Source organism: Pseudalkalibacillus sp. NRS-1564 (assembly GCF_050467905.1).
Lineage (GTDB): Bacteria > Bacillota > Bacilli > Bacillales > Guptibacillaceae > Guptibacillus > Guptibacillus hwajinpoensis_B.
Genome location: NZ_JBITPM010000026.1, coordinates 1 through 56,959, shown reverse-complemented (window position 1 = coordinate 56,959; position 56,959 = coordinate 1). Strand labels below are relative to the sequence as shown.

The window sequence follows — 56,959 nt, the reverse complement described above, 5'->3', positions numbered from 1 at the left end:
TTTGAGGTTTATGAGGAAATTCATCAGAAAGAAAAAGTTTGTGTAACAGGATCGGCCACGTATGTGAACTATCATTTTGATCAACAAAAAAGCATGCCAATACCAGATGACATACGAAATCAGCTTGAAGCACATCTTTACACAACTCAAAAAGCCACTAGCGAGTAACTTCGCTAGTGGCTTTTCATAAAAGTTAAATGTTGATTTTAACGTCAGCATCTTTCTTTAATTTCTCAACTAATTCTTGAGTTTTCTTCGATTTTTGTTCATCTTCTAGACCTTTTTTGATCTGAGGTTTCACATCTTCATAAGCTGGCATTTCTTCTGAAGTACCCTGTTCTTTTGCTTGATCATAGTATTCTTTCATTTCTTCTTCAGTCACTTCATCCACTTCGATTTCCTGGTCGATGTAAGTTGTATATTGGATGTTCTTCGCAATTTCTTTTTCAAGATCTTCCATTGTCATGTCGCTTTGTTCAAGTGCTGCTTCGAACTTCTTCTCATCTTCATAGCCCTCTTTAATACCGGCAAGCTCTTCTTTGATCTTATCGTCGGAAGCTTCAATGCCTTCTTTCTGAGCGGCTTGGAGAATTAATTCCTGTCCAACCATGCTTTCAGCGACTTGTTTTTTCATTTGGTCTAGCTGATCTTTAGGCACTTCCTGGCCCATTTGTACGTACTGCATTTGGCTCTGGCTATAAAGGGCATTGAAATCTTCCCCTTTAATTTCTTCACCATTAACGGTTGCTACTACCTTATCTGCATCAACTTTATCAACTTCCGGTTGTTCCTGCTCTCCGGATTGTGCTTGTTCTTCTGTATTTGTATCTTCTTCTTTCTTGTCATTACTGCTTTCTTCATTTCCTCCACAGGCAGCTAATACAACAATTAGTAAACCTGTTATGAGTAAGTAAGTTAATTTACGCAATTCACATGCTCCTTTCAAAAGGCTGTGTCTATTGTTCCACAAAAAGATAGAGTTGAAAACCCCTAACAATAAGTATGGGATAAATACCACATTCTTATTACATTCTTTCGAGATTCAGGTGGAAGCACTAACTTCTAGGATGCCTAGCGCATAGAGTAATAAGAAGTTTATTACTAAGAGGTGAGACTCCATGATTAATGGGAAGCAATATGTTGAGCGTATTGATGCGCTCAATAATGAAGTATGGATTGCAGGAGAGAAATGCACAGGCAAAATATCGGAGTTAGCACCATTTAAAGGAATAGTGAAAAGCAAAGCTGCTCTATACGAGTATCAGTGTAAGGAGGAAAATGAAGAGCTTTTTCGTTATGCGTTACCTCATTTAAAGAAAGAATATGGGTTTTCCTATCATCAACCAAAGCGAATAAAAGATTTATCCAATCGTCGAAAAGCAACACAGGAGTGGGCAAGGTTGAATGCGGGGTTAATGGGGCGCTCGCCTGACTATATGAATACATTACTTATGACACTTGGTGTTGCGGCTAAACATTTTGCTGAGGACCGGGAAGTCTTTGGTGACAACATCAAAAGATTATATGAAAAAGCAAGAACAGAAGATCTATCCATAACGCATACATTTATTAATCCCCAGGTAAATCGGTCCATTGGTCAATATTTTGATGACTCTACGATCACAGCTGCTAAAGTTGTAGAAGAAAAGAAGGAAGGCATTGTCATTCATGGTGCAAGATTGTTAGCGACACAGGGGGGATTGACGGATGAACTGCTTGTCTTGCCCGCAGGTGGGCATACGTTAGATGATTCGTATATCTTTGGTTTTATGATTCCATCAAATACAAAAGGGCTCAAATTTCTATGTAGGGAATCATTTTGCTATAGCGATTCGAAGTTCGACCATCCATTAGGCTCACAATTTGAGGAAAATGACTCTATTGTTGTGTTTGATCAAGTGCTTGTACCATGGGAATGTGTTTTTATATATAAGAATATCCAGACCGTTGCTGCAATGGAAGATGCGACTGGTATGTACACGTTTCTGCAATTTCAATCAGTGTGCAGGCAGGTTGTGAAGTTAGAGTATATTCTTGGGCTTTGCGAATCAATGGGAGATGCCATTCAAATTCAAGAGTATGAGCATGTGAAGCAAAAAATGAGTGAAATTATCACAACTCTTGAGATTATGAAAGCTCTGTTACTGGCATCGGAGGTCAATAGTCAGCTCAATCACTATGGAACGCTTGTACCTGATAGTCAGCCGTTGAAAGCTGCCAGTCAATACTTTCCAACTGTTTACCCGAGGTTAATTGAAATTATTCAGTTGCTCGGCGCAAGTGGATTAATTTCCATACCAACTGAAAAAGATTTCAATTCCGATATCCAAGAAGATTTAGCACAATATTTGCAAGGAGCGAATATTGAAGCGATAGAGCGAGTCAGGTTGTTTCGAATGGCCTGGGACCTTGGTATGAGCGCCTTTGGTTCTCGTCAAACACAATTTGAAAGGTTCTTCTTTGGGGATCCCGTCCGTCTTGCAGCTGTTCATTACAACCGATATTATACTCAGCCATATGTCGATATGGTTGAGGCATTCTTAAATAAAGTAGGAGAATAAAGTCGCCGCTGTGCGGCTTTTAATTCGATTTGTAAGCGTTTTCTTAAGTGTGGAAGGAGACGGGATTGTTATTAACGAATGATGTGAAGGGGGCACAATACATAGAGGAGTTGAAGATATGCTAAAAGCATCTATTTCATTTTCGAATCGCATCATGCAACGCTATTTACCCGATCCGTTTTTATTTGTGATCATCCTCACTTTCGTGGTATTTGCATTTGGACTTGTTTTTACTGGAAGTTCACCGGTTCAGATGGTGCAATACTTTGGAGAAGGGTTTTGGAGTTTACTAGCTTTTTCTATGCAAATGGTACTCGTTCTTGTAACAGGATATGTTCTTGCGAGTAGTCCTCTTTTCAAGAAAGGCCTCCGTTTTCTTGCGGCGAGAGCGAAAACGCCTGGACAAGCCATTGTGTATGTCACACTCGTATCGTTAGTAGCAAGCTGGATCAATTGGGGATTTGGTCTCGTGATCGGAGCATTATATGCGAAAGAGCTTGCTAAAAAAGTAGAAAAAATAGATTACCGATTGCTGATCGCAAGTGCCTATAGTGGATTTCTTGTGTGGCATGGTGGGTTAGCTGGATCGATACCATTGACTATTGCAACACCTGATCATTTTACAGCCGATCTCATTGGAACCATATCAACGAAGGAAACAATCTTTTCCCTATTTAATCTCGTTATTGTCGCGTCATTATTTATTCTGTTACCCCTTATTAATTACTTTATGTCTCCAGCGGAAGAAGAGCGTGTCCAAATTGATCGCACTTTGCTAGAAGAAGGGAACCTTCATGCTACAACTGTGGAGGGAGATTTAACACCTGCTGAGCGTCTCGAGAATAGTCGCGTCATCTCGATGATCATTTCATTTGTTGGGCTTGCTTATCTTGTTTATTATTTCGTAAACGCCGGATTTGAACTGAATTTAAATATCGTGAATTTTGGCTTTCTCTTCCTGGGCATTCTTTTTCATGGTACACCGCGTCTGTTTCTTGAATCTGTAGGTAATGCAGTTAAAGGAGCTAGCGGGATTATTATTCAATTTCCTTTTTATGCAGGGATAATGGGGATGATGGTGGCTTCTGGTCTTGCTGCTCAGCTTTCAGAAGGGTTTGTTTCCATCTCAAACGAATTTACCTTTCCATTCTTTGCTTTTTTAAGTGCAGGAATTGTGAATTTCTTTGTCCCTTCTGGTGGGGGGCAATGGGCGGTTCAGGCACCTATTATGCTAGATGCAGCAAAAGCGCTTGAGGTTTCCGTTCCTAAAACGGCAATGGCTGTCGCATGGGGAGACGCCTGGACAAATATGATCCAACCGTTTTGGGCATTGCCTGCTCTTGCGATTGCGGGATTAAAAGCGAAAGACATTATGGGATACTGCTTTATTGTTCTAATCGTAAGTGGAGTGGCAATTTCGTTAGGGCTTGTTTTCATAAGTTAAGGGAGGGGATTTCCTCCCCTTTGCAATAGGGTAGTGGATTGATTTAATTCGCGCGATCTAGCTTTTGGTTTCGTATGATTCCATAGATTGCAGAAGAAGTGAAAAAGAGACAAAGTATAACAAAAGTAAGGGTGTAGGCTAATTTGCTCTCACTATACATATCATAGGCAAACATCCCCATTGCCACGGCGCTAATGAATAGATTGATCAGGGTGAAAGGATGAAATTTCGGTTTATTCATTATTCTCCTCCTTTTCCTGTCAGTTTAACATAATTTCTCAAAAGAATTAGGCGACAAAATAAAATCGACAGGCATAATAAATTTCTATCAATCCAAGGACATGTAAAAGAATATTGTTTAGAGTTCGTCAAAGGTCGTTCATACTCCATTCACAAAAATGTGGTACCGTATGTGGTGAGAGGATGATTTCAGTATGAAGAAGGAATTCCAAGAACGAATAGAAGAATGGAAGAATTTTTTATTTATTTATAAATTTGCTCTGGATGAAATTAATACAAAGTTAACTATCTTAAATGATGAATTTCAATTTGTGCATCAACATAACCCTATTGAGCATGTAAAGTCTCGCATTAAGTCACCAGAAAGCATTATGGCGAAGCTTGAACGTAAAGGTCTTGAAATAACAACTGAAAATGTAAAAAAACATATAAACGATATTGCTGGAGTTCGTGTGACGTGTTCCTTTACAAATGATATTTATCGAATCTATGAAATGATTGAAAGTCAGGATGACATTCGCTTAATCGATGTAAAAGATTATGTTAAGAATCCAAAGCCGAATGGCTATAAAAGTTTGCATCTGATTGTTGAAATTCCAGTCTTTTTATCAAAGGGTCCTGAGTTAGTAAGAGTTGAAATTCAACTGCGTACAATTGCAATGGATTTCTGGGCAAGCTTAGAGCACAAAATTTATTATAAATTTGAAGGTGAAATACCTGGAAATCTTAGTGATGAATTAAAAGAGGCAGCCGAGATTGTGCATTACCTTGATGCCAAAATGATGAGAATTAAAGACGAAGTAAATGAATTTAAAGAGCATGAAAAAGAAGAGAAGCAAACAATAACTTAATTTAGGGGTGTTCATGTGAAGAAAATTCGCTGGGGAATCATCGGTTGTGGGAATGTGACAGAGAAGAAGAGCGGCCCGGGTTTTCAGAAAGCCGAGAATTCAGAGCTCGTTGCTGTTATGCGTCGAGACGCCACACTTGCTGAAGACTATGCTAGAAGACACAATGTTCCAAAGTGGTACACAAATGCAGAAGCACTCATTGATGATGAAGAAGTAGATGCAATTTATATCGCTACGCCACCATCAACACATAAAGAATACGCCATTCTTGCAGCTAGAGCCTCAAAGCTTGTTTATGTGGAAAAGCCAATGGCACTAAATACAGAGGAATGCGAGGAGATGATTAAGGCATGCGAAGAGAACGACGTGCCACTGTTTGTTGCCTTCTATCGCCGTGCTATGCCTGCCTTACTGCAAGTGAAGGAAGTAATCGAGAGTGGAGCTCTTGGTAACATTCGATTTGTTACTACGGTGCACCATAAGAAAGCTTCTGAACAAGAAAAGAACGGAAACTTGCCATGGCGCGTGCAGCCGGAAATTTCAGGCGGTGGTCACTTCTTTGATCTTGCAAGTCATACGTTAGATTTTCTTGATTATGTACTTGGACCTATTGAAAGTGTAAATGGATTTGCAACGAATCAGGCGGAGCTATATCAGGCTGAAGATATTGTCTCTGGTTCATACGTCTTTGAATCAGGTGTTCACGGTACGGGGCAATGGTGCTTTAATTCTTATAAGAATGAAGATTGGAATGAGATTGTTGGTGATAAAGGGTCACTCCTCTATTCCACTCTCCAAGAGCGTCCAATGATTCTGAAAGATGAACAGGGCGAACGTGAAATCGAAGTCGTCTACCCTGAGCATGTTCAACAGCCTTTAATTCAGACGATCGTAAATGAGTTGAATGGAGAAATTCATTCACCAAGTACGGGTAAGACAGCTTTACGAACAAGTAAAGTAATGGATCAGCTTGTGGCAAATTATTATCAGAAAAGCGGAAGCCTATAAAGTAGGCTTCTTTTTTAATTCGTTAAAAGTGATCTAATGGGTAAAATTCATAATATGATCATTTTCCATTTGACATTGATAATCATTATCAATAAAATAAGTATTAGAATAGTTTATCTGAATAAATCTAATTGCCACAACGATAAGCAGGTATATATAGAAAGGGTGCTTTAGAGATGTATGAGATGATTCAGGATACAATTGTTTCGAGAAGAACGATTCGCAAATTTCATCCAGACGATATTCCTCTACATACAATTGTGGAGATACTTGAAGATGCCAAATGGGCTCCAAACCATAAATTTAGAGAACCATGGGAAGTTGTCCTATACAAAGGGGATGGGAAAGGTCAACTCATTGATCAAGTGCAGGAAAGCATTGTCCGAAATGAGTTGGATGAAGAGAAGAGCGAGAAGAAGAAGGAGAAAATCAATCAATTCATTAATGAAATCCCCATTCATTTAGTTGTTTATATGAAGTCCTCTGAATCAGCTAAAGAAAGACATGAAGATTTTGCAGCTACATGTGCGTTCATACAAAATGTCCAGCTTCTTTCCTGGTCAAAAGGACTTGGAGTCGTTTGGAAAACAAATGGATTTATTTTTGATCCGGTGTTTCGAGAAGGAATCGGTCTAGAAGCTGATGATGTTATTGTTGGCATGCTTCATATTGGAAAGCCCGCTGTTATTCCGAATCCTAAAGAGCGGAAATCCATTAAGAACAGCCTCACAATTTGCGACACGGCGCCCCAATCTAAAAAAGAACATTCCTCTTATATGTAAAGAGGAATGTTCTTTTTTCTATGCTACTTTTTCTACTGGTACGTTTTCTTTTTTTGCGTGCATTCCACAGTTGATAACCAAACCATCCAGCAGTTAAACATGTGATGCCTCCACCCATGAACATGGATGTCGCATAAGGTAGCTGAAATCCTTCTGGTGCAAGAAAGAGATAGGTAGCTACGGTCATAGTCATGAAAAGTGCTGGAACGCTACAAATCCAATGGAATTTTTGTTTTTTAACTAGATACATGGCCGCTGTCCAAAGCATCACAGTGGCAACAAGCTGATTCGTGAATCCTACGTATCTCCAAAGGAAAGTGTAATCAATTTGGGTTAAAAGAAAAGTTGGTGTGGCAACAGCTGCCGTTAACAAAAGCGTTTTGCCTTTTCCATCTGCCGCTTCTGACTTTCCTTTTTTAGTAAACAAATCAGCTAACATCATTCGAGACGATCGAAGTGATGTATCCCCCGTTGTGATCGGAAGTATGATGACGCCGACGATTGCTAAGATGCCTCCAAACGTTCCAAGTAAGGATGAACTGATTTCATTTACAACCCCAGACAGTCCTCCTGCTGCAAGGGCACCTTGAAGTCCACCTGTACTTCCAAAGAAAGTCATTCCGGCAGCAGCCCAGATAAGAGCAATGACTCCCTCTGCAATCATCGCTCCATAGAAAACCTTTTTTCCATCGCTTTCACGTTTCATTGTTCTTGCAATGATTGGGCTTTGAGTCGAATGGAATCCTGAAATCGCTCCACAAGATACTGTGATCATTAAGAGTGGCCATAATGGCAAATTATCTGGATGAAGATTTGCTAATGTTAAGTTTGGTACAGGATTGTCCATAAAGAACAAGCCGATTGCGATTGACACGGCCATCAGAATAAGAATGACGCCGAAAATCGGATAAATACGCCCAATAATTTTATTAACTGGAAGAATGGCTGCTAAAACGAAATAAGCAAAGATTAAGACTAAGCTCATTGTAAAATTAAGCGGTGTAACCTGCGCCATCAGCTGGGCAGGTCCAGCTGTAAAGGCAGCAGCTACTAGAATCATCAGAACGATCGAGATAATATTGATTGTTCCTTTTGCGCCCTTCCCAAGGTAACGACCTACGAGAGATGGATATTGTTCACCGTTATGTCTAAGCGACATCATACCGGAGAAATAATCATGAACAGCCCCTGCGAAGATGGAACCAATGACGATCCAAATAAACGCAACTGGTCCATAAAGAGCACCAAGAACGGCTCCAAAAATAGGACCTAGTCCAGCAATATTAAGTAGCTGAATCAAACTTCCTTTCCACCAGCTCATTGGCATAAAGTCCATGCCGTCTTGCTTTGTATATGCAGGCGTTTCACGATCATCGTCTATGCCGAAAATTCGTTCAACCACCTTAGAATAAACGTAATAGCCAACAATCAATAAACAAATGGCTCCGACAAATGTGATCATGTCTCCCGCCTCCTTTTCGATGTATGAAAATATAACATTCATTCTACTCACCACCGGGAGAAAAAACAATAGAATTATTCAGAAAAAATACATTTTTCTATTAATTCAAACGTTTTCATTGAAAATTGGTTCGTTTGACCTGGTGTTAACTAGTAAAAAGGGTGTGAATTACATGAAAACATCATCTGAATATTCTTTCTTTTGGTGATATTGACAGATTAATATAGGTGAGGTGCGAATAACTTACAAAGATATAGGGTGAAAATACGAAAAAGTGGGTATATAGAGAAAGACGATACGTGTGATCGTCTTTCAATCCTTTGAGGAGGTTGTTTTTCGTGTCAGAACGTATTGCGTATTTTGATAATAGTAAAGCTATATTAATATTGTTAGTAGTGGGCGGACATATGCTCACTCCATTTATTGACGATTCACGTTTTTTGTATAGTCTCTACCACGTTATTTTTATTTTTCACATGCCTGCATTTATTTTCCTAGCTGGTTATTTCACTAGAAAAGCATCTGGAACTAGGTATTTCTGGAAAATATTCACAACATTTTTATTACCTTATGTGATTTTTCAAGTTGTTTATTCGATTTATTATACAAACCTTTATCAAAAGTCATTTGCAATCGAGTTTCTAACGCCGCGATGGGCAATGTGGTTCCTTTTATGTATAGCCGCTTATAAACTGATTTCACCGCTTTTGCTTAAAATGAAAGCAAGCATTTTGCTTCCATTAAGTATTGGTGCAGGGCTCGCTGTGGGTTATTTTGATGTTGAGAGATTTTTATCATTAGATCGACTTTTTGTTTTCTTGCCTTTCTTCGTACTTGGGATGGTCATGGGATGTCGAAAAAAACCGATCAGATTTCCACATATGAAGTGGATAGCCCCTGTTGTGCTCGGCGGATTGTTCCTACTGTTTTATTTATACAAAATAGAAGGACTTGCTGATCTACTTTATGGTACGTATGTTTATGAATCAAACACAGACTTGTTGATTCGACTAACTTATTATGTTGGTACAGCAATTGTGATGTTCTTGTTCTTTTCAATGATTCCAGAGGGACCAATTGTATTTACACCACTCGGATCAAGAACTTTTGCGATTTACTTGTTCCATGGATTTGTTATTAAATGGTTCTTAGAACAGCAGTCGTCTGAAGTTATCGCCACGATATGGGGCGTACCTTTTATTTTAGTCTTTACTTTATTTATTTCCACTTTGTTCGCAATGCCTTTCTTTTCGAAACTATTGGCGTTCGACAGGTGGCTACCATCTCCTGACAAATTGACATCTGCACGAAGATAACAAAAAAACGGTACGTCACTATTGAGTGGCGTACCGTTTTTTATATGGGATGGTTGATTCTGATATGAGCTCCGTGGAAAGAGTGGCAATTAGGCTTTCATTGTGTCACGCTCTTCAGGCTGAAGAAGAACGTCTTCTTTACGCGGATAGGTTTTCTCAATATGTTGTTCTCCCCAAGCGCAAAGTGAATCCAGAATTTCTTTTAAAGACCATCCATAGTCCGTAAGAGAATATTCAACCTTAGGGGGGATTTGGTTATAGACCTTTCTTAGTATCACACCATCTGTCTCTAACTCACGTAGCTGTTGGGTCAGCATTTTCTGAGTAATACCAGGCATCAACTTTTTAAGTCCACCTGTACGCTTTGTGCCTTCTATTAAATGACAGAGTATGACGACTTTCCACTTTCCTCCGATCACTTCCAGGGCAGCTTCGACAGGAATATTATATTTTTTCATCGTATATACTCCTTACAATAAATATATGGTTGAATTCTATACTCATATCCTATCACCTATAGCTTTGTTTAACCAGAAAAATGATGATACACCCGGACCCCTTTTCAAAACCGATCAAACATCTACGCAACGTTTAAAATGAGTTACACTAGAGAAGAGTTAATCAAATCGTAATACTTTCTTCAGGAATCACTAATTTTTATTTCTTATGATGAGGATATCCTATAAGAGGAAGGAAGGATGTTGATGAGTAAGAAAGGATGGATTGGAAGTATCTTTCTTGTGCTTTTGATCGTAGTTGGATGGTGGATGGTTTCTCCTCTTTTTCTTGATGAAGTGGTTGATGAAGATCTCCCGACAACGATTGAAGCAACAACTAATGCTGAAGAGACATCCGATGAAGAATCACCAGCTGTATCCCACTCAGGGATATTCGTCGATGGTGATGATACCCATCATGCTTCAGGTAACGTCACATCGTTTTACACCGATTCAAAACAATGGGTTAGGTTTGAGAACTTCGAAGTGACGAATGGTCCTGACTTATATACTGTACTCGTAAAAGAAGGGCAGTCAACAGATGAAGGAACGATACTTGGGAAATTGAAAGGAAATGTTGGCAGTCAGAACTATCGCATTCCTGATTCGTCTTCACTTGAAGAAGGCGATCGGATTGTCGTTTGGTGCAAAGCTTTTGAAGTTGATTTCGGCTTTGCGGAACTGTTTCATAAGGAATAGAGGTGAAGTGCATTGGCAGAAAAAATCCTACTAGTGGATGATGAAGAATCCATACTTGACGTTAGTAGGAGGTATTTGGAGAGAGATGGGTATCACGTGATTACTGCAGCAGATGGAGAAGAGGCTATAAGTAGGTGGGAAAAAGAGAAGCCAGATCTCATTGTACTTGATTTGATGATGCCGTTAAAAGATGGAATGGAAACGGCGGAGGAGATTCGAGCGGTCGATGATGTTCCTATTATTATGCTGACAGCTTTAGGTCAGGAACGAGATCGTCTTTTAGGATTAACGGTCGGCGCGGATGATTATTTAACTAAACCGTTTAGCCCAAGAGAGCTTGTTCTTAGAGTGCGAAATATATTGCGGCGGACGAAACGACAACATGCGGAGAAGGCCTCTTTCTTAACGTACGGTGAGCTTACAATTGATGAATCTCGAAGAAAAGTAACAGTCGATCGGAATGAAGTGGAATTGACTGTTAAGGAATTTGAACTTCTCTATTTGTTAGCCAGTCATCCTACACGTGTCTTTCCTCGCTCACAATTGATTGAAGCGATATGGAGATATGAATTCGACGGTGATGGCAATACGATAAATGTTCATATAAGACGTCTACGTGAAAAAATTGAAAAAGATTCAGCAGAGCCTAAATGGATTAAAACCGTATGGGGCATCGGGTATAAGTTTGAAGGAGAATCAACATGAAATTGCGAACGATGCTAATGCTTGCCAATGGGATATCGATTGCTTTTATCCTAGTCTTTCTCATTATTAGTTACGTAAGAATGGTCCTTTCACCTGAACTGATCCTCACCCTTACGTTCATTACGATTGGAGCTGGTTCTCTATCGATGTTGGCTCATTTTATATTCACATCGCAAATTTTGAAGTCAGTGAATCAGATGACGGAAGATACGAGCAGAATCGCTGAAGGAAAGTTCGATGTCAAGGTGGCAGAGCAAGGGCCAACAGAAATACAGGAGCTTGCACAGCATTTCAATGTGATGTCCGAGAAGCTAAATCTAATGTTTTCAGAAGTGAAGCGTTCGGAGCAATACAAAACAGAATTGATTGCGAACGTTTCTCATGATTTAAGGACACCTGTTTTTTCGATTCGATCCTTTGCTGAAGCACTTCAAGATGGCGTCGTTACAGATGAGAAAACAAAAAGACAGTATCTAGATACGATCGAAAGAGAAACAGAACGGCTTAGCCACTTGATTGAAGAGCTGTTGAATTTATCTCAACTAGAAAGTGGCACTTTACCATATGAACCTAGATTCGTTCACCCTGACGTCGTTTTAGTTGAAACGCTACAGCAGTTCGATCGCAAGCTACAAGAGAGAGAGATTGAACTTGCAGTTGAAATTGATGAAGAGCTAGGTGTCATCCCTATGATGCCAGACCATATCAAACGCGTGCTTACGAACTTAATTCAAAATGCAATCGCGTTCTCAGATGATCATTCTACGATCCATATTACACTGAAAAAGGTTGAGACAGCTGCTCTCTTCTTTATAAGAGATGAAGGAAACGGAATTCCGAAAGAAGAACAAGAACGGATTTTTGATCGTTTTTACCGTGTTGAGAAATCGCGTAACACAAGGTACGGGGGTTCCGGACTGGGTCTAGCCATATCGAGACAATTGATTGAGCTTCATGGAGGGAAGATAGGCGTTGAAAGTAACGTAGGTCATGGCAGCGAATTTTGGTTTATGCTTCCACTTGAGAAGAAGGAGGAATAATGAATGAAGATAACGAGATGGTTTCTGTTAATTGGAATTGCGGCAGTGCTCGTATTTGCTATTCCAAAACTTTATGATGTGATTTTTAAACGTTCTTATGGAAGCGAGCCAGCACAAGCTGTACAGGATAATGAAGCGGTGGCGACTTTTGCAGGAGGATGTTTCTGGTGTATGGAGCCGCCGTTTGAGAAATTAGATGGCGTAAGAGAAGCGGTCTCAGGCTATACTGGCGGGAATACAGAAAACCCTTCTTATGAAGAGGTATCTTCTGGTGGAACCGGGCATGTAGAAGCTGTCCAAGTATATTATGACCCTTCCGTTGTGAGCTATGATACATTGTTAGATGTATTTTGGAGACAAATCGATCCTACTGATGATGAAGGACAGTTTGTTGATAGGGGAGACCAATATTTATCTGGAATTTTCTATCATAATGAAGAGCAAAAGAAAGCTGCTATAGCGTCTAAGGAAGAAATTCAAAGTTCAAACAGATTTAATAAACCTATTGTCACGCCTATCGAACAAGCAGAAACATTTTATGTAGCGGAAGAGTATCATCAAGATTATTACAAAGAAAATGAGCTGCGTTATAAATATTATCGAAATAATTCAGGACGAGATCAGTTTCTTGAGAAAGCATGGGGAGATGATCTTGAGGTAAATGCACCAGAAGCGAAGACAAATCTCACGTATTCTGATGAAGAGCTAAAAGAGATGCTTACACCGATTCAATATAGTGTGACGCAAGAGGACGACACAGAGAAAGCTTTTGATAATGAGTATTGGGATAACAAAGAAGAAGGAATCTATGTCGATATCGTTTCAGGAGAACCTCTTTTTAGTTCAGCGGATAAATATAAATCAGGAACAGGATGGCCTAGCTTCACAAAGCCCCTTGTACCTGAGAACATTGTAGAGAAAGAGGATAAAAGATGGTTTACGGTTAGGACGGAAGTAAGAAGTAAGAACGCTGACTCTCATTTAGGTCACGTGTTTGAAGATGGCCCTGAACCAACAGGTCTCCGCTATTGCTTAAACTCTGCAGCGCTTGATTTTATTCCAAAAGACGAAATGAAAGAAAAGGGTTACGGAGAATATTTGGATGAATTTGAAGAAGGGGCAGAATCCTAATGGATTCTGCTTTTTTTGTTCATGATAGAAGAATAAGAGTAGTTGAATAAGATTTCTACATTGAATACATACGCCGAGGGGTATATAATACAGATCATGTGAGGTGAATAAGGGTGGAAAATAAAAAGGCAGATGGACGTGTGCAACAGTTATTAGCGAATGAGCGCACGTTTCTAGCATGGGTTCGAACTTCTATTGCGATCATTGGTATTGGTTTTCTAACAGCAAGCTTACATTTTACTAGAGCTGCTGGAGAGAGAGCTGATGATCAGGTCGCCGTGTTCATTAGTTTCTCATCTTTATTTTTTGGATTATTAACGATCGCTGGAGGAGCGGTGCAGTTCTACCGAACGAAAAAACGCATTATGAAATTTGAGGTTCCTTCTTCTTCATGGATTGTTGTGTTTCTTCTTATAGTAGTGTTATTAATGATTGCACTGATCGCCACGTATTTTATTATTCAAATCAATTGGCTTTCTTAAAACCAGGGTGTTGACATTTCATACAGGTGCGTTATAATACCCCTATAGGTATTAAAAAACACAAACGAATTCGATTTACAGATAAATTTTTTTACTTGATTTTATACCCCGTAGGGTATAAGGTGAGGAGGAAATGAAATGCAATACGATAAAGCAGTTATGAATCGATTGAAGCGAATTGAAGGACAAATTCGCGGTGTTATCCAGATGATGGAACAAGAGAAAAGCTGTGAAGACATTGTAAATCAGCTTTCTGCCACTCGTTCTGGTATCGATCGTTCGATTGGATTAATTGTAAGTTCAAATCTTGAACAGTGTCTTCACCAACAGATTGAACAGGGAGAATCTACTGATGATGTTGTGAAGGAAGCTGTTAATCTTTTAGTAAGAAGTCGATAATAAAAAAATTTAACACATTATATACCCCTAGGTGTATAAGAGGAGGAAATAGAATGAGTGAACAAAAGAAAACAACGATTGTCCTATTTAGTGGAGATTACGACAAAGCAATGGCTGCCTACATTATCGCGAATGGTGCCGCCGCATATGACCATGAGGTAACCATTTTCCATACATTCTGGGGGTTAAACGCTCTTAGGAAAGATCAGCAAGTTGAAGTCAATAAAGGGTTCCTAGAGAAAATGTTTGGCAAAATGATGCCCCGCGGTGCTGATAAAATGGGTCTTTCAAAAATGAACTATGGTGGAATGGGTAAGAAGATGATTAAGAACGTCATTAAGAAGCACAATGTAACAGAACTTCCGCAGCTGATTGAGCTTGCGCAAGAACAGGAAGTGAAGCTCGTTGCTTGTACGATGACAATGGATCTTTTAGGTCTTCAAAAGGATGAGCTGCTAGAAGAAATCGAGTATGCAGGTGTTGCTGCATATCTAGGCGACGCTGAAGATGGTAACGTCAATCTCTTCATTTAAGGAGCGAAAAGAATGGAACTTTTGCTAATAGCTGTCATTGTGATAGCTGGATGGTTCATTTATAAAAAGGTAGGACCAGGAAAAGGTGTAACAACGATCACCTCTGAAGAAGCAAAAAGGAAGTTTGGCGATCGCAATGTTCAATTTATTGATGTTCGTACACCTGGTGAATATAAAGGTCAAAAAGTGAAGCAATTTAAAAATATGCCGCTCAACGAACTTAGCAAACGCACAAAAGAACTGGATCCTAATAAAGAAGTCGTCGTGATTTGTCAAAGTGGAATGAGAAGTTCAAAAGCTTGCGGAGAATTGAAGAGACAAGGATTCACGTCTGTATCGAATGTTCGCGGCGGAATGAATATGTGGAAATAGGAGGAATTAGAATGTCTGGTTATGTAAAAGATGTAACGCCAACTGAAGTGAATAACATGTTGAAGGAAAATAAATCAATTAGTATTGTCGATGTTCGCGGACCTGAAGAGGTGGCAGAAGGAAAGATTCCTGGTGCCTACAATCTACCGGTTAATGAATTACAGGGAAGAATGAATGAGCTTGATAAGGATACAGAGCATATTATCGTCTGCCGGTCAGGTGGCAGAAGCAGCATGGCTTCTATGGTTCTAAAATCAAACGGGTATTCCGTGTTAAATATGACAGGCGGCATGCTTGAATGGACTGGAGTAACAGAATAACGACTACAGGAGGTAGACTAATGATACAAACTGATCACGTACTCGATGCAAAGGGTCTAGCGTGCCCGATGCCAATTGTGAAAACGAAGAAAATGATGAAGGATCTTGAATCAGGAGTCGTTCTTGAAATTCTAGCAACAGATAAAGGATCAAAAGCAGATCTTAAGGCATGGGCTGACAAAGTAGGGCATCACTATCTTGGAACAATTGAAGAAGGTGACGTTTTGAAACATTATCTTCGTAAGGCTTCAGATGGTGAGGCGACACTTGAGCAGAGTCACCCACATGTGATTTCAAATACAGATCTTACAGCTAAACTCTCAGATGATGAAATGACGATCGTGGACGTAAGAGAGCCAGCAGAATATGTGTTCAGTCACCTTCCAAATGCGATTTCTTTGCCACTTGGCGATTTAGATAACCGTATGGCAGAGTTAGATAAAGGGAAGAAGATTTATGTAGTTTGTCGTACAGGTACAAGAAGCGATCTTGCGGCTCAAAAGTTAGCTGAAAATGGCTATGATGTGATCAATGTTGTGCCAGGAATGTCCGAGTGGGATGGTCCTACTACATCTGATCTTTAAAAGATAAAAGGGCGGGGATTTTTTCCCCGCGTACAACTTAATTTTTTTTGGAATCATAAATACGGATGGGGGTATATGAGGTGGATTTGAAACAAAAACATGCAAGTGAAGTAGCAAAAAAAGTGATTAATAAGCAAGAGCTTTTTATTCTCGATGTAAGAAATGAAGAAGCTTATGGCGATTGGAAAATCGAAGGTGAATCTGTTACGTCTATGAATGTTCCTTACTTCGATTTAATTGACGGCGTTGAAGAGATCCTGCCAAAGCTTCCAAAGGATAAAGAAATTCTAGTTGTATGTGCAAAAGAAGGTTCTTCGATCTTTGTAGGTGAAGAACTCGTTGAAGCGGGAATGGAGAATGTATCTTATCTTTCTGGCGGAATGAAGGCATGGAGTGAATACCTTGAGCCTGTTAAAGTAGGCGATCTTCCGGGAGGAGCACTCTATCAATTTGTTCGCCTTGGTAAAGGGTGTCTTTCATATTTGATTGAATCAAATGGAGAGGCTGCTATTGTGGATGCGAATCGAATGATTGAGAATTACACAACCTTTGCAGAAAACAAAGGTCTTACGATTAAAGCAACATTTGACACACATCTTCACGCAGATCACATTTCTGGGGGGAAGTCGTTAGCTGACCAGGTAAATGGAACGTATTACCTTCCAGAAGAAGATGCTGGTGAAGTAACATTCGAATATTCAGCACTTAAAGAAGGAACTTCAGTGTCTATTGGAAACGTAACAGTTGAACCGATCTACCCTCCAGGACACACCATCGGAAGTACGTCACTTATGATCAATGATGCTTACCTTTTAACTGGTGATATTCTATTTGTTGAATCAATTGGTCGCCCGGATTTAGCTGGCAAAGCTGAAGATTGGGTTCTTGACCTTCGCACAACACTTTATAACCGGTATAAAGAGATGGCAGGGGAATTAGTTGTTCTTCCAGCTCACTTCTCAAAAATGGCTGAGCTTGATGAAAATGGAGCCGTGTCTGCAAAACTCCAGGATCTTTACCAAAAGAATGATGGTCTAAATGTGGAGAAGGAAGAAGATTTCAGAAAAATGGTAACCGAAAATCTTCCTCCACAGCCTAATGCTTATCAGGAAATTCGTGAAACAAATATGGGGAAAATTACCCCTGATGAAGAAACAAAAAGAGAAATGGAAATTGGACCAAACCGCTGTGCGGTTAACTAATAAGGAGGAATTACAAATGGATGCACAAAAAACATTAGATACAAAAGGGCTAGCATGCCCAATGCCAATCGTAAAAACAAAAAAAGCAATGAAAGACATGGAGTCAGGTGAAGTTCTTGAAGTTCAAGCGACTGATAAAGGAGCTCAAAGTGACCTTACTGCATGGGCGAAATCAGGTGGTCATGAACTAATGAAGTCTGAAGAAACAGACGGCGTGTTCTATTTCTGGATTAAAAAAGCTTAGTAAATGATAGGAGGTACTGAATAAGTACCTCCGTTTTAATGTAAGGGGTGAACAGGATGGATTTGAGTTTTATAATAACGATTTTTGCAATTGGATTTATTGGATCTTTTATTTCAGGAATGGTTGGAATCGGTGGCTCGATTATTAAATACCCGATGCTACTTTATATCCCACCACTACTCGGTTTTGCGGCATTTAGTGCCCACGAAGTTTCTGGTATTAGTGCAGTTCAGGTATTCTTCGCAACCATTGGTGGTGTTTGGGCTTACCGTAAAGGTGGTTATCTTAATAAGCAATTGATCCTCTACATGGGGGTTAGTATTCTAATCGGTAGTTTTATTGGAGGATATGGTTCGACCATTTTGTCCGAACAGGGAATCAATGTCGTCTATGGACTGCTTGCTGCGATTGCAGCTGTCATGATGTTTATACCGAAAAAAGGCATTGATGATATACCGCTTGATCAGGTGAAATTCAATAAACTACTTTCATCAGCTCTTGCCTTTATTGTAGGTATTGGCGCTGGGATCGTTGGCGCCGCAGGAGCATTCCTTCTCGTTCCGATCATGCTCGTCGTGCTAAAGATTCCGACGCGGATGACGATTGCATCTTCTCTTGCGATCACGTTTATTTCTTCGATAGGTTCGACGGTTGGAAAACTCGCAACAGGGCAGGTTCTTTTACTTCCTGCTGCGATAATGATTGTCGCAAGCTTAATTGCTTCGCCACTTGGTGCGAATGCTGGTAAGAAGATCAATACAAAAATTCTTCAATGGGTGCTTGCTGCCCTAATTCTTGGAACGTCTATTAAGATTTGGATTGACCTTCTCTCATAATCGGAAAAAGCTGTCTCTCTCATTGCTACATGCAATTTGAGGAGACAGCTTTTCTTATACTTGTTGCTTAATTTCTAATTCTTTAATCTGATGTCCATCAACTTCACGAACTGTAAATTGATAGCCTTCTACGGTAAATGATGTTCCTTGTTCCGGTTCTATATCATGAGTTAGGATCCAGCCACCAATTGTATCCACTTCTTTATGATCAATTGATGTTCCGAGTAGCTCATTGATATCACTAATTAAAGCTTTTCCATCGACGATTGTTTGTCCATTTGAATCTTCTCGTATAGGCGCTTTTTCATCAAAATCAAATTCATCTTGAATTTCGCCAACAATTTCTTCAAGTATATCTTCAACTGTAACGAGTCCGGCCGTTCCACCATACTCATCGACGACGATCGCGATATGATTGTGACTCTTTTGCATTTTCGCTAGTAGTGTCTTAATATGGGCAGTTTCAATAACGTGATTAATGGGGTGGATGTATTCATTAAGTATAAGCTCTTCGCCCCATTTGTACTGTGTTAAAATTTCTTTAATGTTAACGACCCCAACGATTTTATCTTTATCCCCATCAGCGACAGGATAACGTGTATATTTACCATTCTTCATGATTTCAAGATTTTCTTCAGTAGTGTTGTCCAAAAATAGACAGGTCATTTCCGTTCTTGGAATCATGATTTCTCGGGCCATTCTTTCATCAAATTCAAAGATATTATTCACAAATTCCATTTCGGATTTATTGATTTCCCCACTTTTGTAGCTTTCAGATAAAATGAGTCGAAGTTCTTCTTCAGAATGGGCTTGTTCATGTTCATTCGCTGATTTAAGACCAAATAACTTTACCACGCCTCTAGCTGAACCATTTAATGCCCAAATAAACGGATACATTATACGATAGAACCAGATAAGTGGACCAGCTAGAAGTAAACTAACAGCTTCCGCTTTTTGAATTGCAAATGTCTTCGGAGCAAGCTCACCAAGAACAACGTGTAGAAAGGTTATAATCGCAAAGGCGAGCGCAATCGTAACTGGTGTAGCGATTGAGTCAGGAAGGTTAATAAGCTCAAATAAAGGATGCAGAAGCTGTTCAACGGTTTCTTCACCAAGCCAACCAAGAGCTAGCGCTGTAATGGTAATACCTAATTGACATGCTGAAAGATACCCATCTAAGTTACCAAGTACCTTTTGAACGGCTTTGGCTTTCTTGTTTCCTTCACTGGCAAGTGCATCTATTCTCGTTCTTCGAATTTTTACGATCGCAAATTCAGATGCTACGAAAAATGCCGTTAATACAATTAACAATAGAACAGCAATTACTTTGATTAGTTCCAATAAGGCCCTTACAGAGTTGTAAGGGTTCACCTCCTATGTAATAGTTATTGTAACGTTATTATAACGATGTTTTCCTCTTTTGGGGTAACGTAAAACAAAAAAAATCTACCTCAATGAGAATGTTTGAACGCTCAAGGTTGTAAGAAATGGATTTTATCATTCATAAGATGCTATGATCATTTTTGTGACCATACCTTACCAACCTGATAATGATATCGTGAGCGTTTATGTTATAGTTTTTTCAGAATCGGGGTTAATTATGAAAAAGTCCACCAAACCCTTGATAGGGATAGGAGTATGTCTCCTAATCGTTATTATAATCATCTTTTTAATCAATCCACCATGGTTGGCTCAAATGCGTTCATTTATTTCGCTTGATTCACTCCCTCTGCTCGCTGATTACTTTCGCTCCTTAGGAATATGGGCGCCCGTTATTAGTATTGCTTTAATGATTGCGCAAGGAATTCTCGCGCCGCTCCCATCCTTTGTCATTACAGCAGCTAACGGTCTCGCTTTTGGAATTCCACTTGGCTTCCTCGTTTCTTGGTCAGGTGGAATGGCAGCTGCTCTCGTGATGTTTTGGCTAGCAAGATGGTTTGGAGCCGCATTTGTTGAAAAAGTAACAAAGAAGAGCGACATTCTTGAAAAGGCCAATCGGTACAGCGGGAAAAATGGTTTTTTCTTAATACTCGTTGCCAGATTAGTCCCGATTGTATCGTTTGATTTTATTAGCTTTCTTGCAGGGTTAAGTCGCATTTCATTTCGATCGTTTGCGTTAGCTACTGCGCTAGGTCAAATTCCTGGAACCATTTTATACACAATTGTAGGTCATGATTTAGCGAACTTAGAAAAGTACCAAACGCGGTTTATATGGGCAAGTGCGATCATCATTGTTCTGCTTCTATTCGGGAAAATGAGGTCGAATCGAAAAAAGCTAAGCGGATCAGTATAAACTTTAGCGGTGCATATTACTTTCTTATCAGCTTCACTGACCTTATGATGTAGATGAATAACTAAATCAATGGGAGCGATGAAAAGTGGCAAAAATCATAGTGATTTATCAAGAACCGAAAGATGTCGATGAGTTTAAGAACTATTATGAGAACAATCATATGGCTCTTGTAAAGGATGTTCCGAACGTTACGAATGCTGAAGTTAACTATGTGACGGCAGCAATGAATACAGACAAGAACTATTTCTTAACAGCTACTATTGAATTTAGTTCAAAAGAGCAATTAGAAGAAGCAATGCAGTCACCGGCATGGGCAAAAGTATCAGAAGATGGACAAAACATGATGAAGTTCTTAAATGAGGCTCCATTATTACTTATAACAGAATAGCAAAGGAAAGAGCACTTGGATCTTATTTCAAGTGCTCTTTTGTTTAAGTTTTTTTCTAGGAGGTAAATAGTTGGTAGGAATAACCAAAGGTGAAGGAGGAGTTTATTAATATGAAAGCACTATTTCTAAATTGTTCTCTTAAAACGAGTGAAACGACTTCTAACACGGATGCTCTTTATCAAGAAGCAGAAGCGATTTTTAAGAAAGAGGGAATTGAATCTGAAAGCATTCGCATAAGCGATTATAAGATCGCTTATGGTGTTTCGGAAGATGAAGGTCATGGAGATGAATGGCCAGTTATTTTTGAAAAAGTAAAAGAAGCGGATATTATCATACTAGGTACTCCTCTCTGGCTAGGTGAAAAGAGTAGTGTCGCTACGCTTGCAATCGAGCGATTATACGGAGGAAGCGGATTAACAAATGAGAAAGGGCAGTCGTTATACTACAATAAAGTAGGCGGCGTCGTGATTACAGGAAACGAAGATGGTGCTAAGCATGCAGCAGCTTCTGTGCTATACGGGTTTTCTCATATTGGCATTACCGTTCCTCCAAACGTAGATGCTTACTGGGTTGGAGAAGCCGGACCAGGCGCTTCTTATATCGAAGCGAACGGTCAAAAGAATGACTTTTCTACCGGTCATGCGAAAACAATGGCGTATAACTTAATTCATTTTGCACGAATCTTTAATGAAAATCCTATTCCTGCTAAAGGGAACACGATGGAATAATGCAATGAGCTAAGCCTCTTCCAATAGGAAGGGGCATTTTTTAGGCTATGGTAATGATTATTGAATGACGGCTCATTCGAGATCTCAATAAGATGATCTGGTTATGAATTGGAAAACGAGAACGCGAATTCACCGGCGCGCCCAGAGTCACATATGTTATTAAACGACCAAATACGGGGGGATCTCAGTGGATGAACTGATTTTGTTTCTGATTCTTTTCATTCTTCTTGTCATTATTTTACTTGCTGTAGCAGGCATTATTTAAGCGTGACAAATAAGTAGAAATGATAATTCTATCTAACTATGGACACCAGCCTAATCCTTCTTTTTCTTACGACATATAGTATTAGTAACCTTCCAGGAAAGGGGGTTTTCTAATGAGTGGTGGAAAAGAGCAAGGGCATGGCGGAGGCTACGGTAAAGGCTTTGCGTTGATCGTAGTATTGTTTATTCTTTTGATTATCGTTGGAGCTGCGGCAGTTGGTGGAGCTAACTACGGCGGTCAGTGTGGTGGTTACGGAAAAGGTGGCTACGGCGGTTACGGCGGAGGATATGGCTACTAAACCTTTCTTGTTAAATTAGCATGAAGGGAGGGATACGCATGAGTTACGGTTATGGTCAAGGTTTCGCGCTAATCGTTGTATTGTTCATTCTTTTGATTATCGTTGGCGCAGTATGGGCTTACTAAAATAAGCAAAGCACCCGATTCGGGTGCTTTTTCTTATGGAACATTATTGAAAAACAATTGTTTTGTTGCCGTGAACAATAACACGCTTTTCAAGGTGCCATTTCACTGCGCGATAGAGGACGATGCGTTCAATGTCTTTGCCATGTCTTTTCAAATCGTTCACATTATAACGGTGAGTAATACGAGTGATGTCCTGTTCGATGATTGGACCTTCATCAAGCTTTGCATTCACATAATGGGCTGTTGCCCCGATAATCTTGACGCCTCGATCAAAGGCCTGTTGATAAGGGTGACCACCGATAAAGGCTGGTAGGAATGAATGATGAATATTAATGATGTCGTTGTGATAAAGGTTAATAATTTCTTCAGGTATGATTTGCATGTACCTTGCAAGAATAACCGTATCGATCTGTTGCTCTTCCAGTAAATGAAGATGTTCAGCTGTTGCTTGTGCTTTCGAATCTTTTGTCACTGGAACATGATAAAAGGGGATCCCAGCGCTTTCTGTTAATTCTTGAAAGTCTAGATGATTACTAATAACCATTCCAATTTCCGCATGTAGTTCCCCCAATTGCCATCTCCAAATCAACTCTTGAAGACAGTGATCTTCTTTCGTAGCAAAAATAGCGAGACGAGTTTTTCTAGAAGAAGCCGTTATGGACCACTCCATTTGAAAGGGAGCTGCCGTTTCTTCAAAAGCTCTTTTAAGTTCTCCTAATTGTTCATTTAATTGAGGGTGGCTAAATTCGATGCGCATAAAAAAAGTGTCCCAAAACAGGATCGGTCGAATGCTGGTCAGAGTGAATAATATTTGCACCATTTGTGAATAAAAACGTTGAGACAGCTGAGACAATTCCTTCTCTATCTGGGCAAGATATTAATAAAATGCCTTTATCTAAATTTCCCTTCATCATTAGCCTCCATTTATCTAGTAAATATTTTCAATAATACATTATTTCAAGGTAAAGCGCAAAAGGATTTTATGGTCTAGGATTTTTCTGTGAACTGACTGTTTAAGTTCTATCTTGTTTACCATTGTAATGATGCGAAAAATCATCATGGGGCAATAAGAGGAAATAATAAGAATAAGCAGAATTACTTATAAAAACTTATATAAAATCGAAAACACTTAATAAATATTGATTTATTACTTACGAAAACTTATAATGTAAGTGCATGGAAATGAGGTGTAGGAAGTGTATCAAGAAGAAAGAATGCTAGCGATTTTAGATCATCTAAAAAAACACGGAAGAATATCCGTAGATCAAATTTGCGAGTTATTTCAAGTGTCAAGAGACACTGCGAGACGTGATCTTGTGAAGCTTGAAGAAGAAGAAGCCGTTACGAGGACAAGAGGTGGAGCCGTACTTCCTCAGCTTCGTCATGAGATCCAGTCTTATCATGATCGCTTAAAAGTTGTGTCAAAGGAAAAACAGCGAATAGGCAAAATGGCCGCAGGCTATGTTAACGCAGGTGACGTCGTTATTCTTGATGCATCCACAACCGTTCAGTCATGCGCTGAATTTCTAATTGAAAAACAAGCAACAGTGATTACAAATTCCATTCATCAAGCAGATATTCTATCGAGCGGAAATCATATTGATATTCATCTTCTTGGAGGCAAACTCGAGAAAGATCATCGTTTCCTATATGGTTCGGCTGTAGTCGAAAAGGTGGCGACCTACAATGCAGATATTGCTTTTATAGGAGTCATAGGAATATCAGAGCAGGGGTTAACCATTGCTCATGAAGAAGATGGAATGGTGAAAAGAAAGATGATTCAACAATCTCAGTATGTTATCGCTCTTGCTGATAATTCAAAGTTCTATCGTTCTGAGTTTTTTACTTTTGCTCATCTTGAAGATATTGATCTTATTATTACGGATCAAATTCCTGAAGAGAAAGTGCAGGAAATGCTAAGGCGACATCAGGTTAAGCTCGTTGTTGCAGAGACTTAAGTTTCTACAATGACGTCATATAAAGAGAGCTTATGATTTTCTAAAGAATGGACCGGCGTAACCAATTGGGCGTGACGGTCCGTTTTTTTGTGTCTTAAAAGGGTAACTACTAGTATGAAGAGGTTCATCTAATAGTAAGCATATTTATTGGTCAACAATTTTTCATCTGATAAGATAAACTGTAATGATGATTTTTACATTAAAGGAGCGGAAAGAATATGAAGTTAAGCGTACTTGATCAATCACCTGTATCAAGAGGCAATACGCCAACAGAAGCACTTAGAGAAACAACAGTACTTGCACAAGAAGTTGAGAAGCTAGGCTTTCATCGATTCTGGGTTTCAGAACACCATAGTACGAAGAGTCTGGCTGGGTCAAGTCCTGAAGTCCTGATCTCACATCTGGCAGCGAACACAAAGCGTATGAGGATTGGCTCTGGTGGGGTGTTGTTACCACATTATAGTCCATACAAAGTAGCGGAAAACTTCCGTATGCTTGAAACGTTAAATCCCAATCGTATTGATCTTGGGCTTGGACGCGCTCCAGGAGGGATGCCGAATGTTACAAAAGCTCTCGCTGGGGGAAACAGTATGGGGATTGATAACTATTTAGAGCAGGTGAACGAACTAGCTGCCTATTTGAAAGGGGAAGACCCTGAGAGAATGAACGTACGAGCAACACCGCTTGGAAGTACGGCACCTGAGATGTGGTTGTTAGGATCAAGTGGGGCAAGTGGAATGATGGCAGCGCAGCGCGGACTTGCGTTTACCTTTGCACATTTCATTAATGGATATGGTGGAACGAATGTGGTTGACAAATATCGTTCTCGTTTTGTACCATCTGAATTTAACGAGACACCGAAAACAAATGTAGCTATATTTGTCATTTGTGGTGAAACAGAAGAAGAAGCAGAATATTTGGCATCTAGTTTGGATTTATCGATCTTATTAATCGAACAAGGAAAGTCAGGTGACGGATTTCCATCCCCTGATGAAGCGCGTAGCTTTCCATATACAGTGTTTGATAAAGAACGGATTCGGGAAAACAGAAAAAGAATGATCGTAGGTAGTCCGACCCAGGTAAAAAAACAAATTGAAGAATTAGCAAATGCTTATCAAACAGATGAAGTGATCATTAATACGATTACACACGATTTTCAATCTCGACTGAAGTCTTATAAACACATTGCAGATGCATTTCAAATAGATGAGAAACCCTTTTCTTGACAAAATGAACTGTAATAATTAGAATTACACTATACCTTGACTCAGTTGGAACACAAACTAGTCTTCCAAATAAGGAGGTAAATGATGATGAATCAATTACATCAACAAACTCAATATCAAAAAGGTGATTGGGTAAAAGGAAAGTCAGTCCATGATGAACTAATTCATGGATATGTCGAATCTGTAAATAACTATCTTGGAACGATTAAAGTATTTGTTCTAGAATGTGATAATCCTGAGACTGTAGGAAAAGTAATCGAAACTTTCCAGAATCGTATTTCCCAGCTGGAGGAACCAAATTTTGAACAGGATGAATCCTTCTTGTTAAACCTTATTGAAGTTTCTTTAATTACGAAAGATAAACAATGGTTCATGGAACTTTCTGCACAACTTAAGCAGCTTCGCCACGAGTCGGAGGAAGCAGTTCCCTGTTAAAATTTTCTTGCCAGCTACAAAAGAAGTACGATAGGATGGAAGTGGAAGAAAGTGTCGGGAGGCGCTGCAATTGAATAGTGATTTTACTCTCGCCGTACACAGTCTGGCTTTGCTCGCAATTAAGCCAGGGCAGATGGCAACTAGTGATTATCTTGCCGGAAGTGCTTCTGTCCATCCCGTTCGTATGAGAAAAATTCTTAGTTTACTCAAGAAAAACGGTTATATCGTTTCAAAAGAGGGTGCTGGAGGTGGGTTTACTTTATCTTGTCGTGTAGAAGATGTCACGCTTGATAAGATCTATAACCTTACCTCTATAGGTACTCTCCAACCAAGGTGTCCTGATTCGAATCAGTATTGTCTTGTGGGAGCGAATTTATCAAATGTACTGGGCGATATTTTCACAGATGCTGAGAATCATTTAACAGCATTCTTGAAACAATATACGATTCGTGATATTATTCAAAGCCTAAAACAAAAACAATTATAAGTAATTGTTTTTGTTTTATATCTTAACTGTAACAAAAAAAGTTTCAATAAAATTATTGGGGGTGAGCAGACATGAGTACAGGTCTGGTGGTAAGAAATGAAGGAAGCAAGCTTAATATGAAAGATTGGAATCGATTAGAAAGATCCGGTCAGCTAATTAAGAGAAACAACGGAAGATTTTTGATAAAGCCAGAACATACAAATCGCGATGTATATATTATTAAAAGTGGTAGTATTGCCATTTATCATGCGGATAACATGAATGAGTCTCTAGCAGTTCTTGGGCCGAATGATGTTTTGGGCAATCGCTCTATTTTTGTACATCAAAACTTGTATGCAAAAACAATAACTAATGTTGAGCTCATTCAACTTGATCAAACGTCCTATCGTGCTTTGTATCTGGCTTACCCTGAATTAGCAATTAAACTAACAACGGAGCTATCAAGATTAAAATTAATCATTGATTTTCCTGAACGCACAGCAACTTCTTTTGTGAAGCAGGTTAAAAACGGATTTCAGAATTTGATTAATAAAAATACTAGCAAAAAGGGAAGATACTGCCACAATTGCTAATGATTTTTTGTTTTCTAACTGTAATGATATATGTTACATTATAGTGTGGGTGAGATAGGTTATTAGACCATCAATAGAGAGAAATTTTATGGATAGAAAAAGGAGAGAAACAAACGATGTCTGTTAGTATACAAGAGAACAATCGTGTTCTAGATGTTATGAAAGATCGTCATTCTGTAAGGAAATTTGAGAAAGGAATCGAAATTCCTGAGGAAGTTATGAATGAGATTTTAAATGCTACGATTGAAGCTCCGTCTTCTTGGAACCTTCAACATTGGAAGTTCCTTGTTATTGAAAGTGATGAGCAAAAAGAAAAGCTACTTCCAATTGCTTTTAATCAGCAACAAATCGTAGATAGCTCTGCTACTATTGTTATTCTAGGAGACCTTGAAGCAAATCTACATGCTGAAGAAATTTATGGCCAGGCAGTTGAATTAGGATTCATGGAAAATGCTATAAAAGAAACGCTTGTTAGCCAAATCAATGGCGCTTACGAAAGAGAAGGCTTTGCTTTAAGCGAAGCAATCAAGAATAGCTCATTGGCTGCAATGCAATTGATGCTTGCTGCAAAAGCAAAAGACTATGACACGGTGGCAATGGGTGGTTTTAATCCAGTTGCCCTTGTAGAAGAGTTTAACATTCCTTCGCGTTATGTACCAACAATGCTTATTTCTGTTGGTAAAGCAGCTGTTGAAGCGCATGGAACAGCTCGCTTCCCACTTGAGTGTGTTGTCGTGAAAGAAAGCTTCTAATCTTAAATCATGTTAAAGGAAGGGCACTGTCCCTTCCTTTTTTTCTGTCTTAACAAAGTCTTGATAGCCAAACGCAATAGCCTCACTATACTTATTTTTCATAGTGTTTCTAGCGAGTGTGTATTTGAGAAATAATGAAACGTCGGAATGATTTCCATTCCGTTTTCTGATTTAACGATAAGACAAGGTATACTAAGGAGAGATCGTAAGGGGGAATATAATGGAACAAAAAGCAAATACGGAGAAAAAAATGAATTGGCGCGGACTATCAAAATTAATTCGTGATACAAATCCTTCAAAGTCTCTTGTAGCACTTGCTATTGCATTGAGTATGATTGGAACCGTAGCTGGATTAATCGTGCCATTTTTTACGAAAAATCTAGTTGATCAGCTCTCAGGTAGCTCGCTATCTTCGGGAGTTATTACATTATTAATTGCTGCCTTTGTTGTTCAGGCGATCTTCTCTGGTTTATCTATGTACCTCCTGTTGTATATAGGAGAGACAGTGGTAGCTCGGTTGAGAGAGCGATTAATGAAGAAAGTCCTTTCTCTTCAAATATCTTATTTTGACAGCAATAGGGTTGGGGATACGACAAGTCGTATTGTGAATGATACTGGAGTAATAAAAGATCTTGTCTCGAATCATTTAATTAGTTTGTTAACGAGTACGCTGTCGATTGTCGGTTCTATTGGGATATTACTATACCTTGATTGGAAATTAACAGCTATTTTACTTGCTGTTGTCCCTATTATGATGATTGGGATTCGTTTTATCGGAAAGCGAATGTATAAAGTATCAAAGGGATTGCAGGAAGAAACGGCTAAGTTTACAGCAACAATCACACGAGTATTATCAGAAGTTCGTCTTGTGAAATTCTCGATGGCAGAGAATGTGGAAGAAGAGAATGGGAAAAATGGCATTAAAAATGTCTTCTCTTACAGCATGAAGGAAGCGAAAATCTATGCCCTTCTTATGCCTCTTATGACGTTATTGTTAATGGGGGTTCTCGTAGTCATTGTAGGCTACGGTGGCGTTCGCGTATCAACAGGAGAACTATCAGCTGGAGAGCTTGTCGCTTTTCTTTTATACCTTTTTCAAATCATTATTCCATTCAGCTCAATGGCAAGGTTCTTAACAGCAATCCAAAAAGCAATGGGCGCAACAGAGCGTCTGCAATTTTTACTTGATCATGATAGTGAAGCACGACTGAGCGGAGATGAAGTTGAAGATCCAGCAAAGTTGCTTTCATTTCATAACGTTGAATTTTCCTATGGGAAAGAACTTGTGTTGAAAAAGGCTTCCTTTGAAGTACCACCCGGTAAAATCACTGCAATAGTTGGTCCAAGTGGTAGCGGTAAAACGACTACATTTTCATTAATTGAACGATTTTATCAACCTCAAAAAGGTGAAATCGCACTTGGCGGAAAAAATATTCATGACTTTTCACTTGTCTCATGGCGGAAGCAAATTGGATATGTCTCTCAGGAAAGTCCGCTCATAGCAGGAACCATTAAAGAGAATATTGTCTATGGGCTAGAAGAAGATGTTTCGGATGAGAAAATTGAAGAGGCAGCAAAGCAAGCTTATGCCCTGCCTTTCATTCAAGATCTTCCAAACGGTTTTGATACAGAAATTGGCGAAAGAGGAATCAAGCTTTCTGGTGGGCAGCGACAGCGGATTGCAATTGCAAGAGCGATTGTTCGAAATCCATACATTCTCTTGTTGGATGAAGCTACATCTAGTCTTGATAGTACGTCAGAAGTTCAGGTTCAACGTGCGTTGAACAATTTAATGAAGGGACGTACGACGATTGTTATTGCTCATCGTCTTTCGACCGTTGTTCATGCCGATCAAATCTTAGTTATGGAAAACGGTATTGTATCAGATCAGGGCACACATCAAGAGCTATATATGACAAGCCGTCTTTATAAAGAGCTTGCTCAGCAACAGTTTCAAATTGAAGAAAGTTTATAAGAAAAGGCGTCGGGATCTCCCGACACCTTTTTTAAGTATTAATTAGATACACCCGTTGAATGCGCTTCTCTTTTTTCTTCCTTCACTTTTTCAAGGAAGCGTTTTGTCTCAGCGACAACAACTCCTGAAAGACCGAGAAGTCCAATCAAGTTTGGTAGTGCCATTAAGCCATTGAAAATATCAGCAAGAAGCCAAACAACGTTTAGTTTTAACGTTGTTCCGACAAAAACGGCCAATACGAAAACGAAACGATAATATTTAATCGACGCGTCTCCAAAAAGATAAGAGAAGCATTTTTCGCCATAGTAGGACCATCCGAGAACAGTTGAATAAGCAAATAAAATAAGTCCAATTGTAACGATGAGCGCTCCAGGAACACCCAGGAATTTCTCGAACGTCGCTGTCGTTAAGGCTGCTCCGTTCAAATCTCCACCATAGAGATCACCCATAACGAGCGCGATTCCAGTGATGGAACAGACAACAATCGTATCAATGAACACCTGTGTCATAGAGACAAGTGCCTGACGTCCTGGGTAATCGGTTTTAGCAGCCGCCGCCGCAATTGGCGCAGAGCCAAGTCCAGCTTCATTCGAAAATACCCCACGTGCTACACCATAACGGATTACGGCACCAATGGCACCACCAGCAGCAGCTTCACCTGTAAAAGCGTCTGAGAAGATAAGGGAAACAGCAGCAGGAACAAGACTAAGATTCATAAAGATCACGACTAATCCACCAATAACATAAAATAAGGCCATAACTGGAACAAAGTAAGCCGTCACTTTACCGATGCTTTTAATTCCACCGAGAATAACCATTCCAGTAAAGAACATTAGGACAAGTCCAGTAATCCACGGAGCGATCCCGAAAGTAGCGACAGCATCTGCTACCGAGTTGGACTGTACCATATTTCCAATTCCAAAAGCTGCGAAAGCACCAAAAAAGGCAAAAGTCATCCCAAGCCACTTCATATTAAGTCCTTTATCAAGGTAGTACATCGGCCCACCGGACATTTCACCATTTGAATTCACCGAACGGTACTTAACAGCAAGGATTGCCTCAGCGTATTTCGTTGCCATTCCAAAGAGAGCACTGATCCACATCCAGAGAACCGCACCAGGCCCACCAACAAAAACAGCCGTTGCGACACCGGCAATGTTTCCCGTTCCGATCGTAGCGGCAAGTGCCGTCATCAAAGCCTGGAAGTGAGAGATATCCCCTTCTGCGTTTTTATCTTGTTTCTTCGTGAAGGCTTGCTTCAACGCATATGGAAGCATGGTAAACTGGAGAAACCCAAGGCGAATAGTGAGGTAAATACCCGTTCCCACAAGTAGGACGAGCAGAGGCCAACCCCATACAAATCCACTAATGTTATTTAATGCTGCTTCCAATAAGAACTCCTCCTTTATGTATCTTAATACTAAATATTCTAACAAATTACCACAATTACCTTTCAAATACAAAATAATTTTTTTAGGATGCTGTCGAATAATGATACAAATAAGGTTTTTACATCATCTTTGAAGCACTCTAATGGATGGAAATAAGAATATTTTGTATGGTAGATAAAGTAGAGGAGGATGCTAGATGAAGTATTTTGATTTCACAAATAAAGTGGCCGTCGTTACAGGTGGAGGCAGAGGCATTGGTAAAACAATTGCACGTGCTCTATCCGAAGCGGGAGCTACTGTGGCCATTGTTGGTAGAACAAAAGAAGTTCTTGAAGATGCAGCAAAAGAAATAAGTAAGGAAACAAATAGATCAGTCGTTGCATTTGTAGGAGATGTCACGAATGAGGGAAGTATTCAGCAAATCATAAGTGACATTCATGAAAGCATAGGGACAATTAACATTCTCGTTAATAATGCTGGGAAAACTGTTCGAAAGACAATTGAAGATCTTGAACCGGATGAATGGGACGATGTGATGAAAACGAACGTGAAATCAGTTTATATGATGACTAGAGCAGTTCTCCCTGATTTAAAAGATGGCGAAGGATCTAGGGTTATTAACATTGCATCGATGGCAAGTGAAGTTGGACTTCCATTTTCCACCCCGTATGGCCCAAGTAAAGCGGCTGTAGTGCAATTAACAAAACAGTTATCACAGGAACTCTCCCCACTCGGGATCACTGTTAATGCGATAAGTCCTGGCTTTATTAAAACGCCGTTTAACGAAAAAGCATTAGAGAATCCTATTCTTTTAAATAAAATCAACGGAAGTAATCCGGTGCATCGAGTAGGTCGGTTAGATGAATTGATTCCAGCCTTTTTATCTCTTGCATCACCGTATGCGAGCTATACGACCGGACAAAATATTGTTATTGATGGCGGAACGACTTCACACGCTTTCTAAAAAGCAACTTGAAAGAACAACGATTCCCATTTATAATAAATGTAACCTGAAAAGTAAAAGGGGCAAATTTTATGTTATCGGTGATTCTTAACTAACGTAATTTTATAGATGGATTGGCTTTTAAAGTAGCATGTATTCTATGCTTATTTAAATATGCCTTCTGTCAATTTAGTTAAGAACACAGAAAAGCTCAAGAATGACAACAACCATTCCAGCTGCGCTCTGTGCGCAGCTTTTTGTATGCTTTTTAGCATGGGAAATGGGTGTCGTCTACCCTTTTATAGAAGAGCTACGTATGAACCTGTGTTCATACGTAGCTCTTTTTTTGTTGGAAAGGAAGTGACAAGTATGTTAATTGAATGGAAGTTTTTCTTAAGATTCCTGAACATATACGAATTGAGGAGGAAGAATATTGAACGAACAAACTATGGTAACACTTGAATTTGATAAAATTCGAAGCGAAGTAGCTCACTATGCCCTTTCAGAAGAAGCAAAAAGTGAGATCCAGAAAATGAGACCGTTGCACGATAAAGAGGTTGTGCAAAATCGATTAAATGAAACGACAGAGGCGAAAGAAATTATTAAGAAAAGCTCAAGCGTCCCTCTTCATGGTCTTCATGGCATTATCCAGGTGATGAAACAATTAAACAAAGGTGTTCCTTTACGGCCAGATCAGCTGATAACTGTGCTTGATTTAATCGAAAGCGGCCGGAAACTGAAACAGTTTATGACGGGGAAAGAATGGCTGGCGCCTACAATTTCAACTTATATCTATTCTCTTTATGAGATTACGGATCTTGAAGAAGAATTGAAACGAGCGATCAGAAATGGTGAGATTGATGATGCAGCGAGTAAGGAGCTTGGGAGAATTAGAAAGAAAATAACCGTTTATGAAGAACGAGTGAAAGAAAAACTGAATCATCTTCTGCGTTCATCTTCGAAAAGGAAAGCACTTCAGGATACGATCATCAGCGATCGAAATGGCCACTATGTTGTCGCTGTGAAGAAAGAATATCGGAATCAAATAAAAGGAACCGTTCATGACCAATCTTCAAGCGGTTCGACTGTATATATTGAACCTGAAGAAGTTCGTAAAGTTCAAATGGAATTAAATGAAGTAAAGGCAGATGAATACTTGGAGGAACAGCGAATTCTAAGCAGATTAACTGGAGAAGTGGAGCGATATGCGCAAGAGATCTCAATCAACATTGAAACAATGACACACTACGATTATATTTTTGCAAAGGCGAAATATAGTGTAGCGATTGATGGCGATCAAGTAAAGCTATCAAGCGAGCCAATACTTGAGTTACAAAATGGTCGTCATCCCTTACTCTCTCATGAGGCTGTACCGCTTTCCCTTGAGTTAGGGAAAGCATATAAAGGACTTGTGATAACCGGTCCCAATACTGGTGGGAAAACCGTATCAATTAAAACAGTCGGGCTTCTTTCAATGATGGTGCAATGTGGTTTACACATACCTGCTGATGAGTCTTCTGTTTTTGGGATGTTTGGATCAATATTAGTTGATATTGGAGACGGACAAAGCATTGAACAATCGTTGAGTACTTTCTCTTCTCGAATATCGAACATTATTTCCATTTTACAAGCAGCAGCGCCGGATTCTCTTGTTATTCTGGATGAACTTGGTTCGGGTACAGATCCCGGTGAGGGGATGGGTATTGCCGTTTCTATTTTAGAACAATTGAATCGTCTGGGGTCAACTATTCTATCCACAACACACTATAGTGAAATGAAAAATTTCGCTTCAGCTCATCCAGATTTTGAGAATGGATCAATGGAGTTCGATCCAGAGACATTGCGCCCAACGTTTAAACTACGGATGGGTGTTCCAGGAGAAAGTCAGGCATTTGCCATCGCATTACGTCTTGGTATGCATCCGAATATTATTGAGCGAGCTCATGAAATCACGTATCAAGAAAAGCAATCCTATCGAGAAGGGTTCAACCAAAAAGATCACTGGCACTATGAGCAGCAGCTAAAAAGTAAAAAAGTAGAGAAACCGCGAAGCCAGAAAAAAGTGGAGGTCGAGAAGATTTTTGAGAATTATTCGATTGGAGATAGTGTAGCGATCCCTTCGTTGAAAGAGAAAGGAATCGTTTATCAACCAATGGACGATTTTGGGAATTTGATTGTAATGATAAATGGCCAAAAAGAAACGATTCATACGAAGCGTGTAAAGTTACTCTTGCCTGCTAGCGAGCTTTATCCGGAGAATTATGATTTTGATATACTATTTGAAACTGTTGAGAACAGAAAGAAAAAGAAATTGATGAATCGCAAGCATATTGATGGTGTGAAAATTGATTATGAAGAGTATTGAAAAGCAAAGAAAAAATTCTAGTTTGGAACCACACTATAAGTAACCTTATCTTAATCCAATTAAAAGAAGGTAGTAAAGGAGGGAATAGAGAAGAATCTTTTATAGAAACGATAATGAGGAGGTATAATTATGAATTTCGGAGCTTTTTCTGTAAGTTTAAGTGTAAAGGATATCCAAGCCTCAAAGCATTTTTACGAAAAATTAGGTTTTCAATCGTTTGGAGGAGATATTTCTCAAAATTGGCTCATTATGAAGAATGACAGTACCGTCATTGGTCTGTTTCAAGGGATGTTTGACAAAAATATTCTAACGTTTAATCCAGGTTGGGATGAGAACGCTGAAAATCTTGAAGTGTTTACAGATATTCGAACACTCCAAAAGCAGCTAAAAGAAAACGGAGTGAATATTCTTTCTGAAGCGGATGAATCAAGTGAAGGGCCAACGAGTTTTACAATAGAAGACCCTGATGGCAATCCCATTCTTGTTGATCAGCATAGATGAAATCGAGAATCGATTGTATCAGCTACTAAAGATTTCTTTGATTGCATGAAAGAAATTTGAATGTAAGCGTGGTAGATTTCCTAAAAAAAATTCTCTGCGTAAAATTCCTTCCTAAAGGGTAATGCATCTAATAGAACATTCTGCTCAGGCAGAAAAGATGGCAAAGTGGAGGATGAGAGAGATGCAAAAAATGAACAGAGGAATTTTAACAGCAGTTTCCTCAATTGCGATTGCTCAGGGTTTGAAGATCCTAACTCATAAGGTGTTAAAAGGAGAATGGGATGTGAAGCAAGTTGCGACAACGGGTGGAATGCCTAGTTCGCATTCAGCTGGTGTTGCAGCCCTTACTTCTTACATTGCTTCAAATAAAGGATCTCGTCATACAAAAACGGCTCTCGCCACTATTTTCGGTGTGATTGTTATGTACGATGCCCAGGGGGTTAGGCGTCATACAGGAGAAATTGCTGCTCTAGTAAACGATCTAGAGGATAATCTAGCGACGATCTCTGGAGATTACCCTAGCATGGAATTTGTGGAAAGGGAAAAAGAGTTGAAAGAGCTTCTTGGACATCAACCTGTTGAGGTCCTAGGTGGAGCCATATTAGGGTCAGCTTTAGGCTTTCTTTCAGCTAAATATGAGAATAAGTAGTAGAGAGAGGAAATCATAGGCGCTTCGCCTATGATTTTTTTCGTGAATTGGCAGATCGCGGAAATAATCGCAAAATCGCGGATATATTTCAGTTATCGCGGAAAAAATCGACTTTTCGCGGAAATATCCTAAGTATCGCGGAATTAATAGCTTTCTACAGGAATCATCGGATCACCAGCACATTACATAAACAGATTTCTTTCTTTTGGAGAATGATTTTGAAATAATAATGAATGCAAACAGGTTAGAGGAGGAAATAAATTGACACATACAACGAAAACAACTGAAGCGTTATTTAGAACGTTCAATAGTGAAAAATTATCTTTAGAAAATCGCACAGTTATGGCGCCAATGACTCGAGGCTTTTCACCAGGAAACGTACCAGGTGAAGATGTAGCTGCTTATTATCGCCGTAGAGCAGAAAATGGGGTGGGGCTAATAGTGACAGAAGGAACTGGGATTAACCATCCTTCATCGGTTTCAGGTGCGAGTATTCCTGTCTTTCACGGTGAAGAAGCACTAGCAGGCTGGGAAAACGTTGTGAAAGAAGTCCATGAAGCTGGCGGTAAAATTGCACCTCAGCTTTGGCATGTTGGGATGACTCGAAAAATGGGCGAACTGCCAAACGAAGAGGCACAACCAGTTGGTCCTTCAGGTCTAGCACTATCTGGTGAGAAGGTAAACGAGCCTTTGACAACAGAAGAAGTGGAACAGCTTGTTGAAGCGTATGCAGATGCAGCAGCAGATGCGAAGCGACTTGGTTTTGATGCGATTGAACTTCATGGAGCACATGGTTATTTGATCGACCAATTTTTCTATGAGCAGACAAATAAACGGACTGACCGCTATGGCGGCAATCTTGTAGGGAGAACTCAATTTGCTGTAGAAATTATCGAAGCCTGCCGTCGTAAAGTGGGGCCAGACTTCCCGATTATTTTCCGTTTTTCTCAATGGAAAATGAACGATTTTAAAGCGAAGCTTGCGACTACATCTGAGGAATTAGAACAGTTCCTAACGCCGCTCGTTGAAGCTGGAGTAGATATCTTCCACTGCTCAACACGTCGTTTCTGGGAGCCTGAATTTGAAGGTTCCGAATTGAATCTAGCTGGTTGGACGAAGAAACTAACTGGTAAGCCGGTTATTTCAGTAGGCTCAGTCGGACTAGATGGAGAATTTACAAGCTTTGCTGGAGCAAATACGACAAGTCTTGATGGTTTGATTGAAAAGCTTGATCGTGAAGAGTTTGATCTTGTAGCAATTGGTCGCTCATTATTAATGGACCCTGAATGGGTAAGCAAAGTACGTGATGGCCGCGCAGATGATTTATTACCATTTGATAAAGAAGCTCTCCAAAAATTATACTAAATATGTGAAGTGGTCATTATCTGACTGCTTATAATAAAACCAAGTATTTCTCTAGAAAGAGGGATACTTGGTTTTATTCATAATACATAGGATAATAACGTTCTATTATTTTCCAAAAATGCTAAGATAGGTGTAAAATCTATAAGTAAGAATGATTAAAAAATAACGATTATGGAAGTGACACGGCAGATGCAATCTTTATTAGCGAACTTTTCCATCTTATTATTTATGCACCTATGCATCCAAAGCGTATACTATCTTGCCTTTCAGAAGCGGTGGCCGAGTCAGGTTGTCGCTGTCGCGCACATATTCATTGTGGCAATCGGTATTATTTTCCTTTATATGTTGCCGGTATCGTTAGACGGGTATCTATATGATTTACGAACCATTCCTATGGTAATACTAATTCTGTACCATGGGTATCAATATGGCATTCCCGTGCTCATAATCATTACACTAGCTCGATTCGCTTTTCCAGGTGACTTTATTTACTTAGAGATCTTTTTCACCTTGTTAATCCCAACAGTTGTAACAATGCTAGTACGACAGAAGCTTTTTCGAAACCTCACATATTTGAAGCTGTTTTTTTTATTTTGTTGGCATCTGGTTTATTTCAGATGCGATCGTTGGCTATATCATTTCAGAAGACATCACGCTCTATTCTTATTTAATACGGTTTATCTCCTTTCAGCTATCTGCCCTAATTATGTATTTCTTTATTCAAATGAGCACTAATAATCTTGAGATGAGTCAGCAACTTCGCTTTTATGCTGAACACGACTCTCTGACCGGATTACTTAATCTGAGAAGTTTTCTAAAGAAAGCGAAAGCTCAGGAGACTCATTTGATAAAAATGGTAGCCATGCTTGATCTTGATTTTTTAAGCAAATTAATGATAAATATGGTCATCTTAACGGGGATCGCGTTTTGGCTGAATTTGCAATGTTCCTTTCAGATCAAAGCGATAATTGGCTCGTTGCACGATACGGAGGAGAAGAGTTTATTGTCATGCTTGAAGCATCAACGAAAGATGAGGCATATGATCGCATGAAGGATTTGCAGCACAATTTAAGTAAGCAGCGATTTATGACCGAGATGGGAGACGAAATAAAGGATGTTTCTGTTTCAATTGGATTAGCTGAACTCGATCTTGAAAAACCATTAATGGCATCCGTTGAACGAGCAGACAAGTCTCTTTACAGAGCGAAGAAAAATGGGCGAAACGAAGTATGCTTTTAGCATTTTGCACATTCGTTGGTTTAAAAAGATGAATTTGCGGAATATAACAAGTGTTAAGGATTTTAAAGGAGGACGAATTGTCATGAAAGTACTCGTTATTGGAGCAAACGGACAAGTAGGAACACATTTAATTACAAAATTAGCAGAACGCGGTCATGAGCCAGTTGGTATGATTCGCGATACAGATCAAGTTAAGGCGATTGAAGATGCAGGCGGTAAAACCGTGCTTGGCGATCTTGAAAAAGATTTCTCACAAGCGCTGTACGGATGTGAAGCGGTTATCTTCGCTGCAGGTTCAGGACCGCACACTGGCGCAGATAAAACCATTATGATTGACCAGGAAGGTGCGATTAAAGCAGTTGATGAAGCGAAGCAACAAGGAATTAAACGCTTTGTCATGCTAAGTACTGTTGGATCTGATTATCCTGAAAAAGGTCCAGATAATATGAAGCCTTATTTACATGCGAAGAAACGTGCCGATGAGCACTTGAAAGCAACAAACTTAACTTATACTATTCTTCGTCCAGGTAGTCTTTCAAATGAGCCTGGAACAGGACAAATTAGAGCAGCCGAAACACTTGAAGATAAATCTGGTGAAATACCACGTGAAGATGTGGCTGCTGTTCTTACTGAAGTCTTGGAGAACAAGCATACGTTTAACCGAACATTTGAAGTTTTAAATGGTGATCAATCGATAAGTGATGCCATCGGTCAATTGTAAGAGCAGTTATCTAGAGAGACTTAACTTATGTTAAGTCTCTCTTTTACGTTGGAGAAAGTTACTAATTGAATTTCTTAATGGGCTATAGTAAAAATTGAATAGTGACTATTTCCCCAAATTTAAAGGTGGGAATTGCGCTTCAAGCTTACAAATGATAATGTGGTAAAGGTCAGTGCATGAAAGCGTTAACACAAAGGAGTAGAGAGAGAATGAACATCTTAGATTGGCTAGAGAAAATTAATGGAGTTCTTTGGGGAGCACCAAGCCTAATTTTATTATTTGGGACAGGTGTCTTTCTCACATTTATTCTGAAAGGACTGCAGTTTCGAAAGCTGGGATATGCTTTCAAATTAGCATTCTCAAAAGAAAAAGAAGAGGATAGCAGTGCTGAAGGTGACGTTAGTAACTATAAAGCTCTGATGACAGCATTAGCTGCCACGATAGGAAATGGTAATATTGCAGGAGTTGCTACAGCGATTACAATTGGGGGTCCAGGTGCGATTTTCTGGATGTGGATTGTAGGTCTTGTTGGAATGGCAACGAAGTATGGAGAAGCTTTGCTTGCGATGAAATATCGTGTGAAAAATGATAACGGAGAGTATGCCGGAGGGCCGATGTATTATGTCGAAAAGGGACTAGGGTCAAAATGGAAGTGGCTCGCTATCTCGTTCGCTTTATTTGGAGCGATTGCCTCACTCGGAATCGGAAATAGCGTACAATCAAATACAATCGCAAGTGTTGTTGATGAAAGCTTCCAAATTGATGGATGGGTAACTGGGATTATCCTTGCTGCACTTACTTCGCTCATCATCTTCGGTGGCGTAAAGCGAATTAGTTCTGTTGCAGGTTTCTTTGTTCCGATTATGGCGGTTCTCTACGTAGTTGGTGCACTCATTATTATCGTCATTAACATAGATGCTGTTATCCCAGCTATGAAGCTGATTTTTACATATGCCTTTTCACCTATATCGGCGGTAGGAGGATTTTCAGGTGTTATTGTAATGGAAGCTGTAAAATCAGGAGTTTCCAAAGGGATTTTCTCGAACGAAGCAGGACTTGGTACGGCTGCCCTTATTGCTGGTAATGCGAAAGCCGATCATCCAGTGAAACAGGCTCTCGTAGCCATGACTGGTACGTTTATCGTAACGATCATTGTTTGTACAATGACAGCCCTTGTGCTCCTTATCTCTGGATTTTGGGACCCAACGGGAGGAGACCTGTCGGGAGTCGTGCATGATCCGAATCTAGAAGCAGGTGCTTTGACTACGGCTGCATTTGGTTCAAGTCTCGGTCTGATCGGAGAGTATATTGTAACTTTCTCCGTTATTTTCTTTGGGTTCTCAACCATTATTGGTTGGTACGTATATGGTTATAAATGCTTTGAATACCTAGTTGGTACGAAAGTAACCATTTATTATGGAGCAGTATATGTATTGGCATGCTTTGTTGGTACAGTTGCGAACCTGACTACTGTTTGGGCTTTTGCGGATATGGCAAATGCTTTGATGATGATTCCAAACTTAATTGCGTTATTATTACTTTATAAAGTCATACGAAGCGAAACAGATGATTATTTTAATCGTTATCTTGTAGAATCTCAAATGAAAAAAGCGAGTTAATCATTTGATGTATAGAGACATTTTCTTCATTTAATGAAACTAAAGCGCAGCTGGAAAAAATCCAGCCGCGCTTTTGTTATTTCTCAGGAGTCATTTTTTTAGATGGAGCTGATTCGTTTCCAAATATATTTACAGAAGTTACATAGTATGAGGAGGTTGAAGCGTCGGGATCTGAGAAGCTCTTACGTTCAAGGTTAGAAATGCTCTCAATTTGCTTATAAACACCGTATGCGTCAGCTTTGTAAATGCGGTATCCTACAACATTTTCGTCGCGAACAGCATGCCATGATAAGAAATTCCCACTAACGCTAAGGTTTGTTGGAGCATCTGGAACTTCGTTAGGATCTACTTCTTTTTTCTCTTTACTCGGATCTTCCTTTAACTCTGTAGAAACAACAAGTCTCTCCTCATGTGTTCCTTTTGAGCGATTAAATGTTCCAACACACGTAATAAGATTCAACGTGCGTGAATCAGTTGTTCCGAATATTTTTTCGATAGGAGAGTCGTTGTAAGGATATCGTTCTTTACCAGTGACAACGAATGTCATTTTTTCCCCCTCTTTATCAGTCAAAATAATTTCGTCACCTTTTGAAAGCTTCTCAAGATAAAAGAAAATAGCCGGTCCTGTTTTACTATCTACGTGCCCAGCTAAGACAGCATTTCCTTTTGTTCCTGGTTTAAAGCCAGGTTCAAACCAACCAACTTTGTTGATGTCCTCGGGAACACCCATTTGTCCATTTTCTAATATACCGACATTTTCAACGGGAGCTTTAACATCGATTGCAGGAATCTCTACTTGTACAGGCTCCATTCCCTCTTGAACGTTTTGGGATTCTTTGGCTTCTTCGATTTTCTTCTTCTGATCATCAAGAAGAAGAAATTCGTCTGATAGCACATCTGGTTTCTCTATCTCTTCTAACTCTAACGCAGCATTCGTTTGTTCTTTTTCAACGGCTGTATTCGTTACGGGTTCAGCGTAGTTATTGTACCCTGCGAGTACGAGCCAAATAATCGCACCAACTACGAGCAATAAGACTTTTTTCACGTTCTTCACCTCTTTTACTTAAGTTATATCTTAGCATTTTTTATTGACTATACTCTTATATAGCTAACGAAATCAATATTCAAATGGATCATTTTTTTGTGAAATTGAAAATAAAAATATTGACCATTCCAAAGTACTGGTGTACTATGTAACTAATACACCAACACATTGAGGGGGAACTATATCATGAAGAATTGGAGTGGGTTATTACGAAAGGAATTTCGTGTTTCAAGAGCCCTTCTATTAGGCGTTACAGCGTTTGATTTACTAGTAATGATTGGATTTTTTCTTGCCTCTGCAAGATGGGAAATCCCTTATTTAACAGCTATTATTGGAGCCGTACTAACGGCGATGCACGTCTTCTTTTTGCCACTCTATTTATTAATTAGTCTGAACACTGAAGGAAGGAACTTACACCTCTGGCTACACAATCCACAATCAGGAGCTCGTTTACTCGGAGCTAAATTGCTAAATGGGTTATTAGCATTACTGCTATCTATTGGTATTGTCAGTAGTTTATCTCTTCTAGCTTATAACCTTGAACCTAGCCTCATTCAACTTCCAATTGATAATGTGTGGCTGTTCGGATTTTATTTTCTCACCGTTATTATTACAGGATCAGTCTATATGGGGGTTTGGCTAATCTTCTATTGGACTTTGTATCAAGTTCTGAAAACGTATATCGGCAAGTGGGCACTTCTTCTTATTCTCTTAATTGTTGGTTTTATCAGTTGGTTTGGTTCATGGTTGAGTGGGACTCGTCTTTATGAAGTGATGATCGAGTGGGGGTATGTGGAGCTACCGTCACCGTTAAATATGGAGGTTAGTCAGCAGGCATTTGAATTAACCGTTTCAACATTTCCGTTTGCAATTGGGAATGTAATATTTGATCTCATTACTATCATCCTTGTTTTCATAATGACATGCTGGGTACTTGATCGAAAAGTGGAGGTGTAAGGGATGGGAGAAGAATTTAATCCCTCAAAGCCGATTTACCTGCAGCTAGTGGACCGCATTAGCTGGGAGATTATTAAAGGGGAACGAAAAACTGGTGAAAAGCTTCCTTCTGTAAGGGATATGGCCATTCAATCAGGCGTAAATCCAAATACAGTGTCGAGAACTTACAATGAACTGGAGAGGATGGAGATTGTGGAGACGAAACGAGGGCAAGGGACGTTTGTAACGGAGCAAAAAGAAAGACTGACCGAACTTCGAGAACAGCTCAAGATTAACCACATCCAGAATTTCATTGATGAAATGAAGCAAATGGGATTTTCTCGAGAAGATATGATTGAAGGTATTCGAACTTACGTTACGAACGAAAAGGAGAATCAATCATGATTACATTCGAGAACGTATCTAAACGTTATCTTAGAAAACAAGCTCTATCAGATGTGAACGTAAGAATTCCTGAAGGGAAAATCATTGGCCTTGTTGGCTCCAATGGTAGTGGGAAATCTACTTTCATGAAGATAATCGCAGGTCTTGTAGTGCCTAGTGAAGGCAAAGTAATGCTTAACGAAGAACAAGTTTCGAGGCGTTCGGCAAATAAAGTTGCTTATTTATCAGAGTTAGACGCTTACTATTCATTCTTCACAGTGAAAGAGACAATCCGCTTTTTTGCAAGTCAATTTAGCGATTTTAATCTTGAAAAGGCCCACGATATTGTTAAATTTATGGAAGTGGATCAAGATCAAAAGGTGAAGCATTTATCTAAAGGAAATCGTGGGAGATTGAAGATTGCTCTTACCCTTGCGAGAGATGTACCTATTATTCTGATGGATGAGCCGTTATCAGGTCTTGATCCGATGGTGCGAGATTCAATTGTGAAAAGTTTACTTTCTTTTATCGACTTAGAAAAACAAACGGTAATCATCACGACACATGAAGTAACGGAAATCGAACCATTACTTGAAACGGTTATTGCGATTCGAAATGGTAAGGTTCTCGCGCTCGAAGATGTTGAAACCATTCGCGAGCGAGATCGTATGAGAATAGTGGAGTGGTTGAAAAAGTTGTATCAAGAGGAGGGGTAAAATGGCTGTAAAACCAGTTGTTCAGATTCGAGCTTTAACAAAAGTAATTGGAAAGAAAACAATCATTGATCAACTTTCATTTGATGTATACCCAGGTGAAGTGTTTGGTTTTCTGGGGCCGAATGGAGCAGGAAAAACAACAACAATTCGGATGATGGTTGGGCTAATGAGAATGACGGAAGGCGAAGTTCTCATTGATGGAAGCAGTATTAAAACAGATTACGAGAATGCGATTGTAAAAGTAGGAGCGATTGTTGAAAATCCTGAAATGTACAAATTTTTGACTGGGTACCAAAACCTTGTTCATTATGCTCGAATGGTCAAAGGTGTTTCAAAAGAACGCATTCAAGAAGTCATTCAATTGGTTGGACTCCAAGGTCGTATCAATGAAAAAGTGAAGGGATATTCACTTGGAATGCGACAGCGTCTTGGACTTGCCCAGGCACTGCTACACCGACCTAAGCTACTCATTCTAGACGAGCCAACAAACGGACTAGACCCCGCGGGTATTCGAGAAATCAGACAATATTTACGAACGCTTGCAAGAGAAGAAAATGTTGCTGTAGTTGTTTCTAGTCATTTATTATCCGAAATCGAACTCATGTGTGATCGAATTGGCATTATTCAGGCCGGAAAAATGGTCGATGTGCAGCGAGTGAATGACTTTGTTCAAAATGATCACGCCGTTATGGTTTCATTTGAAGTCGATCCAGTAGAACACGCGGTTAACGCTGTTAAAGCAAATTTCCCTGATTGTGAGATGGAAAAATCGGAGCGTAAGTTGACGATTAAAATAGAACATGAGCTTATTCCAGAGGTAACAGCTGTTCTCGTGGAAAAGGGCGTCCGCGTATACGGTATTCAATCCTCTGTGAAAACGTTAGAAGATGTGTTTCTGGAAGTAACTGGGGGTGAGCAAGTTGTCTAGTATGCTACATTTAATACAAAATGAAAACATGAAGATTTATAGAAGAGTTGGAACATGGGTGATGATCGGACTTGTGGTGGCAGCCGTACTTGTAGCAGGCATTTTTACTAATATGAATGCGAGTGATGAGACTACGAACTGGCGCACTGATTCTGAAAATGCGATCCAACAGGCAGAACAAACGCTAAAAGATTCAGAGGGAATGCCCAAAGCCTTTAAAGACAGTCAGGAACGTTCTATAGCGATAAATGAATATCGGTTAGAGAATGATATTCCCCCTTTAGAAAGTGATTCAATATGGAGTTTTATGGATAGTTCAACTGGCATTGTGAGTTTAATTTCCATCTTTACGATTATTATCGGCGCAGGTGTTATAGCGAGTGAATATTCGTGGGGAACCATTAAGTTATTGTTGATCAGACCTGCTTCACGCACGAAAATCCTTGCTTCTAAATTTATTTCAACGCTATTATTTGCGCTATTTTCTCTCGTCATCTTATACATTTCTACTTTTATTATCGGCGGGTTATTCCTTGGCTTTAGTGCAGTCGATCAACCATACCTAACTTATTCAGGTGGGGAAGTGGCCGAAACGAGTATGGCCATTCATTATATTGTTGAATATGCGCTTGCCAGTGTGAATTTGCTTATGATGGTAACATTTGCATTCATGCTATCGAGTATCTTTAGAAGTTCCTCTCTTGCGATTGGATTAGCTATATTCCTTATGTTTACAGGGAGCCAACTTACTTTTATTCTTAGTCAATACGATTGGGTGAAGTATATCCTCTTTGCCAATACGGACTTAAGTGTTTATTTCGATGGTTCACCTATAATTGAAAGTATGACGCTCGGTTTCTCGTTGACCATGCTTCTCGTCTACTTTGTTTTGTTCTTGTCATTGTCATGGCTACTATTCACGAAACGTGATGTAGCATCATAAGGAAAAGCCGATCAGGTATGCTGATCGGCTTTTTGATTCTTCTTTTTTCGCTTTCTATACAAGAAAAATAATCCTATAAGAACGAGCGGGGCCAAAATAGGTGAGAGACCAATCAAGAGTACAGCCACTGTGGAGAAAAAGGAAAGGAGCCCATTTACAGTTGTCATTAGCAGTTTTTTTGCCTCTGTTAGCGTTTGAAATTCATTCTTATCAATAGAAGGAACAATAATTTTCTGCTGTTCGAGTGAAATCGTAACAGTCGAATATTCACTTTGGTTATTGAGGTAATTTAGTTGACCTTTCAGCTGTTCGACCTCTTCCTGTACACGGGAAAGCTCATTAGATATAGCTAACAGATCTTCTGTTTTAGTTGCTTCGTTAAGAAATGATTCCAGTCGTTTTTGAACAGCTTCTTTTGCTTTCAGCCTTGAGGTAAGATCAACGTAGTTTTCGGTGACATCGGTTCCAGATATCGATTTTTGAGGAGCTCCTTTCCCAAGCCCTTCAACTGCATTGAGATAAGAGTCAAATTCAGGTTGGGGTATGCGTACGGTCATTGATCCAAAGAGAGAATCTTCTTCTGAAGCAATACTTTCTTCGACAACATAACCTTTATAAGTTCTAGTTAGATCTTTGATTTTGGCAGTAGCCTTAGGTAAATCTTCAACTGTTAAGGAAAGGTTTGCATTGAAGATTACCTTGCGATTTTGCTGTAAGGCAGGCATTTCTGATTTTTCTATAGAAGACGAATTTTTCTCTTTTTCTCTTTCATTTCCTCCCTGGTTTTCATCTGTGGATTGATCAGTTGAAGTAGCTATATCGCTACTTTCATTTGAAAAGTTTCCATTATTAGAACTACATCCTGCTAGTAAAAGAATTGATGTACAGATAAGAAGGATCCATCTTCTCATAAGTTTGTCCCCGCTTCGTGATTATTTGTAAATCGATTAGAAGTTTCTTAAAGAATTAGACGGTGTAAGACCTGCGGAGGTTACAATTTCCATGATATGATAAAGGATAACTGAATAAAAAAGGGGTTGCCTTTTGTGCATTCAATTTTAGAAAATGCGAACATTATGGACATAGTCATTACAATTTCTGTAATACTAGGTCTATTCCTGATTCGATTTCTGATCAAATTATGGCTGACAAAACGAGACAAAGAGGAGAATTACCCAAACGGTATTCGACCAGCTTTCCTCTCATTTATAAATTGGACAACAGGGTATGCCATCCTGCTATTTGTTTTATTTTATTTTTCCGATAACAGTTGGATGTTTAGTCAATTATTTGCAATTGGTAGTGTTGAAATCTCGTTGTTTCTTATATTAATTGCACTATTTATCATTACTCTTGCAAATCGACTTTCAAAGATTGCAACTTCATTTCTTATGCCTCCGCTTTATGATCGATACAGCCTGGATACAGGCTTGCAATTTACGTTCAATCGTGTTTTTCATTACACATTGATGGTGATAGCGGTCGTTATTAGTTTAACGACAGTCGGGATTGATCTAAGTGCTTTAACGGTCTTTGCAGGAGTACTTGGGGTTGGAATTGGTTTTGGAATGCAGAACATCGCAAATAACTTTATTTCTGGTTTAATTATTTTATTTGAAAGACCAATTAAAGTAGGTGATCGAGTGATCATAAACGATGTTATTGGAGACATTGAAAAAATTAACATGCGTGCCACGATTATTCGAACACTAGACAATGAACGGATTATTATGCCAAATTCGTATTTTATCGAAGAGCAGGTTGTGAACCACTCTTATGGAGACTCAAGATTGCGCCTCGTTTTACCAATAGGGGTGGCATACGGTTCAGATGTGGAACTTGTGAGATCGCTATTGCTTCAAGTTGCTATGGAAGAAAAAGAGAATTCCATGTATGTGCTTGAGACTCCTCCTCCTTTTGTGAATTTCCTTGGTTTTGGTGATTCATCACTTGATTTTCAACTATTCATTTGGATCTCGTCACCAAAAGCAGCGGTAGAAACGAAGAGTAATTTAAACTTCCGCATTAACCGAATTCTTGCAGATCACAACGTTGAGATACCGTTTCCACAGCGTGATTTGCATGTACGTAGTTTGGATGCTAAAGTGATCGACCAATTAAAAAAGAGATAGAGCAAACTCACATCATTTTCACATCATTCTTACAAATTTCTTCGTAAGTTGTTGTCCATAATAGGTATTGTAAGAACATACCTATGAAGGGAGATTGATGAAGATGAACAAATGGATGATTGGTGTTGCCTCTATGGTTTTAGCTGGGGGGATAGCTGGAGCAAATGTTAATGCGGCAGATGACGAGTCAACTGAAATAGAAGAGCAAACAGTAGGGCAAACCCAGGAGATGGCAGGTCCTAGAGGAGATCATGGGAAAAGAGGTCACTTCGAAGACCGCTCTCTAGATCGCGAACTGAAAATGGCAACTGCTGAGAAAAAAGATCAATTAATCGACCTTTTGCTTGATCAGGATGCTTCTAGTGTTGAAGGTGTCGATGAGCTTCAGAAAGAGCTTGCTGATCTAAACTCACAGCTTGATGCGATGCATGATGAAGCACAGGCTGCTCATGAAGAGAGAGAGTCTAAGAAGCAGGAACTTGAAGAAAGTGGAGAGCGTCCAGAGTTAACCGACGAAGAGAAAGCCGCAAGAGAAGAAATGCGCGAAGAGATGGAAGCCAAGCGAGAGCAGGCTCAAGAAATTGTGAAACAAAAAAATGATATACTTGATCAGCTGATTGAAAAACTTAGCTAATCTTAGCGAGAGATAGGGGCCCCTATCTCTTTCGTATGTTTTGAAGACATGCGGCTGATTTACTGTCAGATAAGGCTAGGATAATATAAAGAGTATGAAAAGCACATTTCGTCTAAGATGTGAAAAGGGAACGGAGTTGAGAGAGATGCAGCACGTTTTTGTGATAGATGATGAACAAAATATACGTGATATTTTAGAGAAGTATTTAAAAAAAGAAGGGTTTATTGTCTCAACCTTTACAGATGGGGCAGAAGTGTTAAGTGCTCTAGAAACAATTGAACCCGATTTATTAGTATTAGATATTATGATGCCAAATGTTGATGGACTTGAACTCCTTCGACGGTTAAGAAAGTATTCTTACATTCCCGTTATCGTTGTTTCCGCAAGAGATGAAGAGCTTGATCGGATACTAGGCCTTGAACTTGGTGCTGATGATTACTTAACGAAACCTTTTAGCCCTAGAGAACTTGTTGTGCGTATTAAGAATCTATTCAAACGGATGAATCGCCTAGAGAAAAACCATTCTTCACAAGAAATCACTGTTCAGAACGTACGTTTAAATAAGAAAAAAAGACTGTTATTAGTGAATGAGGAAGAAATGGCTTTAACGCCGAAAGAGTACGATGTGCTCGCCTATCTCCTCCAACATTCAGGACAACCGTTTACAAGAGAGAGATTAATTGAAGCCATTTGGGGTTATCAATATGTAGGTGATGGCAGGATTATTGATGACCTTGTGAAAAGGCTACGTAAAAAGATGTCAGATGCAAATGCGCAAGCGAAGATTGCGACAGTCTGGGGGTATGGCTATAAAATCGATGAAGAAGGTTAATATCGGTACCAAATTGTTTCTTAGTTATATCGTTCTTATTGTTGTTATTCTGCTTATTACTACTATTTCATTTCAATATTTGTTTCAAGAATATCTTGTGCGCGAAACGAGAGAACAGCTGCAAAAAGAGGGATTGCAAATTAGTCAAATGCTCGAAGATCGACAGTGGAAGGGCGAAAATTCACCTAATGGGTTACTTGATCGCAGAAGAATTGAAATGGCAGGCAATTTAATCTCATCTCAATTTATAATTTATAATGCAAACGAGAAGGCAATTTATTCGAATGTCGATGAAGTAGTTCGAATTGATTATGAAGAAAACAAAGGAAAATTATACGTTACAGAGGAAGTGCCAATTAGTCTTTCACGAGAGCAAGTTGGCAGTATTGTGCTATTTACGAAGGTAGAAAGTCTTGAAGGTTTCAATCGGATTATTCAGCAATCACAGGCTGTTAGTCTTTTAGTATCTGCTGCTGTTGCCGTGCTCCTTGCTGCTATTATGCAGAAAGGAATAGCGGGGCCAATTCGATTACTTGCCAACCACATGAGGGAATTTACGATGCGCAAGGAACAACCCCCGTTGACGCTTAAAACAAAGGATGAAATCAATGAACTTGCTAAGACGTTTCAAGAACTAACGGAGCAACTTCGAAAAAATGATTTTGATCAGAAGGAATTCCTTCAAAATGCGTCTCATGAATTAAAAACACCTCTAATGGCCATTCAAGGGAATGCGGAAGGGATTCTAGATGAAGTAATCGTAGGAGAGGACGTCGAGTATAGTCTTGAAGTAATCGTGAAAGAAACGCAGCGTTTAAAAAAGATCGTGCAGGACATTTCTTATTTAACTAGGTTAGAAACAGTAGATGAATCTTTTACTTATGAAGTAGTCGATCTTCATCACGTGTTGATGGAAGTCATCACTGCGGTAAAACCACTTGCACATCAACGGCAAATAGAGGTAAGGTATGACACTGATCATGCCATAGACGTTAAGATGGACAGTGATAAAATGAAGCAAGCTTTTATGAATATATTCGGTAATGCCCTTCGATTCGCTTCGTCCGTTATAGAAGTACATGTCCACCAAGATAATGGTCAAGTTTATATTGAGGTTGAAGATGATGGTAAAGGCTTTGGCGAGAATCCACAGCGCGTTTTTGAACGATTCTATACAGGTGACAAGTCAGGTTCTGGCATTGGTCTATCGATTACGAAAACAATAGTAGAAAAGCATAATGGTAAGATTTACGCCGAAGACAATAAAAAGGGAGGAAGGATCGTGATCTCGCTTCCTTTTCAATCGTAGTTAGAACTTTATGTTTTATGCTCACTTAACTTTTGTAGAATTTCTTTGCTTTCTTGTTCACTCAAAATACCAAATTTCTGACAGAGTTGTGTATAGCCAGCCAATTTCTTAAAATTAACCGAAGATAATCTTTTCATCATACTCACCTTTCTTTCCTTTAGGAAACTTTTTTAGGTATCAACAATATATGCATGAGCATGTTGAAAGTGATAGGTGAGTGTCTTTAGAGTTGAAATAAATTGAAGTCAATGTAACAATAAAGCTTGTGCTAAATTAAAGCATCATGTAAGATGAGGTTATCAATATTTAGTAACTATCAAGTGTTTCGGATACTATATATGGTGTAAATTGTACGCAATTAAATAATTGAGTATGCGGTGTCGTATAACGACTTAATAGGGAATCCGGTCTGAATCCGGAGCTGTCCCCGCAACTGTCGTGTGGACGAGGCAAGAAGCCACTGGAGTTAATTCCGGGAAGGCTTGCCAAGGAAGAAGCACAAGCCAGTAGACCTGCCGTATAGTCAAAAACGTTTCTATTCTTCGGGGGTTGAGGGTGAGAAATGGCAGGGTAAATGTACGAGTACGTTCATTTATACGTTGTCGTTTTCTCCAGGCTCACTCTTCCGAGAGTGAGCTTTTTATTTTGGATGGATAAAGGAGAGAGGTATATGAGTACTGTAGCAGAAATGACAGTAACAAAAATGATAGAGGAAGTAAGAACGCTCCTAGATGAGTACCCGTTACTTGCTAGTGAGAGTTTTATTGAAAAAACAATTGATGGTATTTCAGAAGAATCAACGCAAGAAGAGGTCGGTAATATTCTAGTTTTAAATGCCCTTGAACGAATTAGCGCAACAGAACCTGACTGGACTTATGTGGCAGCAGCTTTTCATCTTCGTTCGCTCTATCGTAAGTCTCTTTCACATCGTTCTGAGAAAGAGGTATATGGTGGGGGAAGCTTCTATCGCCTTCTTCAACAGCTGACAGATGAAGGGATTTATAACAAGGCACTCCTTCAGTCTTATTCCAAGAATGAAGTAGGGCAAGTTGCTAAGTTAATCGAGCCATCAAGAGATCGTTTGTTTACATACATCGGACTACGAACGCTCGCAGACCGCTATCTAGCTACAGATCATGATAAGAATGTGTATGAATTACCTCAAGAGCGCTTTCTAGTCATTGCTATGACGCTCATGGTAAATGAACCAAAAGATAAGAGATTAAATCTAATTGAAGAAGCGTATTGGGCGCTATCTAATTTATATATGACAGTAGCAACGCCTACTCTTTCAAATGCAGGGAAAAGCTATGGACAGCTAAGCTCATGCTTTATCGATACGGTGGATGACAGTCTTAGAGGAATCTATGACAGCAATACAGATGTAGCGACCGTTTCGAAAAATGGTGGAGGAATTGGAGCATATCTCGGGAAAATTCGTTCTCGTGGTAGTGATATTAAAGGGTTTAAAGGAAATTCATCTGGGGTTTTACCATGGATGAAGCAGTTAAACAATACAGCTGTGAGCGTAGACCAGCTAGGACAGCGTCAAGGTGCTGTTGCTGTATATCTTGATGTCTGGCATAAAGACGTTTTCGAATTTCTTGATGCCAAGCTTAATAACGGAGACGAACGAATGAGGACACATGATCTTTTCACGGGTCTTTGTATTCCAGATATCTTTATGGAAGCAGTGGAAGACCGTGGAGACTGGTATTTATTTGATCCGCATGAAGTCCGTCAGGTGATGGGGTTCTCTCTTGAAGATGCTTATGACAAAGAAAAAGGATCAGGAGAGTTTCGTATGAAATATAGGAAATGTGTGAACCATCCTGAACTTTCAAGAAAAACCGTGCCGGCGATTGAGATTATGAAGCGAGTTATGAAATCACAATTGGAAACTGGGACGCCTTATATGTTCTATCGAGATACGGTGAATCGAGCGAATCCGAATAAGCATGCTGGTATGATCTATGCTTCCAATCTTTGTACGGAAATTATGCAAAATATGAGTGCAACGACCGTTGAAGAGGAATTCACGAATGACGGTAAGATTATCATTACGAAAACGCCTGGTGACTATGTCGTTTGTAATCTATCAAGTATTAATCTCGGGCGTGCGGTTACAGCTAATGCACTAGAGCGATTAATTCCAATTCAGGTAAGAATGCTGGATAACGTGATCGATATTAATACGATCGAAGTGCCTCAAGCCCAGTTAACGAATGAGAAGTATAGAAGCATTGGTCTTGGAACGTTTGGTTGGCATCACCTCCTTGCGAAAAAAGAGATTGTCTGGGAAAGTCAGGAAGCGGCAGACTATGCGGACGAACTATATGAAACAATCAATTATTTAACGATACAGGCAAGTCATGAGCTTGCCGTTGAAAAAGGAAGCTACTCTCTCTTTGAAGGCTCTGATTGGCAAAATGGGGAGTACTTTAATCAACGAGGTTACGTTAGTGAAAAATGGCAGTCCCTTAAGGAAAGGGTCCAAACGAATGGTGTCAGAAACGCCTATCTTTTAGCGGTTGCCCCTAACAGTTCAACAAGTTTAATAGCTGGATCAACAGCATCAATCGATCCGATTTTCCAAAAAGAATACTCTGAGGAAAAGAAGAATTATAAAATTCCTGTTACAGCGCCTGATCTTTCACCTGAAACGACCTGGTATTACAAATCGGCTTATCACATTGATCAGCTTTGGAGTATTGAGCAGAATGCAGCCAGACAGCGTCATGTGGACCAATCAATATCGTTTAATATCTATGTGCAAAGTACGGTAAAAGCGAAGGACTTATTGAACATTCATATGACAGCTTGGAGAAGAGGGTTGAAAACAACCTACTATACACGAAGTACATCTGTAGATATTGACGACTGTGAAAGCTGCGCAAGCTAAAGGAGGAATTGGAAATGGCTACGATTCAACAAAGAAAGCTATACGATGTCTCCGCACCGAATAGCTCGACTGGAATTATTAATGGAGAAAGCTCAAACGTTTTAAACTGGGATGATGTCCGCTTTAGCTGGGCATATCCTATGTACAAAAATATGCTAGGAAACTTTTGGACTCCGTTTGAAATCAATATGTCGAACGACGTGAAGCAATGGGAAGCATTAAGCGAAGATGAGCAAGATACGTTTAAGAAAATTATTGGTCTTCTTGCCTTCCTAGATTCGATTCAAACCGACTATTCAAGTAAGGTTGCGGATTACTTAACAGATTCAAGCCTTTCTGCGCTCATGCAGGTGCTTTCGTTCCAGGAAGTTGTGCATAATCAGTCATATAGCTATGTACTTTCTTCCATTGTAAATAAAAATGAGCAAGACCGCATTTTTGAATATTGGAAGCATGATGACGTGCTCCTAGAACGAAACCAATTTATTGCTTCTGGTTATGAAGCATTTGTTAAAAATCCAACTCCACAAACATTTTTTGAATCGATTGTTTATGACATTATTCTTGAAGGGCTTTTCTTCTACGCCGGGTTCGCTTTCTTTTATAACCTTGCTCGAAATCAAAAGATGGTGTCTACCTCAACAATGATTAACTATATTAATCGGGATGAGCAGCTGCATGTGACGTTGTTCGTTAATATAGTGAAAGAATTGTTCAATGAGCATCCTGAACTGAATACGAAAGAAAATCATGATTTCATCACGAATACATTTCGTGAAGCTGCTGAGCTTGAGATGAAATGGGGAGAATACATTATTGGTAATCGTTTCCCTGGTATTACAATGAACGAACTCAATGACTACATTAAATTTATGGCAAACAATCGCGTCAATCAGCTTGGTATCGAACGCCCATTTGAAGGTCACCGAGAGAACCCTATGCGGTGGATCAAAGCCTACGCGGATGTGAACGCTGGGAAAAGTGATTTCTTCGAACAGAAATCACGTCAGTATACAAAAGTGTCTGATGATAATGGATTTGATGATTTATAAAGAAATGAAAGAAAGGTCAACTCAAATAATGAGTTGATCTTTTTTTAGACATTAAGAGTAAAAGTAATGTACGACAAAAAAGAAATTTTGTGGTAAGATACTAAAAATCATTTTGTACTTTAACGTGAAAGAACGTATTCATATAAGGAGATGTAACATGAGAAAGAAACGAATTGTTGTTAAGATTGGGAGCAGTTCATTAACAAACGGTAAGGGAGAAATTGATCTAGTTAAGCTCATTGATCATGTTAACGCCCTCGCATTAATTCGTCAGGAAGGACATGAAGTACTTCTTGTTTCTTCAGGCGCAGTTGCGGCAGGTTTTAAAGAACTTGGATATCCAGCAAGACCCGTCACGTTAAAAGGAAAGCAGGCTGCAGCCGCTCTTGGTCAAAGTTTACTTATTAAATCTTATATCGAGGAATTCAGTCAGCGGAACATTTCAGTCGCTCAAATTCTTTTAACACGCCCCGATTTCTCGAATCAAGAACGATACAAAAATGCGTTTGATACGCTTTCTGAATTGCTGGCAAGAGGGGTCATGCCGATTATTAATGAAAATGATACGGTCTCAACGGAAGAGTTAAAGTTTGGTGACAACGATATGCTTTCAGCTCTTGTAAGCGGACTGGTTCATGCAGATGAGCTCATCATTTTAACAGATGTGAACGGTATCTACGATTCGAATCCGGCAGCGAACCCTGAGGCTGTTAAACATCACTCTCTGACAGAGATTGATGATACGATGATTGTTCAAGCCGGCGGCGCTGGATCGAGCGCTGGAACAGGGGGCATGAAGTCAAAGCTAATTGCAGCGAAGACAGCTTTAAACCTGAGCGTTCGCGTCTTTATCGGTCATGAAACTGGTAGTGAAAAGTTACTTCGAATTCTCTCTGGTGTCGGAGACGGAACTTATATCAGTCGAGAGAAAGCCACATCTTTCCCAATTAAAAAACAGTGGATTGCGATGCACTCTCACGTATCAGGTCAGCTTTATATTGATGAAGGGGCGGAAGAAGCGATTATTCTAAAAGGGAAGAGTTTGCTTTATGGCGGAATTAAGCAAGTCGTAGGCGACTTTAGTGTAGGAGATGTCGTAGAAGTACACGGGAAAAATGGAAAGCTTGGAAAAGGACAGGTTCGATATTCCTCTTCTTTCTTGGAGAACGTGATTCGAGATCATGAGAATGAGAGCACCACAGTTGAAGTGATTCATAGAGATCAATGGGTGGCAGAGATGATGAAGTCATAATAAATCAAGAAAAGAGATGCCTCCGAACCTGATAGCGGAGGGCATCTCTTTCCTTATAGGAAAAATCTCCCCATATGAAGAATCTGTGGTTTTAGAACATAGAAGAAAACGATGGTAGAATAGAGCTATGAATCTAATTGAAGGACTGGTATAGCATGTTATCTTTAGAAGATCGATATCGTAAATTTGAATTTCAGTTAACGGATCTCGAAGATCAAATCATTCAATATATTCTTCAAAATAAAGCGGATGTTGTCAAAATGTCGGTACAACATCTTGCACAGCAAACTCATACAGTACCGAATTCTGTTATGAGACTTATGAAGAAATTGGAGTATGAAGGATTTACGCAATTGAAACTTAGATTGAAAGATGAAATGGCCACGAAAGAAACAAAAAGTCCATCTTTTCAATATGAAATGGAACGAACGATGGAATTAACAGATAAGCGATTGATTCAATTGGCTAGTGAGTGGATTCATCATTCTCAACGTCTCCTAGTGTTTGGGGCGGGAGCACATTCTTATATAAGTGAATTAATTGTGATGAACATTAAGCCATTTCATAAAGATGTTACTTTTTCTGAACACCGTCATGAGAATATGGCATCCTTACAACGTTTTACTAAGAAAGACGTTGTCATTCTGCTAAGTCAATCAGGAGAAACAGAGCAAACTCTTGATCTTGGGAAATATGCGAAAAATCAAGGAGCTAGAATCATTGGAATGAGTCATATTGGCGAAAGTAGCTTAACTGAGCTAGCTGATTTAATGCTATATTGTTACGCTCCAAAAGAAGAGACAAAAGGCTATAACACCACAAATTTCGTTCCTATGGCCATGATTGCTCGGTTATTAGTTGAATCTTACCGTAAGAGGCTGGGACATAAAT

Annotated in this window: 61 protein-coding genes, 2 pseudogenes and 1 riboswitch (1 of these 64 cut by a window edge); of the genes and pseudogenes, 54 read left to right on the top strand and 9 right to left on the bottom strand. The window is 39.4% G+C overall.

The features are described 5' to 3' along the window. On the top strand, nt 1–168 hold the 3' portion of the coding sequence (locus tag ACIFPW_RS13145) for an acyl-CoA thioesterase (protein WP_430244862.1). Its footprint begins 246 nt before the window's first position; the window shows 168 of its 414 coding nt (coding positions 247–414); the start codon falls outside the window, past its left edge; its stop codon occupies nt 166–168. A gap of 25 nt (nt 169–193) precedes the next feature. Here ACIFPW_RS13145 and ACIFPW_RS13140 read toward each other — a convergent pair whose 3' ends face one another. After that, nucleotides 194–928, bottom strand: a complete 735-nt coding sequence (locus ACIFPW_RS13140; protein ID WP_430244860.1) for a SurA N-terminal domain-containing protein — start codon at nt 926–928, stop codon at nt 194–196. A 190-nt stretch (nt 929–1,118) separates the two neighbouring features. Between ACIFPW_RS13140 and hpaB the strand changes: the two genes are divergently transcribed. Both hpaB and ACIFPW_RS13130 read left to right on the top strand, forming a co-directional pair. Beyond that, entirely contained in the window at nt 1,119–2,561 is a 1,443-nt protein-coding gene (hpaB, locus tag ACIFPW_RS13135; protein ID WP_430244858.1) for a 4-hydroxyphenylacetate 3-monooxygenase, oxygenase component, read from the top strand. A 118-nt stretch (nt 2,562–2,679) separates the two neighbouring features. Then, nucleotides 2,680–4,005 (top strand): short-chain fatty acid transporter, encoded by a 1,326-nt coding sequence (locus ACIFPW_RS13130; protein WP_430244856.1) that lies wholly within the window; start codon nt 2,680–2,682, stop codon nt 4,003–4,005. A gap of 43 nt (nt 4,006–4,048) precedes the next feature. On the opposite strand, the gene ACIFPW_RS13125 is transcribed toward ACIFPW_RS13130, so the two are convergent. Beyond that, entirely contained in the window at nt 4,049–4,246 is a 198-nt protein-coding gene (locus ACIFPW_RS13125) for a hypothetical protein (RefSeq protein WP_430244854.1), read from the bottom strand. Between the two features lie 193 nt (nt 4,247–4,439). On the opposite strand from ACIFPW_RS13125, the gene ACIFPW_RS13120 reads away from it, so the two are divergent. The 3 genes from ACIFPW_RS13120 to ACIFPW_RS13110 all read left to right on the top strand — a co-directional run bounded on the left by ACIFPW_RS13120 (nt 4,440) and on the right by ACIFPW_RS13110 (nt 6,886). Then, on the top strand, nt 4,440–5,096 hold the full coding sequence (locus ACIFPW_RS13120; protein ID WP_430244853.1) for a GTP pyrophosphokinase: 657 nt from the start codon (nt 4,440–4,442) through the stop codon (nt 5,094–5,096). Between the two features lie 15 nt (nt 5,097–5,111). Continuing rightward, nucleotides 5,112–6,104 (top strand): Gfo/Idh/MocA family protein, encoded by a 993-nt coding sequence (locus tag ACIFPW_RS13115; RefSeq protein WP_430244851.1) that lies wholly within the window; start codon nt 5,112–5,114, stop codon nt 6,102–6,104. 176 nt (nt 6,105–6,280) lie between these two features. Beyond that, complete coding sequence (locus ACIFPW_RS13110) at nt 6,281–6,886, top strand: nitroreductase family protein (RefSeq protein WP_194218821.1); 606 nt, start codon at nt 6,281–6,283, stop codon at nt 6,884–6,886. On the opposite strand, the gene ACIFPW_RS13105 is transcribed toward ACIFPW_RS13110, so the two are convergent. Continuing rightward, nucleotides 6,858–8,348, bottom strand: coding sequence for a carbon starvation CstA family protein (locus ACIFPW_RS13105; RefSeq protein WP_430244849.1), 1,491 nt, complete (start codon nt 8,346–8,348; stop codon nt 6,858–6,860). The two genes, ACIFPW_RS13110 and ACIFPW_RS13105, sit on opposite strands and share 29 nt — an antisense overlap. A 338-nt stretch (nt 8,349–8,686) precedes the next feature. Between ACIFPW_RS13105 and ACIFPW_RS13100 the strand changes: the two genes are divergently transcribed. Next, nucleotides 8,687–9,664, top strand: coding sequence for an acyltransferase family protein (locus ACIFPW_RS13100; RefSeq protein ID WP_194218823.1), 978 nt, complete (start codon nt 8,687–8,689; stop codon nt 9,662–9,664). Nucleotides 9,665–9,753: 89 nt separating this feature from the next. Here ACIFPW_RS13100 and ACIFPW_RS13095 read toward each other — a convergent pair whose 3' ends face one another. After that, nucleotides 9,754–10,122 (bottom strand): winged helix-turn-helix transcriptional regulator, encoded by a 369-nt coding sequence (locus ACIFPW_RS13095; protein WP_430244847.1) that lies wholly within the window; start codon nt 10,120–10,122, stop codon nt 9,754–9,756. A gap of 246 nt (nt 10,123–10,368) precedes the next feature. Here ACIFPW_RS13095 and ACIFPW_RS13090 point away from each other — a divergent pair, with 246 nt between their 5' ends. The 13 genes from ACIFPW_RS13090 (at nt 10,369) to ACIFPW_RS13030 (ending at nt 18,708) form a co-directional block, all read left to right on the top strand. After that, a complete protein-coding gene (locus ACIFPW_RS13090; RefSeq protein ID WP_430244845.1) occupies nt 10,369–10,860 on the top strand; it encodes a DM13 domain-containing protein in 492 nt (163 codons plus the stop codon). 12 nt (nt 10,861–10,872) lie between these two features. Further along, complete coding sequence (locus ACIFPW_RS13085; protein WP_430244843.1) at nt 10,873–11,565, top strand: response regulator transcription factor; 693 nt, start codon at nt 10,873–10,875, stop codon at nt 11,563–11,565. Beyond that, the gene (locus ACIFPW_RS13080; protein ID WP_430244842.1) at nt 11,562–12,605 is read left to right on the top strand and encodes a sensor histidine kinase; all 1,044 of its coding nucleotides are present in this window, start codon (nt 11,562–11,564) and stop codon (nt 12,603–12,605) included. Before ACIFPW_RS13085 ends, ACIFPW_RS13080 begins: the two co-directional genes overlap by 4 nt. 3 nt (nt 12,606–12,608) lie before the next feature. Next, a complete protein-coding gene (msrA, locus tag ACIFPW_RS13075) occupies nt 12,609–13,736 on the top strand; it encodes a peptide-methionine (S)-S-oxide reductase MsrA (protein WP_430244840.1) in 1,128 nt (375 codons plus the stop codon). Nucleotides 13,737–13,849: 113 nt separating this feature from the next. Then, nucleotides 13,850–14,218, top strand: a complete 369-nt coding sequence (locus ACIFPW_RS13070) for a YidH family protein (RefSeq protein WP_226615201.1) — start codon at nt 13,850–13,852, stop codon at nt 14,216–14,218. Between the two features lie 138 nt (nt 14,219–14,356). After that, entirely contained in the window at nt 14,357–14,617 is a 261-nt protein-coding gene (locus ACIFPW_RS13065; RefSeq protein ID WP_194218830.1) for a metal-sensitive transcriptional regulator, read from the top strand. Nucleotides 14,618–14,670: 53 nt separating this feature from the next. After that, a complete protein-coding gene (locus tag ACIFPW_RS13060) occupies nt 14,671–15,150 on the top strand; it encodes a DsrE/DsrF/DrsH-like family protein (protein ID WP_194218831.1) in 480 nt (159 codons plus the stop codon). Nucleotides 15,151–15,162: 12 nt separating this feature from the next. Continuing rightward, nucleotides 15,163–15,522, top strand: a complete 360-nt coding sequence (locus tag ACIFPW_RS13055; protein ID WP_404683267.1) for a rhodanese-like domain-containing protein — start codon at nt 15,163–15,165, stop codon at nt 15,520–15,522. An 11-nt stretch (nt 15,523–15,533) separates the two neighbouring features. Next, nucleotides 15,534–15,842: a rhodanese-like domain-containing protein gene (locus ACIFPW_RS13050; protein ID WP_430244837.1), complete on the top strand. Its 309-nt coding sequence runs from the start codon at nt 15,534–15,536 to the stop codon at nt 15,840–15,842. A gap of 20 nt (nt 15,843–15,862) precedes the next feature. Next, nucleotides 15,863–16,426: a sulfurtransferase TusA family protein gene (locus ACIFPW_RS13045; protein ID WP_430244835.1), complete on the top strand. Its 564-nt coding sequence runs from the start codon at nt 15,863–15,865 to the stop codon at nt 16,424–16,426. 80 nt (nt 16,427–16,506) lie between these two features. Next, entirely contained in the window at nt 16,507–17,628 is a 1,122-nt protein-coding gene (locus ACIFPW_RS13040; protein WP_430244833.1) for an MBL fold metallo-hydrolase, read from the top strand. 16 nt (nt 17,629–17,644) lie between these two features. Beyond that, complete coding sequence (locus ACIFPW_RS13035; protein ID WP_194218836.1) at nt 17,645–17,872, top strand: sulfurtransferase TusA family protein; 228 nt, start codon at nt 17,645–17,647, stop codon at nt 17,870–17,872. Nucleotides 17,873–17,928: 56 nt separating this feature from the next. Continuing rightward, entirely contained in the window at nt 17,929–18,708 is a 780-nt protein-coding gene (locus ACIFPW_RS13030; RefSeq protein WP_430244831.1) for a sulfite exporter TauE/SafE family protein, read from the top strand. 54 nt (nt 18,709–18,762) lie between these two features. Here ACIFPW_RS13030 and ACIFPW_RS13025 read toward each other — a convergent pair whose 3' ends face one another. Then, nucleotides 18,763–20,049, bottom strand: coding sequence for a hemolysin family protein (locus ACIFPW_RS13025; protein WP_430244829.1), 1,287 nt, complete (start codon nt 20,047–20,049; stop codon nt 18,763–18,765). Nucleotides 20,050–20,404: 355 nt separating this feature from the next. Between ACIFPW_RS13025 and ACIFPW_RS13020 the strand changes: the two genes are divergently transcribed. From ACIFPW_RS13020 to ACIFPW_RS13000, 5 genes and pseudogenes are all read left to right on the top strand, one after another. Beyond that, entirely contained in the window at nt 20,405–21,001 is a 597-nt protein-coding gene (locus ACIFPW_RS13020) for a TVP38/TMEM64 family protein (protein WP_430244828.1), read from the top strand. Between the two features lie 85 nt (nt 21,002–21,086). Beyond that, nucleotides 21,087–21,389, top strand: coding sequence for an EthD family reductase (locus ACIFPW_RS13015; RefSeq protein ID WP_194218840.1), 303 nt, complete (start codon nt 21,087–21,089; stop codon nt 21,387–21,389). 110 nt (nt 21,390–21,499) lie between these two features. Next, the gene (locus ACIFPW_RS13010; RefSeq protein WP_194218841.1) at nt 21,500–22,117 is read left to right on the top strand and encodes a flavodoxin family protein; all 618 of its coding nucleotides are present in this window, start codon (nt 21,500–21,502) and stop codon (nt 22,115–22,117) included. Between the two features lie 377 nt (nt 22,118–22,494). Next, nucleotides 22,495–22,599 (top strand): annotated as a pseudogene (locus ACIFPW_RS13005) (YjcZ family sporulation protein); the annotation flags it as partial. 119 nt (nt 22,600–22,718) lie between these two features. Beyond that, nucleotides 22,719–22,805: a YjcZ family sporulation protein gene (locus tag ACIFPW_RS13000; RefSeq protein WP_136948892.1), complete on the top strand. Its 87-nt coding sequence runs from the start codon at nt 22,719–22,721 to the stop codon at nt 22,803–22,805. Between the two features lie 43 nt (nt 22,806–22,848). On the opposite strand, the pseudogene purU reads toward ACIFPW_RS13000, so the two are convergent. Further along, nucleotides 22,849–23,719: pseudogene (gene purU, locus ACIFPW_RS12995) on the bottom strand (formyltetrahydrofolate deformylase). A gap of 282 nt (nt 23,720–24,001) precedes the next feature. Between purU and ACIFPW_RS12990 the strand changes: the two are divergent. The 7 genes from ACIFPW_RS12990 to ACIFPW_RS12960 all read left to right on the top strand — a co-directional run bounded on the left by ACIFPW_RS12990 (nt 24,002) and on the right by ACIFPW_RS12960 (nt 30,210). Continuing rightward, a complete protein-coding gene (locus ACIFPW_RS12990; protein WP_430244825.1) occupies nt 24,002–24,763 on the top strand; it encodes a DeoR/GlpR family DNA-binding transcription regulator in 762 nt (253 codons plus the stop codon). Nucleotides 24,764–24,981: 218 nt separating this feature from the next. Further along, nucleotides 24,982–25,989, top strand: coding sequence for an LLM class flavin-dependent oxidoreductase (locus tag ACIFPW_RS12985; protein WP_430244824.1), 1,008 nt, complete (start codon nt 24,982–24,984; stop codon nt 25,987–25,989). A gap of 84 nt (nt 25,990–26,073) precedes the next feature. Then, nucleotides 26,074–26,424: an IDEAL domain-containing protein gene (locus ACIFPW_RS12980; RefSeq protein WP_242057233.1), complete on the top strand. Its 351-nt coding sequence runs from the start codon at nt 26,074–26,076 to the stop codon at nt 26,422–26,424. A gap of 70 nt (nt 26,425–26,494) precedes the next feature. After that, on the top strand, nt 26,495–26,911 hold the full coding sequence (locus tag ACIFPW_RS12975) for an RrF2 family transcriptional regulator (RefSeq protein ID WP_194218847.1): 417 nt from the start codon (nt 26,495–26,497) through the stop codon (nt 26,909–26,911). A 71-nt stretch (nt 26,912–26,982) separates the two neighbouring features. Beyond that, nucleotides 26,983–27,483, top strand: coding sequence for a Crp/Fnr family transcriptional regulator (locus ACIFPW_RS12970; protein ID WP_194218848.1), 501 nt, complete (start codon nt 26,983–26,985; stop codon nt 27,481–27,483). A gap of 116 nt (nt 27,484–27,599) precedes the next feature. Further along, nucleotides 27,600–28,235 (top strand): nitroreductase family protein, encoded by a 636-nt coding sequence (locus tag ACIFPW_RS12965; RefSeq protein ID WP_430244821.1) that lies wholly within the window; start codon nt 27,600–27,602, stop codon nt 28,233–28,235. Nucleotides 28,236–28,455: 220 nt separating this feature from the next. Then, the gene (locus ACIFPW_RS12960) at nt 28,456–30,210 is read left to right on the top strand and encodes an ABC transporter ATP-binding protein (RefSeq protein ID WP_430244819.1); all 1,755 of its coding nucleotides are present in this window, start codon (nt 28,456–28,458) and stop codon (nt 30,208–30,210) included. A gap of 38 nt (nt 30,211–30,248) precedes the next feature. Here the strand turns inward: ACIFPW_RS12960 and ACIFPW_RS12955 are convergent, their stop codons facing one another. Continuing rightward, on the bottom strand, nt 30,249–31,601 hold the full coding sequence (locus ACIFPW_RS12955) for an alanine/glycine:cation symporter family protein (RefSeq protein ID WP_430244818.1): 1,353 nt from the start codon (nt 31,599–31,601) through the stop codon (nt 30,249–30,251). 196 nt (nt 31,602–31,797) lie between these two features. On the opposite strand from ACIFPW_RS12955, the gene ACIFPW_RS12950 reads away from it, so the two are divergent. The 9 genes from ACIFPW_RS12950 (at nt 31,798) to ACIFPW_RS12910 (ending at nt 41,003) form a co-directional block, all read left to right on the top strand. After that, complete coding sequence (locus ACIFPW_RS12950) at nt 31,798–32,565, top strand: SDR family NAD(P)-dependent oxidoreductase (protein ID WP_430244816.1); 768 nt, start codon at nt 31,798–31,800, stop codon at nt 32,563–32,565. Between the two features lie 412 nt (nt 32,566–32,977). After that, a complete protein-coding gene (locus tag ACIFPW_RS12945) occupies nt 32,978–34,909 on the top strand; it encodes an endonuclease MutS2 (RefSeq protein WP_430244814.1) in 1,932 nt (643 codons plus the stop codon). A 129-nt stretch (nt 34,910–35,038) separates the two neighbouring features. After that, on the top strand, nt 35,039–35,410 hold the full coding sequence (locus ACIFPW_RS12940; RefSeq protein ID WP_430244812.1) for a VOC family protein: 372 nt from the start codon (nt 35,039–35,041) through the stop codon (nt 35,408–35,410). A 181-nt stretch (nt 35,411–35,591) separates the two neighbouring features. Beyond that, on the top strand, nt 35,592–36,059 hold the full coding sequence (locus ACIFPW_RS12935) for a divergent PAP2 family protein (protein ID WP_430244810.1): 468 nt from the start codon (nt 35,592–35,594) through the stop codon (nt 36,057–36,059). 261 nt (nt 36,060–36,320) lie between these two features. Further along, nucleotides 36,321–37,424, top strand: a complete 1,104-nt coding sequence (locus ACIFPW_RS12930; RefSeq protein ID WP_430244808.1) for an NADH:flavin oxidoreductase — start codon at nt 36,321–36,323, stop codon at nt 37,422–37,424. A gap of 171 nt (nt 37,425–37,595) precedes the next feature. Beyond that, the gene (locus ACIFPW_RS12925) at nt 37,596–38,159 is read left to right on the top strand and encodes a LytS/YhcK type 5TM receptor domain-containing protein (protein ID WP_430244806.1); all 564 of its coding nucleotides are present in this window, start codon (nt 37,596–37,598) and stop codon (nt 38,157–38,159) included. Nucleotides 38,160–38,312: 153 nt separating this feature from the next. Beyond that, nucleotides 38,313–38,663 (top strand): GGDEF domain-containing protein, encoded by a 351-nt coding sequence (locus tag ACIFPW_RS12920; protein WP_430244953.1) that lies wholly within the window; start codon nt 38,313–38,315, stop codon nt 38,661–38,663. Between the two features lie 82 nt (nt 38,664–38,745). Then, nucleotides 38,746–39,384, top strand: a complete 639-nt coding sequence (locus tag ACIFPW_RS12915) for an SDR family oxidoreductase (protein ID WP_226615180.1) — start codon at nt 38,746–38,748, stop codon at nt 39,382–39,384. A gap of 209 nt (nt 39,385–39,593) precedes the next feature. Continuing rightward, nucleotides 39,594–41,003, top strand: a complete 1,410-nt coding sequence (locus ACIFPW_RS12910; protein ID WP_226615179.1) for an alanine/glycine:cation symporter family protein — start codon at nt 39,594–39,596, stop codon at nt 41,001–41,003. A gap of 76 nt (nt 41,004–41,079) precedes the next feature. Here ACIFPW_RS12910 and ACIFPW_RS12905 read toward each other — a convergent pair whose 3' ends face one another. Further along, complete coding sequence (locus ACIFPW_RS12905) at nt 41,080–42,048, bottom strand: sortase domain-containing protein (RefSeq protein WP_430244804.1); 969 nt, start codon at nt 42,046–42,048, stop codon at nt 41,080–41,082. 186 nt (nt 42,049–42,234) lie between these two features. Here ACIFPW_RS12905 and ACIFPW_RS12900 point away from each other — a divergent pair, with 186 nt between their 5' ends. Genes ACIFPW_RS12900 through ACIFPW_RS12880 form a run of 5 tightly spaced genes read left to right on the top strand, consistent with a single transcriptional unit; the run spans nt 42,235 to nt 45,955 of the window. Then, entirely contained in the window at nt 42,235–43,005 is a 771-nt protein-coding gene (locus ACIFPW_RS12900; RefSeq protein ID WP_430244802.1) for a hypothetical protein, read from the top strand. 3 nt (nt 43,006–43,008) lie between these two features. After that, complete coding sequence (locus tag ACIFPW_RS12895) at nt 43,009–43,389, top strand: GntR family transcriptional regulator (protein WP_226615176.1); 381 nt, start codon at nt 43,009–43,011, stop codon at nt 43,387–43,389. After that, nucleotides 43,386–44,084, top strand: a complete 699-nt coding sequence (locus ACIFPW_RS12890) for an ATP-binding cassette domain-containing protein (protein WP_430244800.1) — start codon at nt 43,386–43,388, stop codon at nt 44,082–44,084. The genes ACIFPW_RS12895 and ACIFPW_RS12890 overlap by 4 nt, the downstream gene beginning before the upstream one ends. 1 nt (nt 44,085) lies before the next feature. Continuing rightward, the gene (locus ACIFPW_RS12885; RefSeq protein ID WP_430244798.1) at nt 44,086–45,012 is read left to right on the top strand and encodes an ABC transporter ATP-binding protein; all 927 of its coding nucleotides are present in this window, start codon (nt 44,086–44,088) and stop codon (nt 45,010–45,012) included. Between the two features lies 1 nt (nt 45,013). Next, nucleotides 45,014–45,955 carry an ABC transporter permease gene (locus ACIFPW_RS12880; protein ID WP_430244951.1) on the top strand — a complete coding sequence of 314 codons (942 nt, stop codon included), beginning with the start codon at nt 45,014–45,016 and terminating at the stop codon, nt 45,953–45,955. Between the two features lie 11 nt (nt 45,956–45,966). Here ACIFPW_RS12880 and ACIFPW_RS12875 read toward each other — a convergent pair whose 3' ends face one another. Continuing rightward, nucleotides 45,967–46,866: a DUF4349 domain-containing protein gene (locus ACIFPW_RS12875; RefSeq protein WP_430244797.1), complete on the bottom strand. Its 900-nt coding sequence runs from the start codon at nt 46,864–46,866 to the stop codon at nt 45,967–45,969. Nucleotides 46,867–47,001: 135 nt separating this feature from the next. Between ACIFPW_RS12875 and ACIFPW_RS12870 the strand changes: the two genes are divergently transcribed. From ACIFPW_RS12870 to ACIFPW_RS12835, 8 genes are all read left to right on the top strand, one after another. Next, nucleotides 47,002–48,087 (top strand): mechanosensitive ion channel family protein, encoded by a 1,086-nt coding sequence (locus tag ACIFPW_RS12870; protein WP_430244795.1) that lies wholly within the window; start codon nt 47,002–47,004, stop codon nt 48,085–48,087. Between the two features lie 103 nt (nt 48,088–48,190). Beyond that, the gene (locus ACIFPW_RS12865) at nt 48,191–48,721 is read left to right on the top strand and encodes a hypothetical protein (RefSeq protein ID WP_430244793.1); all 531 of its coding nucleotides are present in this window, start codon (nt 48,191–48,193) and stop codon (nt 48,719–48,721) included. 145 nt (nt 48,722–48,866) lie between these two features. Further along, entirely contained in the window at nt 48,867–49,553 is a 687-nt protein-coding gene (locus ACIFPW_RS12860) for a response regulator transcription factor (protein ID WP_430244791.1), read from the top strand. Beyond that, on the top strand, nt 49,525–50,862 hold the full coding sequence (locus ACIFPW_RS12855) for a sensor histidine kinase (RefSeq protein WP_430244789.1): 1,338 nt from the start codon (nt 49,525–49,527) through the stop codon (nt 50,860–50,862). Before ACIFPW_RS12860 ends, ACIFPW_RS12855 begins: the two co-directional genes overlap by 29 nt. Before the next feature lie 358 nt (nt 50,863–51,220). After that, nucleotides 51,221–51,396: riboswitch (cobalamin riboswitch) on the top strand. A 154-nt stretch (nt 51,397–51,550) separates the two neighbouring features. Next, nucleotides 51,551–53,764 (top strand): ribonucleoside-diphosphate reductase subunit alpha, encoded by a 2,214-nt coding sequence (locus tag ACIFPW_RS12850; protein ID WP_430244949.1) that lies wholly within the window; start codon nt 51,551–51,553, stop codon nt 53,762–53,764. A 14-nt stretch (nt 53,765–53,778) separates the two neighbouring features. Further along, complete coding sequence (locus ACIFPW_RS12845; RefSeq protein ID WP_226615165.1) at nt 53,779–54,816, top strand: ribonucleotide-diphosphate reductase subunit beta; 1,038 nt, start codon at nt 53,779–53,781, stop codon at nt 54,814–54,816. Nucleotides 54,817–54,973: 157 nt separating this feature from the next. Further along, a complete protein-coding gene (proB, locus tag ACIFPW_RS12840; RefSeq protein ID WP_430244787.1) occupies nt 54,974–56,068 on the top strand; it encodes a glutamate 5-kinase in 1,095 nt (364 codons plus the stop codon). Between the two features lie 155 nt (nt 56,069–56,223). Continuing rightward, nucleotides 56,224–56,959 (top strand): MurR/RpiR family transcriptional regulator (locus ACIFPW_RS12835; protein WP_430244785.1); only part of this gene is annotated, 736 nt, incomplete at its 3' end.

Excerpts from the sequence above, each read along its gene's own strand:
- hpaB (WP_430244858.1), top strand. The coding sequence starts at position 1,119 with ATGATTAATGGGAAGCAATATGTTGAGCGTATTGATGCGCTCAATAAT.
- ACIFPW_RS13130 (WP_430244856.1), top strand. The coding sequence starts at position 2,680 with ATGCTAAAAGCATCTATTTCATTTTCGAATCGCATCATGCAACGCTAT.
- ACIFPW_RS13125 (WP_430244854.1), bottom strand. The coding sequence starts at position 4,246 with ATGAATAAACCGAAATTTCATCCTTTCACCCTGATCAATCTATTCATT.
- ACIFPW_RS13120 (WP_430244853.1), top strand. The coding sequence starts at position 4,440 with ATGAAGAAGGAATTCCAAGAACGAATAGAAGAATGGAAGAATTTTTTA.
- ACIFPW_RS13110 (WP_194218821.1), top strand. The coding sequence starts at position 6,281 with ATGTATGAGATGATTCAGGATACAATTGTTTCGAGAAGAACGATTCGC.
- ACIFPW_RS13105 (WP_430244849.1), bottom strand. The coding sequence starts at position 8,348 with ATGATCACATTTGTCGGAGCCATTTGTTTATTGATTGTTGGCTATTAC.
- ACIFPW_RS13095 (WP_430244847.1), bottom strand. The coding sequence starts at position 10,122 with ATGAAAAAATATAATATTCCTGTCGAAGCTGCCCTGGAAGTGATCGGA.
- ACIFPW_RS13090 (WP_430244845.1), top strand. The coding sequence starts at position 10,369 with ATGAGTAAGAAAGGATGGATTGGAAGTATCTTTCTTGTGCTTTTGATC.
- ACIFPW_RS13080 (WP_430244842.1), top strand. The coding sequence starts at position 11,562 with ATGAAATTGCGAACGATGCTAATGCTTGCCAATGGGATATCGATTGCT.
- msrA (WP_430244840.1), top strand. The coding sequence starts at position 12,609 with ATGAAGATAACGAGATGGTTTCTGTTAATTGGAATTGCGGCAGTGCTC.
- ACIFPW_RS13065 (WP_194218830.1), top strand. The coding sequence starts at position 14,357 with ATGCAATACGATAAAGCAGTTATGAATCGATTGAAGCGAATTGAAGGA.
- ACIFPW_RS13060 (WP_194218831.1), top strand. The coding sequence starts at position 14,671 with ATGAGTGAACAAAAGAAAACAACGATTGTCCTATTTAGTGGAGATTAC.
- ACIFPW_RS13055 (WP_404683267.1), top strand. The coding sequence starts at position 15,163 with ATGGAACTTTTGCTAATAGCTGTCATTGTGATAGCTGGATGGTTCATT.
- ACIFPW_RS13050 (WP_430244837.1), top strand. The coding sequence starts at position 15,534 with ATGTCTGGTTATGTAAAAGATGTAACGCCAACTGAAGTGAATAACATG.
- ACIFPW_RS13045 (WP_430244835.1), top strand. The coding sequence starts at position 15,863 with ATGATACAAACTGATCACGTACTCGATGCAAAGGGTCTAGCGTGCCCG.
- ACIFPW_RS13035 (WP_194218836.1), top strand. The coding sequence starts at position 17,645 with ATGGATGCACAAAAAACATTAGATACAAAAGGGCTAGCATGCCCAATG.
- ACIFPW_RS13030 (WP_430244831.1), top strand. The coding sequence starts at position 17,929 with ATGGATTTGAGTTTTATAATAACGATTTTTGCAATTGGATTTATTGGA.
- ACIFPW_RS13020 (WP_430244828.1), top strand. The coding sequence starts at position 20,405 with ATGCGTTCATTTATTTCGCTTGATTCACTCCCTCTGCTCGCTGATTAC.
- ACIFPW_RS13010 (WP_194218841.1), top strand. The coding sequence starts at position 21,500 with ATGAAAGCACTATTTCTAAATTGTTCTCTTAAAACGAGTGAAACGACT.
- ACIFPW_RS13000 (WP_136948892.1), top strand. The coding sequence starts at position 22,719 with ATGAGTTACGGTTATGGTCAAGGTTTCGCGCTAATCGTTGTATTGTTC.
- ACIFPW_RS12985 (WP_430244824.1), top strand. The coding sequence starts at position 24,982 with ATGAAGTTAAGCGTACTTGATCAATCACCTGTATCAAGAGGCAATACG.
- ACIFPW_RS12980 (WP_242057233.1), top strand. The coding sequence starts at position 26,074 with ATGATGAATCAATTACATCAACAAACTCAATATCAAAAAGGTGATTGG.
- ACIFPW_RS12970 (WP_194218848.1), top strand. The coding sequence starts at position 26,983 with ATGAGTACAGGTCTGGTGGTAAGAAATGAAGGAAGCAAGCTTAATATG.
- ACIFPW_RS12965 (WP_430244821.1), top strand. The coding sequence starts at position 27,600 with ATGTCTGTTAGTATACAAGAGAACAATCGTGTTCTAGATGTTATGAAA.
- ACIFPW_RS12960 (WP_430244819.1), top strand. The coding sequence starts at position 28,456 with ATGGAACAAAAAGCAAATACGGAGAAAAAAATGAATTGGCGCGGACTA.
- ACIFPW_RS12950 (WP_430244816.1), top strand. The coding sequence starts at position 31,798 with ATGAAGTATTTTGATTTCACAAATAAAGTGGCCGTCGTTACAGGTGGA.
- ACIFPW_RS12940 (WP_430244812.1), top strand. The coding sequence starts at position 35,039 with ATGAATTTCGGAGCTTTTTCTGTAAGTTTAAGTGTAAAGGATATCCAA.
- ACIFPW_RS12935 (WP_430244810.1), top strand. The coding sequence starts at position 35,592 with ATGCAAAAAATGAACAGAGGAATTTTAACAGCAGTTTCCTCAATTGCG.
- ACIFPW_RS12925 (WP_430244806.1), top strand. The coding sequence starts at position 37,596 with ATGGAAGTGACACGGCAGATGCAATCTTTATTAGCGAACTTTTCCATC.
- ACIFPW_RS12915 (WP_226615180.1), top strand. The coding sequence starts at position 38,746 with ATGAAAGTACTCGTTATTGGAGCAAACGGACAAGTAGGAACACATTTA.
- ACIFPW_RS12910 (WP_226615179.1), top strand. The coding sequence starts at position 39,594 with ATGAACATCTTAGATTGGCTAGAGAAAATTAATGGAGTTCTTTGGGGA.
- ACIFPW_RS12900 (WP_430244802.1), top strand. The coding sequence starts at position 42,235 with ATGAAGAATTGGAGTGGGTTATTACGAAAGGAATTTCGTGTTTCAAGA.
- ACIFPW_RS12895 (WP_226615176.1), top strand. The coding sequence starts at position 43,009 with ATGGGAGAAGAATTTAATCCCTCAAAGCCGATTTACCTGCAGCTAGTG.
- ACIFPW_RS12890 (WP_430244800.1), top strand. The coding sequence starts at position 43,386 with ATGATTACATTCGAGAACGTATCTAAACGTTATCTTAGAAAACAAGCT.
- ACIFPW_RS12885 (WP_430244798.1), top strand. The coding sequence starts at position 44,086 with ATGGCTGTAAAACCAGTTGTTCAGATTCGAGCTTTAACAAAAGTAATT.
- ACIFPW_RS12880 (WP_430244951.1), top strand. The coding sequence starts at position 45,014 with ATGCTACATTTAATACAAAATGAAAACATGAAGATTTATAGAAGAGTT.
- ACIFPW_RS12875 (WP_430244797.1), bottom strand. The coding sequence starts at position 46,866 with ATGAGAAGATGGATCCTTCTTATCTGTACATCAATTCTTTTACTAGCA.
- ACIFPW_RS12865 (WP_430244793.1), top strand. The coding sequence starts at position 48,191 with ATGAACAAATGGATGATTGGTGTTGCCTCTATGGTTTTAGCTGGGGGG.
- ACIFPW_RS12860 (WP_430244791.1), top strand. The coding sequence starts at position 48,867 with ATGCAGCACGTTTTTGTGATAGATGATGAACAAAATATACGTGATATT.
- ACIFPW_RS12855 (WP_430244789.1), top strand. The coding sequence starts at position 49,525 with ATGGCTATAAAATCGATGAAGAAGGTTAATATCGGTACCAAATTGTTT.
- ACIFPW_RS12850 (WP_430244949.1), top strand. The coding sequence starts at position 51,551 with ATGACAGTAACAAAAATGATAGAGGAAGTAAGAACGCTCCTAGATGAG.
- ACIFPW_RS12845 (WP_226615165.1), top strand. The coding sequence starts at position 53,779 with ATGGCTACGATTCAACAAAGAAAGCTATACGATGTCTCCGCACCGAAT.
- proB (WP_430244787.1), top strand. The coding sequence starts at position 54,974 with ATGAGAAAGAAACGAATTGTTGTTAAGATTGGGAGCAGTTCATTAACA.